The sequence below is a fragment of the Prochlorococcus marinus str. NATL2A genome (assembly GCF_000012465.1).
In the GTDB taxonomy this organism is placed as follows: domain Bacteria; phylum Cyanobacteriota; class Cyanobacteriia; order PCC-6307; family Cyanobiaceae; genus Prochlorococcus_B; species Prochlorococcus_B marinus_B.
The window spans coordinates 1,509,307-1,564,822 of sequence record NC_007335.2; the positions used below are offsets into that span (position 1 = coordinate 1,509,307).

The 55,516-nt window shown below is 37.1% G+C and carries 67 protein-coding genes and 1 tRNA gene (2 of these 68 running past the window's edge); 33 read left to right on the forward strand and 35 right to left on the reverse strand.

The genetic code is table 11. From position 1 onward, the window contains the following. From PMN2A_RS08310 to rpsT, 4 genes are all read right to left on the reverse strand, one after another. Positions 1-442, reverse strand: partial view of a DNA-directed RNA polymerase subunit gamma gene (locus PMN2A_RS08310; protein WP_011295360.1) — the 5' portion only. Its footprint begins 1,466 nt before the window's first position; the window shows 442 of its 1,908 coding nt (coding positions 1-442); the start codon lies at positions 440-442; the stop codon falls past the left edge of the window. Between the two features lie 42 nt (positions 443-484). Continuing rightward, complete coding sequence (gene rpoB, locus PMN2A_RS08315) at positions 485-3,772, reverse strand: DNA-directed RNA polymerase subunit beta (RefSeq protein ID WP_011295361.1); 3,288 nt, start codon at positions 3,770-3,772, stop codon at positions 485-487. 254 nt (positions 3,773-4,026) lie between these two features. Then, on the reverse strand, positions 4,027-4,818 hold the full coding sequence (locus PMN2A_RS08320; protein WP_011295362.1) for a TatD family hydrolase: 792 nt from the start codon (positions 4,816-4,818) through the stop codon (positions 4,027-4,029). A 43-nt stretch (positions 4,819-4,861) separates the two neighbouring features. Further along, a complete protein-coding gene (rpsT, locus tag PMN2A_RS08325) occupies positions 4,862-5,158 on the reverse strand; it encodes a 30S ribosomal protein S20 (RefSeq protein ID WP_011295363.1) in 297 nt (98 codons plus the stop codon). 117 nt (positions 5,159-5,275) lie between these two features. Between rpsT and hisD the strand changes: the two genes are divergently transcribed. After that, positions 5,276-6,625, forward strand: coding sequence for a histidinol dehydrogenase (hisD, locus tag PMN2A_RS08330; RefSeq protein WP_011295364.1), 1,350 nt, complete (start codon positions 5,276-5,278; stop codon positions 6,623-6,625). Here hisD and rpiA read toward each other — a convergent pair. Together rpiA and PMN2A_RS08340 are read right to left on the reverse strand one after the other, a co-directional pair. Then, positions 6,612-7,322: a ribose-5-phosphate isomerase RpiA gene (gene rpiA / locus PMN2A_RS08335; RefSeq protein WP_011295365.1), complete on the reverse strand. Its 711-nt coding sequence runs from the start codon at positions 7,320-7,322 to the stop codon at positions 6,612-6,614. The genes hisD and rpiA overlap by 14 nt on opposite strands. 36 nt (positions 7,323-7,358) lie before the next feature. Next, the gene (locus PMN2A_RS08340) at positions 7,359-8,504 is read right to left on the reverse strand and encodes a trypsin-like peptidase domain-containing protein (RefSeq protein ID WP_011295366.1); all 1,146 of its coding nucleotides are present in this window, start codon (positions 8,502-8,504) and stop codon (positions 7,359-7,361) included. Positions 8,505-8,602: 98 nt separating this feature from the next. On the opposite strand from PMN2A_RS08340, the gene PMN2A_RS08345 reads away from it, so the two are divergent. Genes PMN2A_RS08345 through infB form a run of 4 tightly spaced genes read left to right on the forward strand, consistent with a single transcriptional unit; the run spans position 8,603 to position 14,587 of the window. Continuing rightward, positions 8,603-9,154, forward strand: a complete 552-nt coding sequence (locus PMN2A_RS08345) for a ribosome maturation factor RimP (protein ID WP_011295367.1) — start codon at positions 8,603-8,605, stop codon at positions 9,152-9,154. A gap of 55 nt (positions 9,155-9,209) precedes the next feature. Further along, entirely contained in the window at positions 9,210-10,703 is a 1,494-nt protein-coding gene (gene nusA / locus PMN2A_RS08350) for a transcription termination factor NusA (protein ID WP_011295368.1), read from the forward strand. Beyond that, entirely contained in the window at positions 10,700-10,975 is a 276-nt protein-coding gene (locus PMN2A_RS08355) for a YlxR family protein (protein ID WP_011295369.1), read from the forward strand. The genes nusA and PMN2A_RS08355 overlap by 4 nt, the downstream gene beginning before the upstream one ends. A 60-nt stretch (positions 10,976-11,035) precedes the next feature. Then, the gene (gene infB, locus PMN2A_RS08360) at positions 11,036-14,587 is read left to right on the forward strand and encodes a translation initiation factor IF-2 (protein WP_011295370.1); all 3,552 of its coding nucleotides are present in this window, start codon (positions 11,036-11,038) and stop codon (positions 14,585-14,587) included. Positions 14,588-14,643: 56 nt separating this feature from the next. Here infB and PMN2A_RS10180 read toward each other — a convergent pair whose 3' ends face one another. Continuing rightward, entirely contained in the window at positions 14,644-14,910 is a 267-nt protein-coding gene (locus PMN2A_RS10180; RefSeq protein WP_011295371.1) for a DUF3493 domain-containing protein, read from the reverse strand. Positions 14,911-14,943: 33 nt separating this feature from the next. Between PMN2A_RS10180 and PMN2A_RS08370 the strand changes: the two genes are divergently transcribed. Further along, a tRNA-Thr gene (locus PMN2A_RS08370) sits at positions 14,944-15,015 on the forward strand. Between the two features lie 258 nt (positions 15,016-15,273). Beyond that, entirely contained in the window at positions 15,274-16,020 is a 747-nt protein-coding gene (folE, locus tag PMN2A_RS08375) for a GTP cyclohydrolase I (protein WP_011295372.1), read from the forward strand. A gap of 63 nt (positions 16,021-16,083) precedes the next feature. On the opposite strand, the gene PMN2A_RS08380 is transcribed toward folE, so the two are convergent. Then, positions 16,084-17,313, reverse strand: a complete 1,230-nt coding sequence (locus PMN2A_RS08380; protein ID WP_011295373.1) for a hypothetical protein — start codon at positions 17,311-17,313, stop codon at positions 16,084-16,086. A gap of 255 nt (positions 17,314-17,568) precedes the next feature. On the opposite strand from PMN2A_RS08380, the gene PMN2A_RS08385 reads away from it, so the two are divergent. Then, positions 17,569-17,826 (forward strand): DUF3721 domain-containing protein, encoded by a 258-nt coding sequence (locus PMN2A_RS08385; protein ID WP_011295374.1) that lies wholly within the window; start codon positions 17,569-17,571, stop codon positions 17,824-17,826. Positions 17,827-17,841: 15 nt separating this feature from the next. Further along, a complete protein-coding gene (locus PMN2A_RS08390) occupies positions 17,842-18,285 on the forward strand; it encodes a hypothetical protein (protein ID WP_011295375.1) in 444 nt (147 codons plus the stop codon). Between the two features lie 132 nt (positions 18,286-18,417). On the opposite strand, the gene PMN2A_RS08395 is transcribed toward PMN2A_RS08390, so the two are convergent. Then, a complete protein-coding gene (locus PMN2A_RS08395; protein ID WP_011295376.1) occupies positions 18,418-19,035 on the reverse strand; it encodes a hypothetical protein in 618 nt (205 codons plus the stop codon). Positions 19,036-19,193: 158 nt separating this feature from the next. Then, positions 19,194-19,979: a metal ABC transporter permease gene (locus PMN2A_RS08400; protein ID WP_011295377.1), complete on the reverse strand. Its 786-nt coding sequence runs from the start codon at positions 19,977-19,979 to the stop codon at positions 19,194-19,196. Between the two features lie 53 nt (positions 19,980-20,032). Here PMN2A_RS08400 and PMN2A_RS08405 point away from each other — a divergent pair, with 53 nt between their 5' ends. Then, entirely contained in the window at positions 20,033-20,437 is a 405-nt protein-coding gene (locus tag PMN2A_RS08405) for a Fur family transcriptional regulator (protein WP_041711277.1), read from the forward strand. 23 nt (positions 20,438-20,460) lie between these two features. Here the strand turns inward: PMN2A_RS08405 and PMN2A_RS08410 are convergent, their stop codons facing one another. Further along, on the reverse strand, positions 20,461-21,156 hold the full coding sequence (locus tag PMN2A_RS08410) for an ABC transporter ATP-binding protein (RefSeq protein WP_011295379.1): 696 nt from the start codon (positions 21,154-21,156) through the stop codon (positions 20,461-20,463). A gap of 92 nt (positions 21,157-21,248) precedes the next feature. On the opposite strand from PMN2A_RS08410, the gene PMN2A_RS08415 reads away from it, so the two are divergent. From PMN2A_RS08415 to PMN2A_RS10885, 8 genes are all read left to right on the forward strand, one after another. Then, a complete protein-coding gene (locus tag PMN2A_RS08415; protein WP_144043292.1) occupies positions 21,249-22,784 on the forward strand; it encodes a metal ABC transporter solute-binding protein, Zn/Mn family in 1,536 nt (511 codons plus the stop codon). A gap of 54 nt (positions 22,785-22,838) precedes the next feature. Beyond that, positions 22,839-23,156: a hypothetical protein gene (locus tag PMN2A_RS08420; protein ID WP_011295381.1), complete on the forward strand. Its 318-nt coding sequence runs from the start codon at positions 22,839-22,841 to the stop codon at positions 23,154-23,156. 9 nt (positions 23,157-23,165) lie between these two features. Then, positions 23,166-24,548 (forward strand): CobW family GTP-binding protein, encoded by a 1,383-nt coding sequence (locus PMN2A_RS08425; RefSeq protein WP_011295382.1) that lies wholly within the window; start codon positions 23,166-23,168, stop codon positions 24,546-24,548. Then, positions 24,536-25,609: a WD40 repeat domain-containing protein gene (locus tag PMN2A_RS08430; protein ID WP_011295383.1), complete on the forward strand. Its 1,074-nt coding sequence runs from the start codon at positions 24,536-24,538 to the stop codon at positions 25,607-25,609. The genes PMN2A_RS08425 and PMN2A_RS08430 overlap by 13 nt, the downstream gene beginning before the upstream one ends. Positions 25,610-25,755: 146 nt before the next feature. Further along, positions 25,756-25,899, forward strand: coding sequence for a hypothetical protein (locus tag PMN2A_RS10875; RefSeq protein WP_011295192.1), 144 nt, complete (start codon positions 25,756-25,758; stop codon positions 25,897-25,899). A gap of 126 nt (positions 25,900-26,025) precedes the next feature. Continuing rightward, the gene (locus PMN2A_RS10880) at positions 26,026-26,181 is read left to right on the forward strand and encodes a hypothetical protein (RefSeq protein ID WP_187146446.1); all 156 of its coding nucleotides are present in this window, start codon (positions 26,026-26,028) and stop codon (positions 26,179-26,181) included. Positions 26,182-26,333: 152 nt separating this feature from the next. Further along, positions 26,334-26,963, forward strand: coding sequence for a 2OG-Fe(II) oxygenase (locus PMN2A_RS08435; RefSeq protein WP_011295384.1), 630 nt, complete (start codon positions 26,334-26,336; stop codon positions 26,961-26,963). 272 nt (positions 26,964-27,235) lie between these two features. Further along, a complete protein-coding gene (locus tag PMN2A_RS10885; RefSeq protein ID WP_187146447.1) occupies positions 27,236-27,376 on the forward strand; it encodes a hypothetical protein in 141 nt (46 codons plus the stop codon). Positions 27,377-27,949: 573 nt separating this feature from the next. On the opposite strand, the gene PMN2A_RS08445 is transcribed toward PMN2A_RS10885, so the two are convergent. Continuing rightward, positions 27,950-28,156 carry a hypothetical protein gene (locus tag PMN2A_RS08445; protein WP_011295386.1) on the reverse strand — a complete coding sequence of 69 codons (207 nt, stop codon included), beginning with the start codon at positions 28,154-28,156 and terminating at the stop codon, positions 27,950-27,952. A gap of 354 nt (positions 28,157-28,510) precedes the next feature. Here PMN2A_RS08445 and PMN2A_RS08450 point away from each other — a divergent pair, with 354 nt between their 5' ends. Beyond that, entirely contained in the window at positions 28,511-29,020 is a 510-nt protein-coding gene (locus PMN2A_RS08450) for a hypothetical protein (protein ID WP_011295387.1), read from the forward strand. A gap of 46 nt (positions 29,021-29,066) precedes the next feature. On the opposite strand, the gene PMN2A_RS11105 is transcribed toward PMN2A_RS08450, so the two are convergent. After that, the gene (locus tag PMN2A_RS11105) at positions 29,067-29,177 is read right to left on the reverse strand and encodes a chlorophyll a/b-binding protein (RefSeq protein ID WP_071813639.1); all 111 of its coding nucleotides are present in this window, start codon (positions 29,175-29,177) and stop codon (positions 29,067-29,069) included. Positions 29,178-29,371: 194 nt separating this feature from the next. Here PMN2A_RS11105 and PMN2A_RS10890 point away from each other — a divergent pair, with 194 nt between their 5' ends. Beyond that, complete coding sequence (locus tag PMN2A_RS10890) at positions 29,372-29,515, forward strand: hypothetical protein (RefSeq protein WP_011295388.1); 144 nt, start codon at positions 29,372-29,374, stop codon at positions 29,513-29,515. A gap of 2 nt (positions 29,516-29,517) precedes the next feature. Here PMN2A_RS10890 and urtE read toward each other — a convergent pair whose 3' ends face one another. The 8 genes from urtE to ureE all read right to left on the reverse strand — a co-directional run bounded on the left by urtE (position 29,518) and on the right by ureE (position 36,486). Further along, positions 29,518-30,225 carry an urea ABC transporter ATP-binding subunit UrtE gene (gene urtE / locus PMN2A_RS08455; protein ID WP_011295389.1) on the reverse strand — a complete coding sequence of 236 codons (708 nt, stop codon included), beginning with the start codon at positions 30,223-30,225 and terminating at the stop codon, positions 29,518-29,520. Then, positions 30,225-30,977: an urea ABC transporter ATP-binding protein UrtD gene (gene urtD, locus PMN2A_RS08460; protein ID WP_011295390.1), complete on the reverse strand. Its 753-nt coding sequence runs from the start codon at positions 30,975-30,977 to the stop codon at positions 30,225-30,227. Before urtD ends, urtE begins: the two co-directional genes overlap by 1 nt. Beyond that, the gene (gene urtC / locus PMN2A_RS08465) at positions 30,974-32,089 is read right to left on the reverse strand and encodes an urea ABC transporter permease subunit UrtC (protein WP_011295391.1); all 1,116 of its coding nucleotides are present in this window, start codon (positions 32,087-32,089) and stop codon (positions 30,974-30,976) included. The genes urtD and urtC overlap by 4 nt, the downstream gene beginning before the upstream one ends. Positions 32,090-32,092: 3 nt before the next feature. Then, positions 32,093-33,250: an urea ABC transporter permease subunit UrtB gene (gene urtB / locus PMN2A_RS08470; RefSeq protein WP_011295392.1), complete on the reverse strand. Its 1,158-nt coding sequence runs from the start codon at positions 33,248-33,250 to the stop codon at positions 32,093-32,095. Positions 33,251-33,326: 76 nt separating this feature from the next. After that, complete coding sequence (gene urtA / locus PMN2A_RS08475) at positions 33,327-34,604, reverse strand: urea ABC transporter substrate-binding protein (protein WP_011295393.1); 1,278 nt, start codon at positions 34,602-34,604, stop codon at positions 33,327-33,329. 132 nt (positions 34,605-34,736) lie between these two features. Continuing rightward, positions 34,737-35,354, reverse strand: coding sequence for an urease accessory protein UreG (gene ureG / locus PMN2A_RS08480; protein WP_011295394.1), 618 nt, complete (start codon positions 35,352-35,354; stop codon positions 34,737-34,739). Next, positions 35,354-36,025 carry an urease accessory protein UreF gene (locus tag PMN2A_RS08485; protein WP_011295395.1) on the reverse strand — a complete coding sequence of 224 codons (672 nt, stop codon included), beginning with the start codon at positions 36,023-36,025 and terminating at the stop codon, positions 35,354-35,356. The genes ureG and PMN2A_RS08485 overlap by 1 nt, the downstream gene beginning before the upstream one ends. A gap of 20 nt (positions 36,026-36,045) precedes the next feature. Further along, a complete protein-coding gene (ureE, locus tag PMN2A_RS08490; protein WP_011295396.1) occupies positions 36,046-36,486 on the reverse strand; it encodes an urease accessory protein UreE in 441 nt (146 codons plus the stop codon). Between the two features lie 102 nt (positions 36,487-36,588). Between ureE and PMN2A_RS08495 the strand changes: the two genes are divergently transcribed. Genes PMN2A_RS08495 through ureC form a run of 4 tightly spaced genes read left to right on the forward strand, consistent with a single transcriptional unit; the run spans position 36,589 to position 39,904 of the window. After that, on the forward strand, positions 36,589-37,512 hold the full coding sequence (locus PMN2A_RS08495; RefSeq protein ID WP_011295397.1) for an urease accessory protein UreD: 924 nt from the start codon (positions 36,589-36,591) through the stop codon (positions 37,510-37,512). Between the two features lie 49 nt (positions 37,513-37,561). Next, entirely contained in the window at positions 37,562-37,864 is a 303-nt protein-coding gene (locus PMN2A_RS08500) for an urease subunit gamma (protein WP_011295398.1), read from the forward strand. A gap of 8 nt (positions 37,865-37,872) precedes the next feature. Continuing rightward, positions 37,873-38,193, forward strand: a complete 321-nt coding sequence (locus PMN2A_RS08505) for an urease subunit beta (RefSeq protein ID WP_011295399.1) — start codon at positions 37,873-37,875, stop codon at positions 38,191-38,193. Between the two features lies 1 nt (position 38,194). Then, entirely contained in the window at positions 38,195-39,904 is a 1,710-nt protein-coding gene (ureC, locus tag PMN2A_RS08510) for an urease subunit alpha (RefSeq protein ID WP_011295400.1), read from the forward strand. Between the two features lie 23 nt (positions 39,905-39,927). Here ureC and PMN2A_RS08515 read toward each other — a convergent pair whose 3' ends face one another. Then, positions 39,928-40,155: a DUF1830 domain-containing protein gene (locus PMN2A_RS08515; protein ID WP_041711064.1), complete on the reverse strand. Its 228-nt coding sequence runs from the start codon at positions 40,153-40,155 to the stop codon at positions 39,928-39,930. 157 nt (positions 40,156-40,312) lie between these two features. Here PMN2A_RS08515 and PMN2A_RS08520 point away from each other — a divergent pair, with 157 nt between their 5' ends. The 3 genes from PMN2A_RS08520 (at position 40,313) to PMN2A_RS08525 (ending at position 41,714) form a co-directional block, all read left to right on the forward strand. Beyond that, complete coding sequence (locus tag PMN2A_RS08520; protein WP_011295074.1) at positions 40,313-40,492, forward strand: hypothetical protein; 180 nt, start codon at positions 40,313-40,315, stop codon at positions 40,490-40,492. 12 nt (positions 40,493-40,504) lie between these two features. Then, positions 40,505-40,639: a hypothetical protein gene (locus PMN2A_RS11050; protein ID WP_263892590.1), complete on the forward strand. Its 135-nt coding sequence runs from the start codon at positions 40,505-40,507 to the stop codon at positions 40,637-40,639. Between the two features lie 67 nt (positions 40,640-40,706). Beyond that, entirely contained in the window at positions 40,707-41,714 is a 1,008-nt protein-coding gene (locus PMN2A_RS08525) for a hypothetical protein (RefSeq protein ID WP_011295402.1), read from the forward strand. Positions 41,715-41,823: 109 nt separating this feature from the next. Here PMN2A_RS08525 and PMN2A_RS11055 read toward each other — a convergent pair whose 3' ends face one another. The 4 genes from PMN2A_RS11055 to PMN2A_RS08535 form a co-directional block, all read right to left on the reverse strand. Further along, positions 41,824-41,958 carry a hypothetical protein gene (locus tag PMN2A_RS11055; RefSeq protein ID WP_011295164.1) on the reverse strand — a complete coding sequence of 45 codons (135 nt, stop codon included), beginning with the start codon at positions 41,956-41,958 and terminating at the stop codon, positions 41,824-41,826. Between the two features lie 36 nt (positions 41,959-41,994). Beyond that, positions 41,995-42,171, reverse strand: a complete 177-nt coding sequence (locus PMN2A_RS10895; protein ID WP_011295152.1) for a hypothetical protein — start codon at positions 42,169-42,171, stop codon at positions 41,995-41,997. A 205-nt stretch (positions 42,172-42,376) separates the two neighbouring features. Further along, positions 42,377-42,649, reverse strand: coding sequence for a hypothetical protein (locus tag PMN2A_RS08530; protein WP_011295403.1), 273 nt, complete (start codon positions 42,647-42,649; stop codon positions 42,377-42,379). A 92-nt stretch (positions 42,650-42,741) separates the two neighbouring features. After that, positions 42,742-42,990, reverse strand: coding sequence for an RNA recognition motif domain-containing protein (locus PMN2A_RS08535; RefSeq protein ID WP_011295404.1), 249 nt, complete (start codon positions 42,988-42,990; stop codon positions 42,742-42,744). Between the two features lie 196 nt (positions 42,991-43,186). Between PMN2A_RS08535 and rpsU the strand changes: the two genes are divergently transcribed. Continuing rightward, entirely contained in the window at positions 43,187-43,363 is a 177-nt protein-coding gene (gene rpsU / locus PMN2A_RS10190; protein ID WP_011295405.1) for a 30S ribosomal protein S21, read from the forward strand. 56 nt (positions 43,364-43,419) lie between these two features. Continuing rightward, positions 43,420-43,644, forward strand: a complete 225-nt coding sequence (locus PMN2A_RS08540) for a hypothetical protein (protein ID WP_011295406.1) — start codon at positions 43,420-43,422, stop codon at positions 43,642-43,644. 47 nt (positions 43,645-43,691) lie between these two features. Here PMN2A_RS08540 and PMN2A_RS08545 read toward each other — a convergent pair whose 3' ends face one another. After that, positions 43,692-44,204 carry an AbrB family transcriptional regulator gene (locus PMN2A_RS08545; RefSeq protein ID WP_011295407.1) on the reverse strand — a complete coding sequence of 171 codons (513 nt, stop codon included), beginning with the start codon at positions 44,202-44,204 and terminating at the stop codon, positions 43,692-43,694. A gap of 290 nt (positions 44,205-44,494) precedes the next feature. Between PMN2A_RS08545 and PMN2A_RS08550 the strand changes: the two genes are divergently transcribed. Beyond that, a complete protein-coding gene (locus PMN2A_RS08550) occupies positions 44,495-46,108 on the forward strand; it encodes a photosystem II high light acclimation radical SAM protein (RefSeq protein ID WP_011295408.1) in 1,614 nt (537 codons plus the stop codon). Here the strand turns inward: PMN2A_RS08550 and PMN2A_RS08555 are convergent. From PMN2A_RS08555 to PMN2A_RS08565, 3 genes are read right to left on the reverse strand one after another with little or no spacing between them, the layout of a single operon-like run. After that, entirely contained in the window at positions 46,030-46,881 is an 852-nt protein-coding gene (locus PMN2A_RS08555) for a CPBP family intramembrane glutamic endopeptidase (protein ID WP_011295409.1), read from the reverse strand. The two genes, PMN2A_RS08550 and PMN2A_RS08555, sit on opposite strands and share 79 nt — an antisense overlap. Before the next feature lie 44 nt (positions 46,882-46,925). Next, positions 46,926-47,237, reverse strand: coding sequence for an ATP-dependent Clp protease adapter ClpS (gene clpS / locus PMN2A_RS08560; RefSeq protein WP_144043322.1), 312 nt, complete (start codon positions 47,235-47,237; stop codon positions 46,926-46,928). Positions 47,238-47,293: 56 nt separating this feature from the next. Continuing rightward, positions 47,294-48,520 (reverse strand): LL-diaminopimelate aminotransferase, encoded by a 1,227-nt coding sequence (locus PMN2A_RS08565; RefSeq protein WP_011295411.1) that lies wholly within the window; start codon positions 48,518-48,520, stop codon positions 47,294-47,296. Positions 48,521-48,911: 391 nt separating this feature from the next. Here PMN2A_RS08565 and PMN2A_RS08570 point away from each other — a divergent pair, with 391 nt between their 5' ends. Next, positions 48,912-50,834 (forward strand): Rne/Rng family ribonuclease, encoded by a 1,923-nt coding sequence (locus PMN2A_RS08570; RefSeq protein ID WP_011295412.1) that lies wholly within the window; start codon positions 48,912-48,914, stop codon positions 50,832-50,834. Positions 50,835-50,836: 2 nt separating this feature from the next. Continuing rightward, the gene (locus PMN2A_RS08575; RefSeq protein WP_011295413.1) at positions 50,837-51,424 is read left to right on the forward strand and encodes a ribonuclease HII; all 588 of its coding nucleotides are present in this window, start codon (positions 50,837-50,839) and stop codon (positions 51,422-51,424) included. 14 nt (positions 51,425-51,438) lie between these two features. On the opposite strand, the gene PMN2A_RS08580 is transcribed toward PMN2A_RS08575, so the two are convergent. Then, positions 51,439-51,951: a DUF1997 domain-containing protein gene (locus PMN2A_RS08580; protein ID WP_011295414.1), complete on the reverse strand. Its 513-nt coding sequence runs from the start codon at positions 51,949-51,951 to the stop codon at positions 51,439-51,441. 56 nt (positions 51,952-52,007) lie between these two features. On the opposite strand from PMN2A_RS08580, the gene pheA reads away from it, so the two are divergent. Further along, positions 52,008-52,838: a prephenate dehydratase gene (gene pheA, locus PMN2A_RS08585; RefSeq protein ID WP_011295415.1), complete on the forward strand. Its 831-nt coding sequence runs from the start codon at positions 52,008-52,010 to the stop codon at positions 52,836-52,838. A 1-nt stretch (position 52,839) separates the two neighbouring features. Here pheA and PMN2A_RS08590 read toward each other — a convergent pair whose 3' ends face one another. The 4 genes from PMN2A_RS08590 to tuf all read right to left on the reverse strand — a co-directional run. After that, the gene (locus PMN2A_RS08590; protein ID WP_011295416.1) at positions 52,840-53,772 is read right to left on the reverse strand and encodes a methyltransferase domain-containing protein; all 933 of its coding nucleotides are present in this window, start codon (positions 53,770-53,772) and stop codon (positions 52,840-52,842) included. A gap of 2 nt (positions 53,773-53,774) precedes the next feature. Then, positions 53,775-54,437 carry an LON peptidase substrate-binding domain-containing protein gene (locus tag PMN2A_RS08595; protein ID WP_011295417.1) on the reverse strand — a complete coding sequence of 221 codons (663 nt, stop codon included), beginning with the start codon at positions 54,435-54,437 and terminating at the stop codon, positions 53,775-53,777. A gap of 60 nt (positions 54,438-54,497) precedes the next feature. After that, positions 54,498-54,818: a 30S ribosomal protein S10 gene (gene rpsJ / locus PMN2A_RS08600; protein WP_009788866.1), complete on the reverse strand. Its 321-nt coding sequence runs from the start codon at positions 54,816-54,818 to the stop codon at positions 54,498-54,500. Between the two features lie 120 nt (positions 54,819-54,938). Further along, positions 54,939-55,516: the end of an elongation factor Tu gene (tuf, locus tag PMN2A_RS08605; RefSeq protein ID WP_011295418.1), read on the reverse strand. Its footprint extends 622 nt past the window's final position; 578 of the gene's 1,200 nt are visible here — the last part of the coding sequence; its start codon lies beyond the right edge, outside the window; the stop codon is at positions 54,939-54,941.

Consider the following 55,516-nt stretch of genomic DNA (forward strand, 5'->3'; position numbering starts at 1 on the left):
AACAATTAAAGTAAACGATTTGCTCAACATCTCTAAGAGGCATATCTAACAAAATAGCTACATAGCTAGGAATACCTTTTAGATACCAAACATGTGATACAGGAGCTGCTAATTTAATAAATCCCATTCTATGTCTCCTAACCCGACTTTCTGTTACTTCAACACCGCACCTCTCGCAAACAATTCCACGATGTCTAACCCTCTTATATTTCCCACAATGACATTCCCAATCCTTGGACGGACCAAAAATCTTTTCACAAAACAACCCATCCATTTCAGGCTTTAGTGTTCGATAATTTATTGTTTCTGGCTTAGTTACTTCCCCTACAACCTGACCATTAGGCAAAGTCCTTTGCCCCCACTCCATTACTCTTTCAGGCGATGCTAATTTTATTTTTACATAATCAAAATGATTTTCCGTACGTAGATTGCTATTAGTCATGAGAGTTTAGTGTGTTTAGATAATTTGTTTAGATTGAATCGATTACTCCTCGTATTCTTTACCTAATGATTCATAGGTAGGTCTACTTGGCGTGCTTCTACGAGGATTGACATCTTGCATTAGATCAACTTCTTTTCCATCATCTGTATAAACTCCAATATCTAATCCCAATGACTGAAGTTCTCTCATTAAAACCTTGAAAGATTCTGGAGTCCCAGGCCTTGGAATTGGCTTGCCTTTAACAATCGAATTAAGAGCCTCATTCCGACCTTGCATGTCGTCAGACTTTACAGTTAAAAGTTCTTGCAAAGTATATGCTGCCCCATAAGCCTCAAGTGCCCATACCTCCATTTCCCCAAGCCTCTGTCCTCCTTGTTGAGCCTTTCCACCTAGAGGCTGTTGAGTAACTAAAGAATATGGACCTGTTGATCGAGCATGAATTTTATCATCGACTAGATGCACAAGTTTTAGGAAGTGAGCGTAGCCAACGGCAACTGGTTGATCAAAAGGTTCACCGGTTCGACCATCCTTAAGGAGTAACTTCCCAGGGTCCTTAGGGTTGTATACCCATGATTTACCTGGCTGCTTTGCAGCCTTTTTTAAATAGGCTTGTACAGTCTGATTAGACATTTCTGGTCCATACATCTCATCAAATGGGACAATTTTAACTCTGCAATCCAAGTTTGAGGCAGCCCAACCCATAAGAAGCTCAAAGACTTGTCCTACATTCATTCTGCTTGGAACCCCAAGTGGATTGAGGCATATGTCTACAGGTGTGCCATCAGGAAGATAAGGCATATCCTCTCTTGGCAGTATTCTACTTATAATCCCTTTGTTGCCATGCCTTCCTGCCATTTTATCGCCAACTTGAATTTTCCTGCGTTGCGCTACATAGACTCTTACAACCATATTTGCGCCAGGTGGTAACTCATCACCTTGCTCTCTTGTATAGATCCTTACATCAACTACTCTTCCTCTTTCAGTTGAAGGAACTCGGAGAGAGTTATCTCTTACATCTCTAGCTTTTTCTCCAAAAATAGCTCTTAAAAGTTTTTCCTCGGGAGGCTGATCTGATTCTCCTTTAGGGGTTACTTTTCCAACAAGTATGTCACCACTCTCAACGTAAGCTCCTATTCGTATTATTCCCATTTCATCCAAATTCCCAAGGTTTTCTTCTGAAACATTTGGGATTTCTCTTGTTATTTCTTCAGGACCTAGCTTGGTTTGACGAGCTTCTATTTCATATTTTTCTATATGGACAGAGGTATATAGATCATCTTTAACTAACCTTTCACTAACAAGAATTGCATCTTCATAGTTGTATCCTTCCCATGGCATGTATGCAATTAATACATTTTGACCAAGAGCTATTTCCCCTCCTTCACATGCCGAACCATCAGCTAAAACTTGACCAACAATTACTGGGTCACCATTAAACACTATAGGCCTATGGTTTAAACAAGTATCTTGATTAGATCTCTGATATTTTTGCAAGTAATGCGTGTGATCATTTCCCTCGTCATCAGTAACGACAATTGCATTGGCGTCAACATAAGTCACTTTTCCATTTACTTTTGAAATTGGAACCATGCCAGAGTCTCTAGCAACTTGAGTCTCTAAACCAGTCCCAACTAAAGGCCTTTCTGGACGCAAAAGAGGAACTGCTTGTCTTTGCATGTTGGAACCCATCAAAGCCCTGTTAGCATCATCGTGTTCCAAAAATGGAATTAATGATGCAGCCACAGAAATAACCTGAACAGGTGATAGTTGGACATAATCAACTTGTTCAGGAGAAACCGTTTCAAAATCTTGTCGATACCTAACTGGAACAAGTTCTGCCATTATTTTCCCTTCTTCGTTTGTAGCCACATCACCTGGCGCAACCCTACATTCATCTTCTAGATCTGCAGAAAGATAAATAGGATCACCTTCCTTGATTAATCGACCATTTTCCACTTTCCAAAATGGTGTCTCAATAAAACCGTATTCATTTACTCGTGCGTGAGTTGCTAACGAATTAATCAGTCCTGCATTTGGTCCTTCAGGTGTTTCAATCGGACAAAGTCTTCCGTAGTGAGATGGATGAATATCCCGAACGGCAAAGCCAGCTCTTTCACGAGTTAAACCTCCTGGTCCCAAAGCAGAGATACGTCTTTTATGAGTTAATTCAGCTAATGGATTGGTTTGATCCATGAATTGACTTAATTGACTTGAACCAAAAAATTCTTTTATTGCTGCTACTAAAGGTTTTGGATTTACCAATTGCGCAGGGGTAAGTGAATCTGTCTCACCAACGGTCATCCTCTCTTTAATTATCCTTTCAAGTCTATTTAAACCAACTCGAACTTGATTTTGTAGAAGTTCACCAACTGACCTAACTCTTCTATTACCTAAATGATCAATATCATCCAAAGTAGCTCCACCAACATCTAATTCTAAATTGATTAAATAATCTAAGGTAGAAAGAACATCTTCGTTGGTTAGTGTTCTTAAATTATCAGGAATAGTTAAGCGTAATTTCTTATTTATTTTATATCTACCAACCCTTCCTAAATCATATCGTTTTGGATCAAAAAATCTTGTTTGGAGTAGCTGTTGGCCACCACTTACTGATGGAGGTTCACCTGGTCTTAACTTTTTATAAAGCTCTAACAATGCTTGGTCTTCTGAACTTATACCTTCTTCATTTGCCGCATCAATTGACTTTTTATAAAACTCAGGATGTCGTAATTTATCTATAACGTCATTATCTGATAAACCCATTGCCCTCATTAAAACATGGGCATTTATTTTTCTTGTTTTATCTACACGAACATGCAGCAAATCGTTTTTATCAGTTTCAAACTTTAACCATGCTCCGCGATTAGGAATAACGCTTGCATTGTAAGTTCTCCTACCATTTTTATCTTGCTCATCTTTGAAATAAACTCCTGGACTGCGAACGATTTGATTGACTATTACTCTCTCAGCACCATTAATTATAAAAGTTCCACGTTCAGTCATTAAAGGTAGTTCACCTATAAAAACTTCTTGTTCTTTAATCTCTCCGGTTTCTTTATTCACTAAGCGACAAGTGACATACATTTGAGAAGCAAACGTTGCATCTCTTCTTTTTGCTTCTTCTACATCATGCCTAGGACGCTTAAGCTTATATTCTGCTCCAATAAAATGCAGCTCAAGCTTACCTGTATAGTCAGTAATGGGAGAAAAATTGTCTAATTCTTCTATTAAGCCTTTATCCAAAAACCACTTAAAACTTGATCTTTGCACCTCAACCAGATCAGGCAGATATGTAGCTGCTTTGGCTACCTGAATCGCGCTTCTGCTCATTCGAGAACCTGCGTTTATATGTAGAGGACGGGGTTAATGTCTTGTCCTTTAGATCGAAAAATGACCTTTACTAAGAAAAAAAAACAAACAACAATCTCCGCAAAGACTGAGATTTGAAATTGAATTTACTTAATCAACGAACAAACCGACTCAAAAGGTGAACCTTAAGGTTTAAGCGTAGATACCACGCCTAGGCAAGACAATGAATAACTCTACACTCAAACCAGAGAATTAACTAGAGGAAATGATGATATTTAAGGCAACGCAAACAATTCCCTTGCGTTTTGAGTGCTTTTTTCAGCAATTTCAGAAAAGCTTTCGCCTCTAATCTCTGAAATTTTATCTACCACGTGCTTTACGAAAGAAGGTTCATTCCTTTTGCCTCTATGAGGGACAGGTGACAAGAAAGGGCTATCGGTTTCAACTAAAAATCTACTTTGAGGAACTTTTTTAGCACATTCATGGATATCAATAGCGTTTTTGAAAGTTACATTTCCACTGAAGCTTATGTAAAAGCCAAGATCAAGAAACTCTTTCATCTCTTTGACATTGCCACTCCAGCAATGCATAACTCCTTTTGGACAGCAACCATGCTCAGAAAGCTTAGCAAAAACTTCTAACATTTCTTTTGCGGCATCTCTGCAATGAACAATAACCGGTAACTTCAATTCAAAAGCCAAGTTTAATTGCGGCATTAAAATTGAAAGCTGCTCACTCAAGTTCTCTGCTTTGAAAAGATCTAGTCCTAATTCTCCAATAGCAACAACTCGACTGTCATCAAGAGCTGCATTTTTTAAAACACTTAAAGTTTCAGGTCCCCAATGATGGGCGTCCAATGGATGAACTCCTACTGAATATCTCAACTCCTGAAATTGATCAGCCATTGATTTAATAGCAGGAATTTCAGATGGTTCTACGCAAGCATGCAATAAAGCTTTAACTCCTTGTGATCTCCACCTTTCTGCAACTTTTTCTCTATCCTCATTGAAGTTAGAGAATACGATATGGCAGTGACTATCAATTATCGAACTCTTCGAATCGCTCAAGATAGAAAAATGAAATTCTCTTTCAATATTAGATTATTTATTCTCAAACAACTTCTTTCAAAACCTTCTTAAGCGCAACGCTAAGTCGAGATTTCTGATTAGCTCCTGTATTTTTGTGCAAAACACCTTTTTTAACGGCTTTATCAATTTTGCTAAAGGCTAAATTAAATGTTTTTTGAAGATCTGCTTTGGATTCATCACCAGGTTCTTTTTCAAATATTCCACAAGCTACAAAGCATCGCTTCATTAAAGTGCGTACTGTAGATTTGTAATTTTTGTTTTCAAGGCGGTTGCGTTCCGCAATTTGAATTCGCTTTTTAGCTGAGTTGGTATTTGCCACAGAGGCTTAGTGTTTTAGTCTTATGTTAATCCACACTACCTCAAGACCATGAAGAAGATCTACATAAATCAAAATTAAGGCATAAGATAATCAAATTGAACCAATAGCCAAAAGTTCATGACGCAAATAATTAATAAAGACGAGGTTCAAGAAACCTCTTCAAAAAAATTGACCATAAAAACAGCTAATAGCATTGATCAGGCACAGTTTGAGCTAAGGAAAATTACTGAGAGAACATCTGGAACCGTTCAAGATGAAGCTATAAAGGTAGTTGACGATATTCTTAAAAACGTAAGGGAAAGAGGGGATGAGGCACTTACAGAATACACTTCTCGCTTTGATGGATTTCTAACGGAAAAATTTCAAGTTTCATCAGATTTAATACTGAAAGCTTGGGAAGAGACTCCTAGGGAACTTCAAGATTCACTTTTATTGGCAAAAAAAAGAATTGAAAAATTTCATAGTCTTCAAGTACCAAAAAATATTACTTATACAGGACCCAATGGTGAAACACTTGGAAGAAGATGGAGCCCTGTTGAAAAAGCAGGCATTTATGTTCCTGGCGGAAGAGCCGCCTATCCCAGCACCGTGTTAATGAATGCTATTCCTGCTTATGTTGCAGGAGTTAATCAAATTATTATGGTTTCTCCTGCTAACTCTCAAGGAGAGATAAACCAAACCGTTTTAGCTGCAGCACATATTACAGGTATCAACAAAATCTTTCGTCTTGGAGGCGCTCAAGCTATTTGCGCACTTGCTAGTGGAACTGAATCAATTCCAAAAGTAGATGTAATTACTGGTCCAGGAAATATTTATGTAACGTTGGCAAAGAAAAAAGTTTATGGAAAGGTAGGAATTGATTCTTTGGCTGGTCCAAGCGAGATCCTAATAATCGCTGATCAATCAGCAAAATTAGAACATGTTGCATCTGATATGTTAGCTCAGTCAGAACATGATCCTTTAGCCTCAGCGATACTAATCACTACAAATACAAAATTAGCTGAAAAGTTACCCGCAGAAATTAACCGTCAATTAATTAATCATCCAAGATTAAAAATATGTCAAGAATCAATTTCCAACTGGGGTTTAATAGTCCTTTGTGATGATTTAGAAACTTGTGCGCAATTAAGCGATACTTTTGCCCCAGAACATCTTGAATTACTTGTAGAGGACCCAAAAAAATTATCAGAAAGCATAAACAATGCTGGGGCAATATTTATGGGCCCATGGAGCCCAGAGGCTATTGGAGATTATCTTGGCGGGCCTAATCACACTCTTCCCACTTCTGGAACTGCAAGATTTGCTGGCGCTCTTGGGGTTGAAACTTTTATGAAAAATACCTCACTTATAGATTTTTCAAAAGAAGCATTTAATGAAAATAAAAATGCAGTTGTACAGTTAGCCAATAGCGAGGGACTACATAGTCATGCAGAATCAATACGAATTAGAGACTCTAAATCTTTTTAAGTGATTCAACACCAACAACATCACTTTCTACTTTCCCAACCAATACTTCATCAGTCAGGTTTACAAAAAGTCCATTTTCAAGGACACCGGGAATATTATTAATTTGACTTTCCAATAGTTCAGGTTTATCAATACCGTTCCTAAAGGTTAAATCCAGTATCAAGTTTCCCTGATCAGTAACTATAGGTCCAGCCTTTTTCTGAGCCATCCTTAGATTCCCTTCTCCTCCAAGATTTATTAATGTTTTTTGTACTTGTTTCCAAGCAGAAGGAAGAACCTCTACAGGTAATTTGAAATCAAGGTTCAATTTTTCAACAAGTTTAGTTGAGTCAACAACAACTATAAATTTTTTAGCTAAAGCAGCAACAAGTTTTTCCTGCACATGACAAGCTCCTCCTCCTTTGATTAATTGAAATTTGGGATTAACTTCATCAGCACCATCAATTGCAAGATCAATTTCTGAAACAGATGAAAGAGATTTAAGTGGTATGCCTAATTCAGAAGCAAGAACTTCACCCTGAAAAGATGTAGTCACTCCAACAACATCTTTAATTTCTCCTGATTTTATTTTTATAGCAAGAGCTTCAATCATCAAAGCTGCTGTAGAACCAGAGCCAAGGCCTAGAATCATACCGTTTTGAATTTGATCTACAGCAGCTTGAGCAACTGCTTTTTTCATCTGGTTTTGGAGATCCATTTAGTCATACCTTTTCGAAAGACAGTAGCAAGATTTCTAGCTAATTCCTGGTAAAGCAGCTGGCTTAATAGAAAGATTAATCTCTTTATTATTTCGAACCACTTCCAATTCAAATGGCTTTCCTATTTGAGCATTTTCAACTTGCATGAGTAAAGACCTAGGATCATTAATTGCATTACCCCCTGCATTAATTACAAGATCACCCCGTCTTAGACCTCCTTCCTCTGCTGGACTTTGAGGGATAACAGACTGCACAAGTGCTCCTGATCGTTCAGGTAAAAAAATCAATGCATTTGGATCTTGATTATGTTCTTTAGCTATTCTTTCATTCAATAAAACCAACTGAGCACCCAAGTAAGGATGAATAACCTCACCGTTAGTGAGCAGTTGATTGGTAACTTTTGAAGCAAGATTGATTGGAATTGCGAATCCAAGTCCAGCCCCTGGACCTGATCTGACCAAAGTATTAATTCCAATAACTTCTCCATTTGCATTTATCAATGGTCCTCCGGAATTCCCAGGATTTATTGCTGCGTCAGTTTGAATTAAATCCAATCTCTTATCAGAAAAGCCAAGAGAATTAATGTCTCTATGAAGACTGCTGACTATACCGAGCGTGACAGTGCTTTCAAGGCCATAAGGTGTTCCAAGAGCAATTGCCCAGTCCCCAACTTGGATATCTTCTGAATCACCCAATTTTGCACTTTCTAAATCAGGAAATTCTTTAATTTTCACCAAAGCTAAGTCAGTAACTTGATCGGTTCCAACAACTGTTCCATCCACTTGATTTCCATTTTGAAGAGTAACTATCACACGATCAACTCTTTCCACTACATGAGCATTGGTGAGAACTAATCCAGAGCTATCGATTATGACCCCAGAGCCTTGCCCTCTCTCTTTTTTGGGAAAAGTTCCCAAATCCCCTAAAAGATCTTTTAGTAAGGGATCTAACAAATCAGATTCAAATTCATCTGTTTGAAACTCTCTTTCAATATCAATCCTTACGACCGAAGGTGAAACTTTGCTAGCTACATTGGCAACAAAACTATGTGATTCGCTTTCTTGAAAATCTGCTAACGCGAATACAGATATTGGCTCAAATAAAAAACAAAAAAGGATTGAGAAAAGGGAAAATATACTAATGAATCGCCGCATAATTTCTAACTTTCTGAGACTCTGCATAACTAGTCTAGACTTCTAAAAACAATAAAGTAGAACAATCCAAAATAAAGAGAACTTGATTTTAGAGGTAACCGAAACCTTTATCTAGTAATATTTAGTTGCCTGACGGTACCTCTTTGAATAGAGGCGGGTCAAAACTTAAACCGCTCGGGCATCCTGCCCGACTTCGACACTGCCTCTTGTCTAATCAAACCGTTTCAGAATTGAAGGTTCTTACAGCAAAGTCAGCTACTAATTATGGCTTTGATGTAACTGATTTTAAGATGTTTACTCATCTAAACCCCTTATCAATTCAGGTAAATATCCGACACAAAAATCCTGACAAGAAAGTCACTATTGATGACTGTTCTATCCTTAGTCAATATATTGATGAAGCTATCCAAGGTTCTTCAATACTTGATCAACCTTTCAATCTTGAAATCAGCAGCGAGGGAATTGGTGATTTTTTAACAGAGGAAAAAGATTTTCAAACTTTCAAAGGTTTTCCTGTTGAAGTTAGTTATCAGGATTTAAAAAAAATTGAACAACAAATTAATGGTTTGCTTCTAAAAAGGACAGATAATGAACTCCATATAAATCAAAAGGGGAAAACCCAACGGATACCGGTCGAAGACGTTATTCAAGTCCGACTAGCAACACCCTCTGGTTAAAATCTAGATAGTAATTATCTAACCCAATCATTTTCATCCCTATATCCCATCATCGATGGCTCTTGTTCTACTCCCAGGCTTAAATAACTTAATTGAAGACATTAGTGAGGAAAAAAAGCTTCCATCACAAGTCGTCGAAGCTGCTTTGAGAGAAGCACTTCTAAAAGGTTATGAACGATATCGAAGAACTCTTTATTTAGGTATCAGCGAAGATCCTTTTGAAGAAGATTATTTCAGTAACTTTGATGTTGGTTTAGATCTAGAAGAGGAGGGGTATAGAGTTTTAGCCAGTAAAATAATAGTTGAGGATGTAGAGAGTGATGATCATCAAATAGCAATAGCAGAGGTTATGCAAGTTGCTGATGATGCTCAAGTTGGCGATACCGTTGTACTAGATGTGACTCCAGAGAAAGAAGATTTTGGAAGAATGGCTGCGGCTACAACCAAGCAGGTTTTAGCCCAAAAATTGAGAGATCAGCAAAGAAGAATGATTCAAGAGGAATTTGCTGACCTAGAAGATCCAGTGCTAACTGCCAGGGTCATTAGATTTGAAAGGCAATCAGTAATCATGGCAGTAAGCTCTGGTTTAGGTAGACCAGAAGTAGAAGCAGAGCTTCCAAGACGAGATCAATTGCCAAATGATAATTACCGAGCAAACGCAACATTTAAAGTATTTCTTAAAGAAGTTAGTGAAACACCTAGGAGAGGGCCTCAACTTTTTGTTAGCAGGTCAAATGCTGGATTGGTTGTATATCTGTTTGAGAATGAAGTTCCTGAAATTCAAGAAGGTTCAGTACGTATAGTTGCTGTTGCTCGTGAAGCAAATCCCCCTTCAAGAGCAGTAGGTCCCAGAACAAAAGTAGCTGTTGACAGTATTGAAAGAGAGGTTGACCCCGTTGGAGCATGTATTGGTGCAAGAGGTGCTCGAATTCAACAAGTTGTAAATGAACTTCGTGGAGAAAAAATAGATGTAATTCGTTGGTCTTCAGACCCTGTTCAATACATCTGTAATTCATTAAGTCCTGCAAGAGTTGAAGTAGTTAGACTTGTGGATCCAGAAGGTCAGCATGCTCATGTCTTAGTTCCTCCAGATCAACTTAGCCTCGCAATTGGTAGAGAAGGGCAAAATGTAAGACTTGCTGCAAGGCTTACAGGATGGAAAATAGATATCAAAAATTCACAAGAATATGATCAAGCCACTGAAGACTCGGAGGTTGCGGAATTAATTTCTCAAAGAGAAGAAGAAGAATCTTTACAGAGAGAAGCTGAGAAGAGATTAGAGGCAGAACAGACAGCTAGAGCTGAGGAAGATGCACGCCTAAGAGAGCTATACCCCCTCCCAGAGGATGAAGAAGACTTTCAAAATGAGGAATTGTCAAACATCGATAGCAATGAAACAGAATCTGAATCTGATTTTGAATCTTCTGAAATTGATTCAAATATCGATACTGATGACGCTGAAACCGAAGAAAGTGATATTGATGAAACAATCGAAGACACAGTTACTGCTAAAGATAAAATAATTACAGAAGAGGAAGGAACCCGGTGAGTCAAAACCCCATTCTGCGTAGGTGTATAGCTTGCAAAAAAGTTCTTGATCGCAAGTATTTTTTGAAAGTTACTAGAGATTTTCAGAATGGAGTAGTTTTCTCAGGTGGGATGGGAAGATCAGCCTATCTCTGTCCAACTGAGTCATGTTTTGAAGAAGCTTTGAAGCGTAAAAGATTACAAAAGTCTTTGAGATGTGATATTCACTCAAGCGTTTTCAATATGCTCCAAAAACAACTTAATACCTGCATTGATTCAGATACTGAGGCATGATGTTCATTAAGAGAACTCAGTAAACTCAAAAACCAAATCTAAAGTTCAAGCACAACATTAATGACCAGCAGCGGTAAAATCAGAATTTATGAATTGTCCAAGGATTTAAGCCTTGACAATAAAGATGTGCTAGACGCAGCCAGAAAACTTGCAATAGCAGCAAAGAGCCATAGCAGCTCGATAAGCAGTCTTGAGGCAAATCAAATCAAAGATTTTCTAAAGAAAAGCAATACTATTAATACGACCATTAAATCCAGCAAGAACTTAGACAAGCAAATTCTCTCCGTTAAAAAAAATCCTGTCAAAACTCAAAAAGATCAAAAGACCGAACCTAAGAAAAAAAACCACGATCAGACAGAGCTTTCACAAGCAAAGTTAAATACCCTGTTAAAACCAAGTCAAACTTTAATTAAAAGCCAAGGATCTTCTCAAGCCAATAACCAAAAAGCTTTAAAAAATAAATTCCCTGCTAAACAGCAAATAACTTCGCCCTCTAAACCAAACAAACCTTTACCTCCAAACCCAAGAGTAGAAGTAAAACCCATTATCTCTAAGCCCTTAACTCAAGCCGAGCGTGCGATTCCACAATCCGAACAAAAAAAAGATGGCCAATTCATTAACCAACCAAAAAGATCTGAATTAGCTAAAAAATCAATTGGTCAACCAAAGCAAATTAATCCTCAGGAACCAAAGAGACCATTAGCACCACCAAGCAGACCAAAAATAGATATCCAAGATAAAAAACCCTTACAACCTAATAACCAAAAGGCAAAAACAAGAATTAATCAAGGTGAAATTTCTCCTCAGAAAGTTGGCCAAGGTAATATCCAAAAAATTAAAAGTCAAAATAAACAGAATGCGCCATCGAGGACCCCTCAGCCTCCAACCAAAGGAAATACTCTTGAACTAGTAGGTGCCCCAATACGAAAAGAAAAACCTGTAAATAAACCTCATACGAACGAAGTAAGAAATAAGCCCGTAATGCCATCAAGGCCAGGCGCACCAAAACCCCCAACCGCAGCAAATCGTCAAGGATTATCAAATCGACCTGGTTCTAATAACAGAATTGGTGGGACAGGTCGACCTGGTTCGCCAAATCGACAAGGTCCTAATCGAGGTGGAGTAGCTAATCGAACTACTCAAGGTCAAAACCGTCCAGGGGCTAATAATCGAGCAGGAGCGCCAGTTCGTAGTGGATCTCCAAATCGAGGGGGGATGCAAAATAGACCTGGAGTGCCTACCAGGTCCTTGGGTGGCCCAAACCGTTCCAACAATCGACCAGGGGTTCCGTCTGGCATGAGAAAACCAGTTGCACCTAGTGAATTGATGCAACTGCAAAAACCACAAGCCAGACCAAATGCTCCACAAAGAAAAACTGATTCCCCAACTAGCCTTAGACCTAAAAGAGAAAACTCAACTGGAGCAAGGCCACCAGTAAATAGGCCAACTCCAGCAGCTCCCAAGAAGCCAGCTCATAGGCCTGGTGGTACTGCTGCTGCCCCAAGAAGAACAGGAAGACCTGATTGGGATGACAGTGCAAAGCTTGATGCTTTAAGAAATAAATCCCCCCAAAAGCAGCGTCAAAAGGTCCACATCATTGGAGAAAATGATGATGCACTAACTGCAGAAAGAGGTGGATTCGCAGGGGAACAACAAGCAGTTGTTCTCTCAGCAAGCTTGGCACGACCATCGAAGCCGAAAGTTGGAAAGAGAAACAATGGGAAACCTTTAACTGCTCTAAAAAAACGTAAAAAAGAAACAACTCGTCAAAGGCAACGAAGACGTGCAATGGAATTAAGAGCCTCTAGAGAAGCAAAACTTGTAAGACCGGAAATGATTGTTGTTCCAGAAGACAATCTCACAGTTCAAGAGCTTGCTGACATGTTGAGTGTTGAGAGTTCCGAAATCATTAAATCATTATTTTTCAAAGGAATTACTGCAACTGTTACTCAATCACTAGATCTAGCGACAATTGAGACAGTTGCTGAGGAATTCGGCGTACCTGTTCTTCAAGATGATGTTGAAGAAGCGGCAAAGAAGACAGTTGAAATGATTGAGGAGGGAGATTTAAAATACTTAATAAGAAGACCTCCCGTTGTGACGGTGATGGGGCACGTTGATCATGGAAAAACATCTTTACTAGATGCTATTAGAAAAGCAAGGGTTGCAGCAGGGGAAGCTGGGGGCATTACTCAACACATTGGTGCTTATCAAATTGAGACTGAACACGATGGATCAACTAAGAAACTAACTTTCCTTGATACCCCTGGACATGAAGCTTTTACAGCAATGAGAGCTAGAGGCACTAGGGTCACAGATGTAGCAATTTTAGTTGTAGCTGCTGATGATGGCGTTAGGCCTCAAACCCTCGAAGCTATTAGCCATGCAAGAGCAGCAAAAGTACCCATTGTCGTAGCAATCAACAAAATTGATAAAGAAGGATCTTCTCCCGACCGCGTAAAACAAGAGTTATCTGAGCAGGATTTATTGTCAGAAGAATGGGGAGGAGACGTGGTAATGGTTCCCGTTAGTGCCATTAAAGGCGAAAACATCGATAAACTTTTAGAGATGGTTTTACTCGTAACTGAGGTAGAGGATTTACAAGCAAACCCAGACAGATTGGCTAAAGGTACAGTGATTGAAGCCCACTTAGACAAAGCGAAAGGGCCTGTTGCAACATTACTAGTTCAAAATGGCACCCTTAAATCAGGAGATGTAGTCGCAGCTGGTCCTGTGCTTGGGAAAGTAAGAGCGATGGTAGATGAAAATGGATCTAGGATTAAAGAAGCAGGTCCATCTTGTCCAGTTGAAGCTCTTGGATTCAGTGAAGTACCAACAGCTGGAGATGAGTTCGAAGTTTACCCAGATGAAAAGGCCGCAAGAGCAGTTGTGGGAGAACGAGCCACAGACGCTAGAGCCGCAAGACTTGCTCAGCAAATGGCTTCTAGACGAGTTTCTCTTTCCTCGATGTCTGGGCAAGCAAGTGAGGGTGAACTTAAAGAATTAAATATCATCCTCAAAGCTGACGTTCAAGGAAGTTTAGAAGCAATACTTGGCTCTCTAGAACAACTTCCTAAAGACGAGGTCCAAGTAAGAGTATTACTATCAGCTCCAGGTGAAATCACTGAAACTGATATTGACTTAGCAGCGGCCTCTGGTGCAGTCATAGTTGGATTCAACACTTCAATGGCATCGGGCGCTAAGCGCGCAGCTGATGCTAATGGTGTTGACGTAAGAGAGTACGAAGTTATTTATAAACTTTTAGAAGATATCCAATTAGCAATGGAGGGCCTTCTAGAACCAGAAATGATAGAAGAAGCTCTTGGTGTTGCCGAGGTTCGAGCAATCTTTTCAATTGGCAAAAGTGCCGTTGCTGGTTGTTATGTAACCAATGGAAAAATACAACGGAATTGTAGGGCCAGAGTTAAACGAGGAAAGCAAATCGTTTTTGAAGGCGATCTAGATTCACTAAAAAGGAACAAAGATGACGTCAAAGATGTATCAACAGGCTTCGAATGCGGAATAGGCTGTGATCGCTTCGCAAACTGGGAAGAAGGAGATCAAATTGAAGCCTTCAAGCTTGTTACTCAAAGAAGAAAATTAAATAATTAGCTTCGCTTATTTGTTAGACCCTAAACCTGACTAGATAACTAATAAAAGCTAGACCACTAATTTGATTCCTCTTTACTCCTATCTTTAAACAACAAAAACCCCAGAATTACTAATGCTGATGTTTGGATTGCAAGATCGTTAATAGAGACAGTGTCTCCGGCAATAATATTGGTAACCATGATAAATAAGCCAAGTGCCGCTGACCCAAATAGAGCTATCCAAACAGCTCTTCTCAAGCCCCGATAAGGATTTTTAGTCTCCTTCAACAGTCGAGCTCTTAAATTAGGATCCAGATTGGAATCAGGCTTATTAGAATTACTCAAAAATAAAATTAAAGATGATAAATTTATTCTAGTGCCGGTGTAGCTCAGGGGTAGAGCAACTGATTCGTAACCAGTAGGTCGGTGGTTCAATTCCACTCATCGGCATAAAGTTTTTAAATAACTTTGCAAAAATTTTCCTGATAGAAGGTGATCTAAATTAAGAACGCAAATATATATATATACCCTTAGGGCGACTTTGATAACTGCTGAAATGGCTAAACCTTTCCCTTATAAAGCAACTGTTACTAATGATTCTCAGAAAAGCTCCTAGGAATTCTGTTCATAACGAAAGTGATCTTAATATGTTAGGGTCTTAGCGCTCTAAATGTATGTCATCGGTTTTTACCCTTACAAACAAAGGTTATGACTTCTACTGCTCCCAATGAGAATATTAAGGATAATTTAAAAGATCAAATTTCTTGCAAATTAGTCTCAGAAATAATTCGCGAACGTATACAAGCAAAAGGAGCTAGATTCCATGCAAATGATAATATTTCTGATTTCATTCAGCCAGGAGAACTAGAAACTCTAGAAAGAGAAGTTGCCACCAGAGTTAGAGATTTGCTGAAAACTTTATTGATTGATGTTGATAATGACCACAACACTCAAGAAACTGCAGAACGCGTTTCTAGAATGTATCTAAATGAAGTATTTAAAGGCAGATATCACCCTCAACCTAAAGTTACTAATTTTCCTAACGATAGGAATTTAGATGAGATCTATACACTTGGACCAATAACTGTTCGTTCTGCATGTTCTCATCACTTTGTTCCAATTCTTGGAGACTGCTGGATAGGAATAAAACCTGGAGAAAAAGTTATTGGGATATCTAAATTTGCAAGAGTAGCTGATTGGGTCTTTTCTAGGCCACATATTCAAGAAGAAGCTGTCATGATTCTTGCTGATGAAATAGAGCGATTATGCGAACCCAAAGGTCTAGCGATACTTGTTAAAGCTCAACATTATTGTATGAAATGGCGCGGAGTCAAAGAGCCTGAAACCAGCATGATCAACTCAATCGTTAGGGGTGATTTTCGCCATGATGCAAGCTTGAAGCAGGAGTTCTTCGAACTTGTTAAGCAACAATCCAATTTCGGTAAAAATTATTAGAAAGTTTTAAAAAACTATCAACTGACATAGAAGAAAACCCTCAATACTCACGAGGCTTTAGATCTAGAAGTTAAAAGTGGTTTTCACCAAAGCCCCATTTACTTCCTCTTTACCATCTTTCTCGATAACAAAGATCGCTGGGGTGACTGTGAGACTATCGCTAACTTTAAAATCGTAAAAAGCTTCCCAAGCTAAAGGATCGTCATAACCACTGTCATTTCTATGAGTTTCTGCTGTTCCAATACCAAAACCAAACTTATTGCCTTCAATCAAGGCGTTATTCCATAAAAATCCAATAGACCATGTCTTTCCATCTTCAACTTTATTCATAGAAGTATCAGGACTATCATCGTTTTCAGGATTCTTCCATCCTATTCCTCCACTCAAGCTGTAGTCGTCTCCAAATTGATAGCTACCACTGACCCCGAAAGAGGAGTAGTCGTTAATATCAGGAGAATTGTCAGTTCTCCCGTTGTCAGACTGTGTGAATGCAGCTGCAAGAGTATATCTCTCATCAACCCATGCCAACTGAGTAGTGATGTGGTCTTTACCTTCATCAGCTAAAAAGCCAATCGAAGAGTTTGACGCGTCTTCTGAAACGAAAAGTGCAGAGGCAACTAATTTTTCATAGGACCAAGTAATTCCAGCGCCCGCACCCATCTTCTTGGAATAAGTATCATTCGCACCTGCCTGATTCAAGACAAACAAAACTCCATCACTTGGGTAAGCACTAGGCCAAACTCCAAGCAAATCATCTTGGCGGAGCTTGGGACCAAAAGTTACTTGAATATCATCTCCAACAGGGAACTGATAATAAGCCTTATGAAGTTCCAACGAATCACTACTACTGAAAGCAGTATCTAATCTTGCCTCACCCATCATTCCAAAGGGTTCCATCATGCCAAAATTGCCAATGCGAACAGCAGTTTTAAGCATGTCTTGACCTGTGAAACTGGTCATAAACATTAACTTTGTATCGTAATGAAAAACTGTTCCATCCTTTTCGTCAGAAGGAGACATTCCGCCCATTCCACCCATTCCACCCATTCCAGAATCGCTCACGCCATCTACTCCACCCAAAACAAAAGTCGTTTTACCCATAAACATAGTTGAGGGGTATGAATCTCCCATATTCATATGACTACCATGGTGATCATGATGACCTTGGTGCTTTTCACCTCCTGCTTGAACAGCAATTGGAGTTATGAAGCCTAAGACAGCAGGGATTGAGATTAATTGAGCAAAGAGTCTCATAGACCTTATAAGACTAGTAAAACTAGTAAAGCTATTCATGTCTCGTGAAACTAGCTTCTCAGGCTTGTTAAAGGTATAGAATGTGTGCTTTTTGATACAAAGAATCGTATTTTTAGTCTTTGCCAGGAAGAAACTTAGAACTAATTTCCATCAAAATCTAGTCTCAAAAAGAAGAGATAAAGAATAGTTGGATTGTTTAATTACTTATCTGTTCTAGATTGTCTGAAAGATTCAATGACAAAGCTCTAGGCTTAATTAGTCTAAAGACTAGGTTTACTAGCCAAAAATAGATAAATGAACAAATTCAAGCCTATTCTCTCTACAATTATTCTTTCTATATCATTTTCACTAATAGGATGTTCAGATAATTCTCAAACAAAAGGTACTCCCTCTCTTTTTGAGACAAAAATAGAAGCCGAAAAAGCAGCCAAGGAGTTCAATTGCACTGGAGCTCATAAAATGGGTGACAAATGGATGCCTTGCAAAAGTCATTCTGCTCATGAGGATAAAGAACATAACAAGTCCAACAATGAACATCACCATCATCACTAGATTTTCGAACAATAAATGACAACCAAAAATAGTACAAATCAAAAAGATATCGAAGCACCTTCGCATTGTGGAAGCAAACCAAAAAAAATTGCATTTGGCATAGCACCACTTGGATTCATTTCCATTGGAATTGTTCCCATGGGTATTGTTAGCATTGGAATTGTTCCCATGGGTGTCGTTTCTATTGGTGCTGTAGCCATGGGAGTAATAAATGCCTCAATAGTAGGAATGGGAATATTTTCTGCCGGAATAACAACCATGGGTCTAAAGGTATGGAGTCCAGAAAACAATGCTATTCAGGAGTCAATCAATCGCTCTAATTCTTCGTCTTCAAAAAATATATATGCATATCCAACTAAAGCTCAGGCAGAGAGCGAAGCCAAAAAGATCGGATGCAATGGGGTCCATAAGATGGGTAAATTATGGATGCCTTGTGCAATCCATATCAACCCTAACTAATCTAGAAGTAATAAAGAATTTAAAGTTGCGGTTTAAAATCCTTGGCAATATATCTACAAACGACTCAATTCATCTCCCTGTTTTTTAACAAATTAGGATTTAATTAACTTTCGAAAAGTGATCTTAATTGGTCTAAGAATATATATCTTCAACTAAAATTGGCCCCTTTTCGCAAATTTGCTGCTGTGAAGGGAACTCTTTATCGGAGCAACAACATTCTCCTCTATCTGAATTGTTGATCCAATTAATAATCCCTGTTCGGATTGGTTGAGGACATACGTCTCCTTCTTTGAGGTGATTAATTTCTTCGCTTGTTAAAGGATCAGCATGTTCAATAAAAAGAGACTCTTTAAGTCTAAAAGAACATGTCTCATCCCATTGTTCAAAACAATTTATATGGTTTATAAAATCATTCCATGCCTCTTTCATTGATCTATATCCCTTTCTTTTTAATTCTTTTTTAAAAACAGCTTTGATAAATTCATTAAAATTTTCTAATTCTTGAGATGTAAAAGGTTGAGTTCTTTGAGCTTTAAGTGCTGGCAATTGAAGATTATTTTCAATTAATTGAAGCCTTTGTTCAATTGTTTGAAATCTAGAATCTATCGATTCAACAGGAAGGTTCTCTATTTGATTAACAAAACAATCAGAGACAAAACCAACCAATGATTTACCAGAAATCCTGGCACTCTCTTTAATCTTTTCTAAGAGTTTTGGATCAATACTTACATTAAGTTGCGTTCTCTTCATGATTCAATCAATAAAAGGACGAATTAGAGATCAACTTGTTCTATTTTATTCAAACTAAAATCAAATCGTTGTTATTTTCAGATTTCTTGATCTAATTCTAGATTCATAGAGTCTCATCAAATATAGCCAAAAAAATTATGAAAATTTTGTATTCAATTCTAATTACTCCTTGGAAGCAAGATCAATGAAATTACACAAAGAACACTAATAAGTGGGCCTGGAGGCAAATTCATAAACATAGAGAACGAAAAACCAATGATCGATAAAACTAATCCAAATATGGAAGATCTAACCATCGCAACCCATAGAGAGCTAGCTTTCTGTAAACCCAACAAAGTTGGAGTTGAGAGTAACGCAATCACAAGGATGACCCCGACTGCTGACATTGAGCTCACAATGACAAGTGCAGTGGTAAATCCCAGAGCTAAATTTAAAAAAGACACATTAACTCCACTTGAGGCAGCTCCTTCTGGGTCTAAACCAATATGAACAAGCTTGTCGTACCCAAAAAGCATTAAGCAAATGAATGCCGAGAACGCAATCAAAGTTCTTAATAAATCGCTCAAATTTGCAGTTAATAAATCTCCAAACAAAACAGCCTCTAAATCAATCCTGATTCCAAGTAAAGGTATAAGCAAAACTCCAAGTCCCATCGAACCAGCAAGAATTGTATTCATTACAGCTTCATAATTTTGATTTTTCTTATTTGTCAAACTCTCTGCTGCAATAGCTCCCACTAATCCGCTTAAGACACCTCCAATAGATGGGTCAATCCCAAGCGCCATAGCCAAGGCAAGTCCTGGCAAAACACAATGTGAAATTAAATTGACTTGAAGAAGCCTTTTGTGAGTGATCAATACAGTTCCCATAGCAGGGCAAAGTATTCCTGAAAAGGAAGTTATCAAAAGAGGAATTATCCACCAATTTGTATTGAAAAAAGACATTAAGCCAATGATTCAGTATGGTCAGTAAGAGAGATCAAGTTAAGATCTTGCTAATGAGTACAAGCAAGCCTGAAATCACTAAACGACAACAACAACTGCTCAATGAACTCAAGAACTGTACTGATGAATTGAGCGGGCAAGAGCTGCATAGACAACTTCATAATGGTGAAAAGGCAATGGGACTGACCACGGTCTATCGAAACCTGCAAGCACTAGTAAAGCAAGGTTTGATTCGTTCCAGACATCTTCCCAACGGTGAGGTTCTTTATGCGCCCGTTGAAAGAGATATACATCATTTAACTTGCGTAAGCTGTGGAGAAACCACACGCTTGAAGGGATGTCCGGTCAAAATGATGGATCTGTCGAAAAACACCTCTAAAAACTTTGAGCTTTTGTTTCATACTCTTGAGTACTTTGGTCTCTGCCAAACTTGTTCTCAGCAATTGAATGCTGGATAAGAGTATTTGAATATGAATCAAACCTATAACTTCCACCTCAAATAATTAATTGAACTAAGTTTTTCTTGAACTTCCTGAGGGCTACCAGAAGCCAAAATAATTTTATCTAAAGCAACAACCTTGTCATAGGCATTTAAAGATGTTCCCCAGTCGTGACTACTAACAAAAACCGTGAACCCCGAATCGGCTAGCTGACGAATAATTAACAGGAAATCTTCTTTAGCCGGAGGATCAAAGGCGGAGCAAGGTTCATCAAGAAGAAAAATTTTGGCTGGATTCATTAATGTTTTTGCAAGTAATGCTCTTTGTTGCTGTCCACCAGACAGAGCATCAAGTCTCCTTTTTGCTAAATGAGATATTCCAACACGTTGAAGAGCCGCTTCTAATTCACAACAAGTCGATTTCGAATGATTGACTCGGCCCAAAGAAACTAATCCTTCAACAGTAATTGGAAAATTCCAATTGAGCTTCCCCCTCTGAGGCATTAAAGCCACTTGAGATCGATTATTTCGCAATGGTTTCCCATCAACAGTAATTTCCCCTTGATTCGGTTTACTACTCCCTTGCAGCAAGCTTAATAATGTGGACTTACCAGCACCATTCGGACCAACAAGAGCAGTCAAAGTACCTTGCTCAAGCTTTAGAGAAACCTTGCTTAAAGCAGGTTTAATTTTACTTGAATAAGAATATGTCAAATTTTCAGCAATCAAGCTAGGCATTAATTAGAGGATTTGCTGACAAGAAACATAATATACTTGCCAAGACCAAATGAAAATGATTATCGTTTTAGATACGCTTTGTGTTTTTAACGTTGAATTTTTCAAATCAGTCCAAAAAGGTTAAACCCATAATCAATAAAACAGTTCTCAAAAGTTCTCTTGTTGCTGGAGCATTTTTATTTTCTGGAATCAATCAGACAGCGCAAGCAAATACAAAATCAATTGTTGCTGTAGAGCCATTGGTTTGCGATGTTGTATCTGCGATTGCACCACCCTCTACGCCCGTGACCTGCTTAATTGACAGAAAGCAAGATGTTCATGATGTCAAGATCACTCCAAGGCAAGCTCAAACACTAAAAAGTGCGAATCAAGTATTTACTCTTGGTTCAGAGATGACCCCTGCAATTAAAAAATGGTTGGATAATCCTTTAACTGTTGTCGTTGGTGTAAGTGCAATAGAAATAGACGATCATGACGACCACGATGATCATGACGATCATTCAGCTGCTAAGCATGATGATCATGACGACCACGATGATCATGACGATCATTCAGCTGCTAAGCATGATGATCATGACGACCACGATGATCATGACGATGCCCATGGAGAGGGAGCTTTTGAATGGGCTGGTGTTTTTGATCTTTCCGCAGGAGTCTACAAATGGTCTTTCGCCAAAGTTGATGGAGACTATGCTGATCCTGCGATGAAAATGGTTATTCTTAAGTCTGGTGATATTGAAGCATCAGAAGAGCTTGCTAAAGAATTATTAGGATCCAAAAATTCAGAAGTTAAGCGCAATAATGACAAACTTATTGCGCAGGACAAAGCCTACCTTCTTACATTTAATGAAAAGAAAGACATCACAACATTTACTGTAGAAATCAAAAAATCTGGTAAATACGCTTTCTTTACTGAGCATATGCCGTTTGAGTTTGAAGCCGATGAACATTTCTTTAAAGATGTTTCAGGCGACGATGTGGAACCGATTTCCCAAGTACCAGATGAAGGAGATCATCATCACCATGACCATGGAGGCTTAGATCCTCATATTTGGCATGATCCACATAACATCATCAAGATGGGAAATGTAATTTCTAAAAATATCAACAAAAAGATTTCATTCTTTGATAGAGAAACTAAAAAAGTTTTAAAAGAAAGAACTCAATCTGTAAATTCCATTTTGAAAGATCTAGATCAATGGACTCAAGAACAAATAGCTACTATTCCTTCTGATCAAAGGACGATGGTTTCTAAGCACAAAGCCATGGAATATTATGGAGATGCATTTGGATTGAAGACCATGAGCCTACTAGATTTTCTTGGTGATTCATCCAGCCTTAGGCCTCAAACTATTTCAACTGTATTAGCTGAGCTTAAAGAAGAAAACGTGAAAGTTTTATTCGCTGAGCAAAAGCCTCCTTCAAAGCTATTGAGAAACCTCAGTAGACAAACTTCCACTCCTATCGCATCAAATCAAATCTATGTTGACGGTCTAATGCCAACAGGGAATACTGTTTCAGTTGCTGTACATAACACCTGCACAATTGTTAATTCACTTGGTGGAGAATGTGATGAGCAAGAGGGCGATGAACTTGAGGGGAAATGGAATTCTTTAACTAATCCTTAATTTTTACAGAGACAAACCCGTCTACATTTAAAAATGTAGACGGGTTTGAAAAAAATGTTTCCAACTAAAGGATATAAAGTTTACAAACAACACTGGGAAGACCAGGCAAGTTTCATGGATAAACCACCATGGGATAAAGATAAGATATTAAAACTTACTGTCGCAACTGATTTTGATGACAATCTAAAAGAACTTCAATTTTCAAATCATTCGCTGAAAAAAGAGAATAGCAAGCTTACAGTAAGACTAAAAGTTCCTTACAATTATCATGAGCTTGATGACTTTGAATTAAAATCACTTGAATTGTTGGGTATCCAAAAGAATTGGCTAACTGATATTTCTCTTGATAGCACTCATTGTTCCCATCGTTAATTAAAGAAAATGAGCAACACGCAAAAAGTACCGGTTACAATATTGACTGGTTTTCTAGGATCTGGCAAAACAACCCTACTCAATCGAATCCTGAGCGAAGAGCACGGTAAAAAAATAGCTGTTATTGAGAATGAATATGGTGAAGTTGGCATTGATCAAGGATTAGTCATCAATGCTGATGAAGAGGTCTTCGAGATGTCCAATGGTTGCATTTGCTGCACCGTTCGTGGTGATCTTATTCGTGTACTTGGAAACCTCATGAAGAGGCGAGACAAATTTGACTATGTATTAGTTGAAACTACTGGCCTTGCTGATCCTGGTCCTGTTGCTCAGACATTCTTTATGGACGATGAAATCCGTGAGGAGTTTTCACTTGATGGAATAGTCACACTTGTTGATGCAGCCCATATAGAGCAACAACTTGGTCGAAGTGATGAGAGTTCGGAGCAAGTTGCCTTTGCTGACGTCCTTGTCCTAAATAAAACCGATCTAGTTTCAGATGAATCACTCGACAACTTAGAATCACGGCTACGCGATATGAATCGTATGGCTCGTGTCATACGTAGTAAACAAGCAGACGTCTCAATTGATACTGTGCTAAATCTAAGTGCTTTTGATCTAGATCAAGTACTTCAGCGTCGTCCAACTTTTCTTGAACCAGAATACCCATTTGAGTGGACAGGTGTTTTTTCACTTGAAAAAGGTCGCTATGAACTTACGCTCGAAGAAGGTCCAGACCCCACAATGTCTCTCGTCCAGTTATTAGACCAAGGTAAAGACGAGACAGCTCTTAACACAGGTGCTGAATCATGCGTGAGACTCTACGCAGAACAAGAACAACTTATGAATCCAGGGGATTTGGTTCCAGTCGGCAAGCATGTGAACCTTCAACTTCAATCCGAAGGGACTAAGTCCTTCTTCATAGATGTTGATAAGGCAAGGGATATAGGTCTATTCACGCAACATACAGCCGAAGAATTTAATATGAAATTAACGAAAGTAAATACTCCTTCTACAGACGAGATAGATAATGATCAGAACATCTCTACAATTTCTCCAATAGCTGAGAGGGTTTGGGTAGCTGAACACGAACACGATGACGAAGTAGGTTCATTCGCTATCGAGCGAGAGGGTGATGTCGATCCGGAGAAACTCAATAGATGGCTAAGTCGACTTTTGTCTGAGAAAGGTGTAGATATATTTCGCACTAAAGGTTTCATTAGTTATGCGGGTGAATCTAAGCGAATAGTTTTTCAAGGAGTACACATGCTCTTCACAGCACAACCTGATAAAGAATGGGGCAATGAACCTCGCCGTAACCAACTCGTCTTTATCGGTAGAAATCTTGATGAAGCAGAAATGATCAAGGAGTTTGATAAATGTCTGGTATAGAAGCATTTAGTCCCAAGGGAATGCTTCATGAATGTTGGTCTGCTCAAGCTAACGACTACGCGATTGTCTGCGGCTGGGCACTACAAGGTAAAACTTTTTTAGTAGGTGATGTCGCTGGTGGGCTTTATGCATTTGAGGGAATATCTGGAAAGCTCATTTGGCAAATAAAAGACATACATAAAGGTGGCTTACTCGCAATGTCTATACATCCAAATGGAAAGACTTTTGCAACTGCTGGCCAAGATGGACATGTAAATATATGGGAAAGCCAAAAGGGTACGTCAACTAAAACTTTGGAACTTGGGAAAGGATGGGTTGAGCACATCAAGTGGTCCCCAGACGGAAAATTTTTAGCTGTAGTTTTTACTAAATACGTCTATGTTTTTGATGATAAAGGTCAAGAACATTGGCGATCAGAGGAGCATCCCAGTACTGTCAGCGCGATTGCTTGGTCTAATTCAAATGAATTAGCAACAGCATGCTATGGCCAAGTCACTTTTTTTGATGTAGTAAATGACAAGATCAATCAAAAGTTGGAATGGCGAGGCTCACTAGTATCTATGGTGCTTAGTCCAGATGGAGACATAGTGGCATGCGGCAGCCAAGATAATTCTGTTCATTTCTGGCGTCGTTCAACTGATCAAGATTCAGAGATGACAGGCTACCCAGGTAAACCAAGTCACCTAGCTTTTGATCAAACCGGCACAGTCCTTGCTACTGGGGGTAGTGATCGCGTGACGGTTTGGAGTTTTCAAGGCGATGGTCCTGAGGGAACTGTACCAGGAGAGTTAATGCTTCATACGGAACCCATTTCATGTCTTGCTTTCTCACACAGCGGGATGCTTTTAGCTTCTGGCTCGAGAGATGGTTCAGTTTTTTCTTGGTTTCTCCAAAAAGATGGTCAGGGTGATCCAGTTGGTGGTGCATTTGCCGGTGACCTTGTAAGCCAAATCGCTTGGCACCCTGATGACACTGCCTTGGCTGCAATAAATGCAAACGGAGGAATTACGGTTTGGGAGTTTAAGGTTCGGACGAAAACGTCACCTCAAGGATTCGGATAAGGTCAAAATTTCTTATTTCCAATAGTTTCTCGAGAGCTACTCGATTGCTATTGGCTAGAAAATTAAAAACCCAACAAGAGGAGTTTTTACTGATGTATAAATATTCCACATAACTTATATATGGTTATATCCCACTAGAGGACTCAATGAAAAAAACAATTCTTTGGCTTCAAGAATTACTCATTTCGATGGGAAATGCTCTATTTCATCCCTATAAAGATAACTCACCTCCAAGTTTTGAGGCACAGCCTTTCAGAGATGACCCTTATAAGAACCGAGGAATTGCATAGTTAAGGTCAAAATTGTTTTAAATTTCAAGGAGAGGTTCAAGTGGGCCTCTTTTTTATTATCTATTTACGAGAAGAGAAAGTAACGACCGAACCATAAAGAATTAGAGAATGTGCTTTAATAAGCCCATGAACACACAGATTAAGAAGAAGTTAAGCTCAAACAATTCTGGCGTTAACTTAAAAAAAACCGACAACAAACAACCTACTTGGCATTTTGAAGTTGAAGGTAGCGGTCAAAGAAAGAGATACTTAAGATCTCTTAAAGACAAAGCTGTAGCTTAATGTATAGCCTTTTAATAAAACAACTTCATCTAAATCAAACACAACCCCTAGCGCACTAAAAGAGGGCAAAAGTCCCTATAGGATTTTTATTGAATTAGTACTTTCAAGGGATTTAAAGTATCCAGAGATCGAAAAACCCTTAAAAAAATTCCATGAATTTAATAGCTAGTTATAGAAATAAAGGTTTTGAATCTGTTGCAGATGGTGTGATGTCATTTTTCGATCGTCGCACAGACTTGCATCGCAATGGAATCGCCTTCAGCAATGGATCAAATAATGATTCAGATCCTGCAAAAATTTCTACTGATATCAGCCTTGTAGCCATAGATCGTACTGACCCAGAAGCATTTGCACTCTCTGAGGTCATTGTAAGAGGAGTCGATGCTGGGCTTAAAAAATACCTCCAAGATCGTCCTCTCTTTAATGAGTGCTCCCCAGAACAATCACTATTTGTCAATCCAATTTTCAACATACAACGATACGCTCCTGGAGAAGGATTTAAGAAATGGCACTGTGACTGGACGATTAGCGAAGAAGCAACCGAACCGGTTCATAGAGTTTTAGCCTGGATTCTCTATTGCAATGATGTCGAATCTGGAGGTACAGAATTCCACTGGCAGGAATATCATGAGACAGCTGAACGAGGAAAATTAGTTATTTTCCCTGCTGGATTGACACATATACATAGAGGCAGAGTCAACAAAATTCATTCCAAAACAATTGCAACTGGTTGGATAAATGCAGGTTCAAGAGACTCATACATTTCCAGACTGGCAAGTTAATTAATAGAAAAAATATTCTTAAACAATTATTTTTTCAAGGTAGAGACAAGATTGCTCCATCTGTCCATAGAGTCCATCAGCAATAATTTTTACCCAATCAGACTTTATGCTTGAAAAGACAAAAAGTTTCTGATCTAAATTGATAATAATTTTTGAAGAAACTTCAACAGATTGAGAATGAATTGTGTATTATCTACAGACGTTCAGCTCTATTCGAGTCGCAGTTAGATTCAAGCCATGGAACGGGGACTTGAACAATGACAATTTTTCTAATGACTGAACTAACTTACAGAGGACTTAAGTACTCTCAAAACAAATCTGCTAAAAGCTCTCAAGAAGTGCACTTGCAGTATTGTGGTCATGAAATCATGAGTAAGAGAATCCATGAAGCCATGAAAGCTGAAATGGGTTGAGAAAGAATTAGAAAAAAGTCTTTCCATTAGTTAAATATAGTTTTTAATTATATATTTGAATTCTATTATTTATAAACTAAATAATAGAATAGTTAATTAAAATATTGAATCAATCAATACAGTTTTAATTTAATCAATAGCTCAAAATTTAACTCTTTTCAAGTTAAACATGCAATATGAGCCGGGGACAATAGATTGCCATGTCTTTCTAGAATGCAAAGAGCAAATAGAGAAGATGCTACTTAGATTATACAAAGTAGAGAATACTGAGCATATTTGCAACCAACTTCAATCTGTTTACCAACAAATAGAAGGTATGCATGAGTTAAAGAAAGTTAAGCGAAAAAAAATTTATACTAATTAAGCTTTAAGCAAATAAATTCATAACTTGCTTTAATTTTTAATAGATTTTTAATTCTGTATCAATTAAGTCTTAACTTATTCAACTAAATTACCTATAACTATTTTATCAGAAAACCCGTTCCAAAGTTTTCTGTAGGGAGGTCAGCGCTACTGGGAAGGGTTTTGACCTCCCTCTATTAAAAAAAAAAGATTATTAATTTAATAAATTTACTAATTAAATCCTAATTTCAAAGTTCCCCAAAGATCAAATGCACCAAATAAAAAAGCTATAAAAACCAAGTCCCATGCTTTCTGCTTAATAGCCCAAGGAGCAAAAAATACTTCACCAAGGCCATGAAGAGCTGCTCCTATTCCTAGATGATCTAAAACCAAAAGGCCATGAGATAGTAAAAACAATCCGCTAGCAAAGTATCTCAAAAAGGTATCGTAAGTTATGAGTTTAATTTTTTTTTATGTTCGAAAAAGTAATCGCTGTTTCAGGGAGAGATTTAAAGGTTTTGACCATCAAGTCAACCAAGAGTTTTTTATTTTTAATGTCTGATTTACTCATAACTTAATAGCTTTATGTAATTAAATTTATAAATATTTTTTATAATCTTATGTATCATTAATTGCTTTGTGAGCTAAATAAAACAAAGCATATTTGATGACTTTTAGTATATTTAAATACCCTTACTCTTACCTAAAAGATAATTAATTCGATAAAAGTGAATCAATTAATACAGTTAGATAGATTTATTCACGTAATATTTGGTACAAATAAAATTTTTAATGAAACTCAATTTTGTACCGGTTAATATTTTTCGAGAGACTCCTGAAGTAACTTTTTTAGATGCCAGTGTTGAAGAATCAAATGGTAGTGACGTCGTTATTCATAGAGGAGGAGCAACTTCCCCCCCTGATTTAAATAGCTTCGAGCAATATTATGTACATTATCATCAAACAGATAATAATCTCGTAATTGAGGGAGATAGGATTTTCACGCTATTAAATCCTCTTTGGGATGAACCCCATCACATAATTTATCTCAATAGATTCATGGGTGCACTACAAATACCTATAGGTACTTTTCATAGATCAATATCTGGAAAGGATGGAAGTATTGTTATCAATCAGGCAATCAGAGATAAACAATTTGAGGCAAAAACAGAATTTAATCCTATAAGTATTGAAAATAGAATTGATCTACAAAAAGCAAAATCTAAAGAACCTATTATCTGGTTATGGAAAGATGGAGAAATAAAGAGAATAAAAGATTCTCTATTCCTGAAAGTAGCTTAAATTGAGTATTACTTAAAAAACAAATTAATTCAATACATTATAGTATCTAAGAAATATTTATCTTAAATACTATTTCTAGTAATAAAACAAATAATACACCTGACATTGCAATCCTGCCATGAACTATTTCAGTTTTACTTAGTCTCTCGAAAGACATGAACTAAAAACAAGCTAGTCAATTTATAACAAACTAAATAAAGAGAGCAAGTATCAAAAAATGCTTTTTCAGCTTAATTAAATTATTCAATTTTATTTATAAAAACAAAAGACTACGGCCCAAAAGATATTGTATCTCTTATGACAGACTAAAATAGTATGATAAATAATCATACAAAAAAGATTAAGTAATAAATGAGTCCACTCTTTAAATGCCTTGGCTGTGGACAAAATATCGAAAGGTCAACAAAGACTTTTTGGAAAAAGAAAGGTCATATTCTTTGCTCTACTTGCCAAGACAAAATAGAGAAAGAAACTGCTTTTACTCAAACAAAATAGACTTAAACACTAAGGAATTTCTCTACCACCGCTTTACTTAATTCACTAGTTGGGCCATTTGCTACTATCCCTCCACGTTGCATTGCATAATAACGATCAGCTTGCCTCACAAAATGCAGATGTTGCTCTACTAATAAAACTCCAACACCAGTCTCACTAATAATCCTTTTGACTGCTGACTCAATATCTTGAACGATATTCGGCTGTATTCCTTCAGTTGGTTCATCAAGTAAAAGCAACTTTGGTTTTCCCAGTAGTGCTCGCGCAATGGCCAGTTGTTGCTGTTGTCCACCACTTAAGTCACCCCCTTTACGATCAAGAAATTGTTTTAAGACAGGGAATAGTTCATATACAAGTTCATCAATCTTTTTATGTTTTGCTAAACCTCCAGGCAAAGCTTCCAATCCAAGTTGAAGATTTTCCTCGACAGTTAGATAAGGTATTATTTCTCGTCCTTGAGGAACATATCCAATTCCTGAACGAGCTCTTTGATGAGGTTGCTTTCTATTTACTAAATCTCCATTAAAAATAATCTCTCCACGCCGTGGAGTTAATAAACCTATTAAGGATTTAAGCAAAGTTGTTTTACCTACTCCATTTCGACCTATAAGACAAACCATCTCACCTTGGTTGATATTCATATCAACATCTCGAAGAATATGACTCTCGCCATAGTAAGTATTCAAGCCTTTTATCTGAAGCATAGTCATTATTCTTCCTCCTCAGATTGTCCTAGATAAACCTCTATCACCAAAGGATCTTTTTGTATTTCGCTCATAGAGCCTTCCTTCAATACATATCCTTGGTGTAAAACACTCACAGGGCAATCAAGTCTACGAATAAATTCCATATCATGATCAATAACTAAAACAGTATGATCACCCGCTAGAGATTTAAGAAGATCAGCAGTTAAATCTGTTTCTTCATCAGTCAAGCCAGCCACAGGTTCATCAACAAGTAACAGGTCAGGGTCTTGTCCAACTAGCATAGCAATCTCAAGCCATTGTTTTTGGCCATGAGAGAGAGCTCCCGCCCTGATATTGGCTTTTGATTGAAGGTTGACAATACTCATCAAATGTTGAATTTGATCTAAATGCTTAACCTTTAAATTATCAATCAATAATGAAAAAGGAGTTTTAGGCCTGCTAACTGATAGAGCTAGGTTTTCTTGTACAGATAGATTTTCAAATATCCTAGGACTTTGAAATTTTCTTCCAATCCCTTTACGCGCTATACGAAACTCCTTTTGACCAAGCAACGATTTTTCTTTAAAAATCACATCACCTTTTGTCGGTAATACTTTGCCAGTAATTACATCTAAAAATGTAGTTTTACCTGCACCATTGGGACCAATAACGGCTCTAAGATCGCCTTTATTCAAAACCAGATCAAGATCTCTAAGAGCAAGAAATCCCTCAAAGCTAACTGAGATTTTTTTTAGCTCTAGCAATGGAGAACTCATGATTTCACCTCACCTTGTTCATTAACTTCAAGACTTGGATATGTCTCCAGTTTTTTATTAATTCCAATTAAAAAGAGTAATTTCTTTAGACCTCCCTTTCGGATCCATCCAAGTACCCCTTCTGGGAGAGCTGTTACAACAAGAATAAATAATCCACCTTGAATAAACATCCAACTTGCTGGTAATGCTTCACTCACTAAACTTTTTGCATAATTAATAAAAACAGCCCCAAGAATTGCGCCTAGTAAAGTTCCTCTGCCCCCAACGGCAACCCAAACAACCATTTCGATAGAGAACGGGACAGTCATAAATTGAGGCGAAACTATTCCAGATTGAACTGTATACAAAGCCCCTGAAATACCAGCTAAGCCTCCTGCTATTGAGAAAATTATTGTTTTAAAAATTACTGGATTATATCCAGTGAAACGAACTCGAGCTTCATCATCTCTAATTCCAATAAGGATATTTCCAAATCGATCTCGAACAATCCACCTCGCAAAAAACCATGCAAGTATCACTAAAATAGCTGATATCCAAAAGAACCATCTTTGCATTATTTCAGAACCTACCATTTGTCCAAAAAGTTGAGTCACGTCTGTTTTTAAACCATTTGTTCCATTAATCAATTTCTGTTGACCATTAAAGAAATTGAAAAAAACTAAAAGAGCCGCTTGTGTAAGGATCGAAAAATAAACACCTTTAATTCTATTTCTAAAAACTAAATAACCTAGAAGACCAGCAATTATTGCTGGTAGCAACCAAATGGAAATAAGAGTAAAAATTGAACTTTTAAAAGGTTCCCAAAAAAATGGAAGTTTTTCGACTCCATATAAACCAAAAAACTCAGGGATACCATTTGGAAATTCTCCTGAACTATTCAATTGGAGGAACATTGCAGCGCAATATCCACCAAGAGCAAAGAAAATTCCTTGCCCTAAGCTCAACATTCCTGTGAATCCCCAAATCAAATCAACTCCTAGGGCCACTATTGCAAGAGATAAATATCTACCTAAGAGATTTAATCTAAAGACAGGAAGTAATGCAGGAGCAGCAATAATTAATGCAATGATTAGAACCCAAATCCAACTTTTTTTTGTAGAAAAAATACTCATAAATTAAGACTCCACCATTCTTCCTTTTTGAGGGAACATCCCAGTTGGTCGAAATTGCAAGAATATGACTATTAGTGCAAATATCATTACTCTAGCCATACTTGTTGTCGCAAAAAAATCTATTGTTGATGCTAGAGGTGAAGGCATATCTGGCCAAATGGTAAGGAGTCTCCCTGCTCCAATTAAATCAGTCATAATTCCTATAGAGAAAGAAGCAAGAATTGTGCCTAGCAAATTACCTACTCCACCAAGAACGACAACCATAAAACATCCCACAATATAATTTCCGCCAACATTTGGTCCTACTGACCCTAGAAGTGAAACAGCAACTCCAGCAACTCCAGCAAGACCAGAGCCAATTCCAAAAGTAATAATATCTACTGTTTCTGTTGATATACCTAAACAATCACTCATAGGTCTATTTTGAGTTACTGCTCTTATTCTCATTCCCCACGCTGTTTTATCGAGAAAGAAAATCACTACTAAAACAGATATTACAGTGATAAGGATTATTAATAAACGTGTTTTAGGGAAAGTAATTCCAACAAAATCTATACCACCTCTCATCCAAGAAGGAGCAGTAACATCAACGTTCCTTGCACTTGCACGACTAAGTTTACTTACTAACGAAGATAAAATACCTCCTGTTGCGACACCTATTAATGCAGAAAATCCCCACGTGCATGCCCTTATTAATTTACCTTTTGCACCAGAAAGTAAGTCATCAGAAATAAATAATGGTGAAAATAATCCAAAGAATAGTGCTACAACCAAACCACTTGCATAAGCGAGAGGAACACTTCTAACAAATTGTTGAAGGATTAGACTAACTCCCCATGTAGCTAAAAGTGTTTCAAGAGGACTTCCATAGAGACGTCTAATAACTGTTCGTTCTAAAAGAATCCCAACTGTTCCACTAACTAAAAAAGCAATCCCAATTGCAACTATGACATACGAATCATAAAAAGGTTTTAAAAAAGAAACTTGTTTAAAAATTAATTGAGTTATGTATGTGGAATAAGCGCCAAGCATCATCAATTCGCCATGAGCAAGATTAATGACACCCATCAAACCGAAGACAATTGCCAGTCCCAGTGCTGCGACAAGCAAAACTGAGCCAATAGCAACGCCATTAAAGAGACTTTCAAGTAAAAGTTGCACTAGCTTGGTTGTTTTTTAAAGAAATAAGGAGCCCGAAGGCTCCTTATTAGAATCTATTTATAAGTCAGAAATTGAATCACATCCTATATTTTTCACCTTTCTTAGGATCAGTCCAATCACAAGCGTAACCTTTTGAACTTGGATGTTTTTGGTTCCATGCTTGTGGCTCAACTACTCCAGTTTCTTCAAGGATTGTAAATCCACCCTCTGCATTGATTTCACCGATTCTCACTGTTTGAGATAGGTGATGATTTGCCATAACTTCTACTGGACCCTGAGGAGCATCGAATGTCTGACCAACCAATGCTTCTCTAACCGCATTGTCATCAAATGTACCTGCATCTTCAACTGCCTGCTTCCAAAGATAAACCATGTTATAGGCAGATTCTTGAGGATCAGCCACAACACGATCACTACCCCATCTCTTCTTAAAGCTCTTAGCAAATTTCTTAGAAGCTGGCGTATCAATAGACATCATGTAGTTCCAAGCACCATAGTGGCCCTCAAGGAACTCAGGTCCAATCGTACTAATCTCTTCTTCCGCAATGGAGTAGTTCATTACGTAATAACCATTAGAAGGAGTGATTCCTGCGTCCTGGATTTGTTTGAAGAAAGCAACGTTTTGGTCACCATTCAAAGTGTTAACTATGATTCCACCATCAGGAAGAGCAACTTTTATCTTCGAGATAATAGGTGCTACCTCAGTATTACCTAAAGGAAGATAATCTTCTCCAACAACTTTTCCGCCAAGTTGTTTCACTTGAGCTTTAGTAATTGTGTTAGAAGTTCTTGGAAAAACATAATCAGAACCAACTAAGAAGAAATCTCCTCCAGCAGCTGGAGAGCGCTTATACATGAAATCAGTGGCAGGCTCAGACTGCTGATTTGGAGTCGCTCCTGTATAGAAAATGTTATTGGAGCACTCTTGTGCTTCATATTGAATTGGGTAATAAAGGAATGCATCTTTTGATTCATAAACTGGAAGCATTGCCTTTCGACTTGCAGAAGTCCAGCCGCCAAAGACTACTGGTACTCCATCCTGGTCGATTAACTTCTTAGATTTCTCTGCAAAGGTAGGCCAATCTGAGGCACCATCTTCAACGATGTATTCAATTTTATAGCTTTTACCGTCGACTGTTACACCGCCAGCTGCATTGATTTCCTCAATAGCCATTTTCTCTGTATCAACAAGAGTTGATTCCGAGATTGCCATTGTCCCTGAAAGAGAATGGAGAATTCCAACAGTTACGGTGTCGTCAAAGTTGCCAGAGGAATCTGATCCACCACAAGCAGTAACAGTTACGGCTAAAGAGGCAGTAGCTAAACCTGCAAAAATGCGCTTTGAAAGCTTCATGAATTACTAACTAAATTAGTTGTTTGCCCACCTTGGGGTTTAGGAAAAGTATCCAACTGAACACCCCTCTTTTTGTAGTAAATAAGACTGTTTTAGCTATTTCAGTAAACGAAGATACATTTCCGTATTTGTTTATACCATCTTATGCACAGAGGGTATCTGATTACACAAAAACCCTTCAATTATTTTTATCCCCTCCCCTGTTTTGGTATTGGTAAAACACCAGGGAAGATTTTTCCTCATAAGCAGAGTATCTCTCTCCATTATTTTCAGGCTTGCTCCAACCATTTCAGCAAGGTCAATCTTATTGATCACTAATAAATCAGAACGTGTTATTCCTGGCCCTCCTTTCCTAGGGATCTTGTCTCCCGCTGCGACATCAATTATGTATATACATACATCTACTAACTCAGGGCTAAAACTCGCAGCTAGATTATCGCCACCACTTTCAACAAATACTAAATCTAAAGTTGTAAATTTATGCTCCAGCTCTTCAACCGCAATACGATTAATTGAGCAATCTTCCCTTATCGCTGTATGTGGGCAACCTCCAGTTTCAACTCCTTTGATACGTTCAGGTGCTAAAGCCTTTGAATTCGTTAAAAATTTTGCATCTTCTTGCGTATAAATATCATTTGTTACTACTGCAATCTCTAATCGATCTTTAAGATTTTCACATAGTCTCTGAATAATAGCCGTTTTGCCAGATCCTACTGGACCAGCTATGCCAACTCTTAATTTACTTTCCATTAGCTTCGAAATAATCTTGAATAAAGTTCAATATGCGATTGTTGTGCCATAATCGCGCCCACATCACCAACCCAAATTTCTTTAGGATTCTGCTGCAATAAGTAACTTGCTTGAGACTTTATGTGTCTTAGGGATTTCATTTGAAGCTGTTGAGCTTTTGTTGGTCCTAATGACAATAGTCTTAACGCTGCACTCAATTGATTAGCCACCCAACTATATAAAAATCCTTCCACTAAATCAATTTGGGGTATATCCCAGCAAACTCCTGCCCAAGCCCAAGCTATCGGCCAAATAAATTTTTTTTCATTACCAGGAAGAGGATGATCTAGATCAATGAGAAGCTGTAATAGAGATTCACCCATTTGTATTTGTTGAGATCTGACATCTGGCGAATCTCTTAATGAACCAAGCCAAGAATTCCACTCTTCAATAATTAATTTATGTTGAACATCTTTATGATCATTCCAATGCTCTAAATCTCTCATAATGTGAGCAATTGAGCTTGCCTCAATTGTTATCTGGCCTCGAGAGAGTTCACTTTTAATCCAATTAAAAAGTGTTGTCTCGTCATATACTTTTTGATTTTGAACAAGCCACTCCAATCCTTCAGAGTAACTAAAAGCACCAACTGGTAATGATGGGCTGATTAATTGTAAAAACTCAAGTTTCATAAACGGAATCAATCAAATCCCTACTCATAAGCGCCTATCTCAGGAGAAAAAGGTCTTTGGAAACTTTCTATTTCAAAACCATGGGCTTCTAACATTTTTCTCATTACTACATCATTGAGTAAATATAACTCTTTATCGTGCAACTCAATCTCAACATGTCTATTACCTAAATGATAAGCAGCTTTTAACAATTTCAATCTGTTTTCTGAGCTAATTCTTATTACATCTTCGTGAGCGGCCACTATGCTTACAAAAACTTTTGAATTCTCACTTTTCAACACCTCTCCAGGAATCAAACGACCTCCTCCTCGAGGCAAATTTAAAATGACATCAATTCCATCTAAAGTTGATCGTTTACCTCGAAGCTGAGTCCTCTCTTTTGCAGACAAGGGAAGTAAAAGGTTATTTTTTATCACTTGAGCACTAATTCTCTCTGTGAGATAGATTAATTCCTGAGACAAGCTTAAATTCTTTGTAGGTCTAAATTTTATAGGTTATGTCTACCAGATCAGACATTTATTATTTTCTCAAAACTAAATGAGCAAAAACGATAAAGCTATTCAATGAAATCTCAATGGCATGGAACTTGTGATCTAAGGCTTTTCAAGAGCTCAAGTTCTAACAATAAAGATATTGTCAAAACAATTCATCAAGCGAAAAGTACTGCTCCATTAAAAGTAATGAGAGTATTCAATGATAAAAAAGATGGGAGATGTGAAATACCAATTCTCCATAGTGCGGGAGGAATTGTTGGAGGTGATCAACTAACAATAAATGTAAACGCCGAAGAAGATAGCATTGCTATATGTTCTTCGGTAGCAGCTCAAAAAGTTTATGGAAGTAGAGGCAGATCAAAATTAAATCCGCAAGGGAGCTGGGCAAATCAAAAATGTTTTTTTCAAATTAAACAAAATTCTGACTTTGAGTGGATGCCTCAAGAATTAATTGTTTATCAGGGAGGTCTTTTTGAACAAAATATGACTGTTAATCTTGATCCGTCATCAAGCTTTTTATGTGTTGATTTGGTTCGTTTGGGACGAACTGCTGCAGAGGAACAACTTGGTAGTGGAGTATGGAGATCATCTTTGGAAATCTTTAGGGATAATAATCAAGGAAAACATTATGAATTTAGTGATCGCTTAGAACTATCTGGAGAAGCTCTAAAATCCATTCATGGCTTAGAACAGAAACCAGTATTTGGATCTTTAACTTGGATAACACCTAAAAAAATAATGCAAAAAGATTTGTCTGATTTGCTAGTCGAATGCCGACAACAAAGAGCTGGACTTGAGGGATTTATGACTTGTAGTCTTCTTGAAAATGGCATATCAGCAAGATACACTGGATCATCAACACAATCAGCTCGATTTTGGTTTTATAGAATTTGGAGTCTTACTAGAGTTTTAAGAAAATTAAGCATGCCTGAATACATGAGAATTTGGCCGATGCAAGAAAATCCATCAAGAGATATAAAATGTCCATTATGAACTTTTAAGCATTTTTTTGCTAGTAAAATCAGGTTCTAATTATTAAAAAATGTACTTAAGCCCTCAAGAAAAAGACAAATTACTAGTAGTCACTGCTGCTCTTTTGGCAGAGCGAAGATTAAATAGAGGTTTGAAATTAAATCATCCTGAAGCCGTCGCTTGGCTCAGCTTTCAAGTACTTGAAGGTGCCAGAGATGGGAAGAGTGTCTCAACCTTAATGAACGAGGGAACCACATGGTTAACAAAAGAACAAGTCATGGAAGGCGTGCCAGAGCTCATCCATGAAGTTCAAATAGAAGCTGTTTTTCCAGATGGAACGAAGCTGGTAACACTTCACAATCCAATTAGCTAACTACAATTATGTCCTATTTAATTCCTGGAGAACTTATTCCCGAAGATGGTTTTATTGAACTAAACAAAGGAAGAGAAACCACAACCCTAAAAGTCGCTAACACCTCTGATCGACCTATACAAATTGGCTCTCATTATCATTTCTTTGAGTCCAATAAAGGTCTAGAATTTGATCGCAAAAAATCTCTCGGGAAAAGGTTAGACATCCCCGCCGGTACTGCTATCAGATTTGAGCCAGGTGACCAAAGAGAAGTTAATCTTGTTCCTTATGCTGGAGACCGTAAAATTTTTGGGTTCAACGGACTTATAAACAATTCACTTCAACAATAAGATGCCTTTCAAAATTTCTCGCCAAGCCTATGCAGAGACTTATGGTCCGACGAAAGGCGATCGCATTAGACTTGCAGATACGGACTTAATACTCGAAGTTGAACAGGATCATACTCACTATGGAGACGAAGTTAAATTTGGTGGGGGAAAAGTTATTCGTGATGGGATGGGACAATCACAACAAAGTAGAGACAATGGAGTAGTAGATACAGTTATCACAAATGCGCTAATTTTGGATTGGTGGGGAATTGTTAAAGCTGATATTGGCATCAAAGACGGAAAAATCTCAGGTATCGGAAAAGCTGGAAATCCGGATACTCAAGAAGGTGTCAACATTATTGTAGGCGCCAGTACTGAAGCAATCGCAGGAGAAGGAAGCATTATTACTGCAGGAGCTATTGATAGTCACATTCACTTTATCTGTCCGCAACAAATAGAAACTGCTTTAGCTAGTGGGGTTACCACAATGCTCGGAGGAGGGACAGGACCAGCAACAGGTACTAATGCAACGACATGTACACCTGGAGCATTTCACATCTCAAGAATGCTGCAATCTGCAGAGGGATTTCCTGTTAATTTGGGATTCTTTGGAAAAGGCAATGCAACTAACAAAGCAGCATTAGAAGAACAAGTAAGAGCAGGTGCTTGTGGGTTAAAACTGCATGAAGACTGGGGAACAACACCGGCCTGTATTGATTCCTGCCTAAGTGTTGCAGATCAACTAGACGTACAAGTTTGTATTCATACAGATACCCTAAATGAAGCTGGTTTTGTTGAAGATACAATTAAGGCAATAAGAGGGCGAACAATTCATACCTTCCATACAGAAGGAGCGGGAGGTGGTCACGCTCCCGACATTATCAAAATTTGTGGAGAATCAAATGTGATTCCCAGCAGTACAAATCCAACTAGGCCTTTCACTCTAAATACTCTTGAAGAGCATTTAGACATGTTGATGGTGTGTCATCATTTAGATCCCAAAATTCCAGAGGATGTTGCATTTGCTGAGTCAAGAATACGTCGTGAAACTATTGCTGCTGAGGACATACTCCACGACTTAGGAGCCTTTTCTATTATTGCTAGTGACTCCCAGGCTATGGGTAGAGTTGGGGAGGTGATTAGCCGGACTTTTCAAACTGCTCATAAAATGAAAGTTCAAAGAGGAGCCTTACCTGAGGATAATCAAAGGAATGATAATCATCGTCTGAAAAGATATATCTCAAAAGTCACTATTAATCCTGCGATAGCTCATGGAATCAGTGCTCATGTTGGTTCGGTAGAAGTTGGAAAACTAGCAGACTTAGTACTTTGGAAGCCAGGTTTTTTTGGAATTAAACCTGACTTAGTAGTCAAAGGAGGATGTATCGCATGGGCTCAAATGGGAGATGCAAATGCCTCGATTCCTACTCCACAACCAGTTCATGGTCGTCCAATGTTTTCTTCCTTTGGAAAGGCAATAAATCCTACATGTCTGACTTTCTTAAGCGAGAGTGCAATAGACGCTGGTGTCCCTGAACGACTCAAATTGGAACGTTCTTATGCTCCCGTTAAAGACACAAGAAAAATATCTAAACAATCAATGAAACTTAATGATGCAAGACCAAAAATCGAAGTAGACCCCCAAACATATGAAGTTTTTGCAAACGGAGAGCTTTTGACTTGTGAACCTGCTGAATTACTACCACTTGCACAAAGATATCTATTACTTTAGTTGATATTAAATTTCAAAAAATCTTAGGCTACGAGTGAATCTTCTTTATTAAAAGCCGTTACTCGGAGTCGTTGTTCTAAATTTGGTCCATATGACTCTATTCCCCAAATTTCCAATTGCGAACCTTCTGGTGCCACAGACGAGAATACTTCTTGAGGAAAAATAGCTCGTTCTAAAAAAAATCTATCAGGTCCAATGCATTTCAGTATGACCATGCTAGAAGTGATGTTTCTATAAGAGAAATCGACCATAACCCACAATTATTTGTGGAAATTAAAACAAATAAATAAAAAAGTATTTGTAATTTTTTATACAAAAGATATTAATAAAAATATAAACTTTTTATTAATATGTCCAAATCGAACGTCCCCTTTAAGACCGATTAGTTATAAAAAAAATTAAAAATTCATGATCTCTACAGCAACACGAATAAGAATAAAAAATATACTAAGTCGACTAGAAAGCAATCAATTAGTCACACTAGAAGAAAGAATTTTCCTCAATAAATTATCCAATGTTTCTCCATTGGTATCAGAATGGGTTGCATCTGCATTAGGGGCAGAGGCTAGTTCTATAGACAATGAATAGCCATGAAGATTAATGGAAACTAGATTTCCATTAAGTAGTTTAAAAGAAATCAAAGCTATACTTTTTAAAGAATATTTAATCAAAGGAATAACAAGTAATAAGTCCAAGGGTGTATCTGAAGATACAAAAAAATTCCTAGCAATGTAACAACGAACACATCGAATCTAGTTATTAATTATAAAAATAGATTGCTCTTAATTTGTGTGAGGACACAATGAAGTTATTTCAGCGTTTGCTGGTGGCTCCTGCTGCACTGGGTCTAATGGCTCCAGTTGCAGTTAATGCAGATACTGCATTTTCATCAACCACATCTCTTTCAGGTGGTGCTGTTTTTACTATCGGTTCTGTTGCCGATGGAGGAACAAGTGATACGGAAGAAGAACTCTATATGCAATACGGATATGGACTGGACGTAACTTCCAGTTTTACCGGTGAAGATATGCTCTACATGGGTATGGAAACTGGTAATGCTAGTGGTCCATTAGCAAGCATGGATAGCTCAACCGGCGGAACTGGTGCTATTACATTGCATTCTTTGTACTATGCCTTCCCTGTGGGCGATCTTTCAGTAACTGCTGGACCGTTACTTGATCAGGATGATGTTGTTGCTGCAACAACTTCTGCTTACTCAGATGCTTTCAGACTAGGCAGCATGCCTTACTCATTGGCTGGTAACGAAACTGGTCCTGGAGTTGGTGTTGCTTACTCTGGAGACAATGGATTCGTAGGATCTGTAAGCTTCGTTTCTGTTGGAGGCTCTGATTCAACAGTAGGAATCGGCGCTGATGATGGAGATGATGTTTCTACATTCACTCTTGGTTATGACGGCGACGGCTTTGGTGGCGGACTTGTAATCGCTACTAATGACGGCGAAGCGGGTGAAGGCTATGACACATTTGGTGGCGGTATCTATTACAGCCCTGAGTCAGTTCCTGCGACAATAAGCGTTGCTTATGACACAACAGATCCAGAGACTGGTTCTGATGCAACTGATTTGTTCGTTGGTGTTGACTACGAAGTTGGCCCTGGAACATTGAGTGCTGCTTACAATTCAACTGATATTGATGGCAGTGATTCTGAAGACTCAACAGGATTTGAAGTTTCTTACAGCTACGGACTTAATGACTATGTCTCAGTAACAGCTGGATTCTTTACTGTTGAAGATACAAGTACTGGTGATGACGATACTGGTGTAGTTGCTGAGACTTATTTCAGCTTCTAAACCTTAAAGTTTTATCCAATAAAAAGCCTCCTAATAAAATGGGAGGCTTTTTATTGGATAAATACAAAAATTAATTTCAAAATTTAAGTTAACAAGAAAACTAATTTTCTTAACTTGATTTATTATTTTCTTTTAGAAAATTATTTGATTTAATTAACCCTTCATAAGGGTCAAGTTTATTTAATCTAATCATATCTTCATAAGGATCGGGACTACCTTGAAGATTTTTTTTGGTTTTTCTCATTTATATTTATTGATAAATAATTGATTTTTATTTTATTTATGCCGCGATATCAGATCTTAAACATCTATCACGACTACCTTTAAACCATCTCATTTGATGCGTAATACGATGACCATTGGGATACAGGTAATTAAGGTTGCAAGTTGAAGAAAGCTTTTTATTTCTATCAACTCTTTCTTTTAAATCATCTGTATTATTTTGATTTGATTCCATAATGAATAACACATATTTACTATTTAAAACATCTACTTCATGGATTGACGTCCATGACGAACATAGTGACGATTCCAAAACGAAATAATTCAAAAAGATTAACTAGATAAAATTAATCATTAATTCAAGTTAATTTTTTAATGTCTAAAAAAAGCAGCTCAATGAGCTGCTTTTTTTAACCAAGTCAATTTTATTTGTTTGGAGCTTAAAAATATTTAAAAGGAAAAAATATCTTATCAGGACCTGCAAGCATTACTGAAGCAGCAATAAGAGCAGTAACTACTTGAACACCAATAAATTGTTTTTGAAGGTACTTATAAGAACCTGTTTCAGAAAGCTCAACTGATGGTTCATTCTCAGGTAATCCATAATAATAAATTTGAGAAATCTGAAAAAAGATCACTAAACCAGCAATTGCAGCTAAAGGATTAAATCCACCAAATGTGATTGTAGAGAAAGGGATTGTTGAGTAAAGCATTAAAAAAGCATCGCTCTTAACTTCTAATCATTACAGCATTAATTTAGGGAAATGCTGTAATCGCTAATAGACTGAAATCTAAAATTAATTAATTAATTATTTTTGGGTCTAGCTTTTGTAACTCTAATAGCCCTACCCATCCATTCCACATCTTGAAGATCGTCGATTGCTTTTTGCTCTTGAGCATCATCGCCCATGTCAACAAAAGCGAAACCTCTTTTTCTCCCAGTTTCTCTTTCTAATGGAAGCTTACAATTAGTGACTTCACCATAACTGCTAAAGACACCAACAATATCTTCAACCTCAGCATCAAACGAGAGATTCCCGATGTAAATAGTCATTGGATAACGGACCTATAAAATTAATAATGAATGGTCCGAAAAGGGAAAAACCTCAATAATTTGGCTAGAAAGCAAAACTTGAAGAAAGCTATTTGGATAATTCAGGAATTATACTAGATCTTTTTACCCCAAAAAGGTCAAAACAAAAATTTGCTTTATCGTCCTGTAAAATAACAATACTATTTTTTTATTCTTTTTGACACAAGTAACTGTTGGAGAAAACGAAGGCATTGAATCAGCACTTCGCCGTTTTAAACGTCAAGTTTCCAAAGCCGGCATCTTTGGAGAGTTAAAACGCCTGCGTCATCATGAAACACCTGTCGAGAAATATAAACGTAAACTGCAACAAAGGCGCAGAAGCAGAAGAAGATAAACAAATCAAAAAGATTTCAAAGCTCCGATTTCAAGATTTTTATTAGAATTGATCAAATGGAAAGAGAAAACTGTTGGGTTTGGTTTAAAGGTTCACTGAAAGAAGAAGGAGTTTGGAAGGGTGGTTTTTCTTCTAAAAAAGATGAGAAGCCAGGAGTTCTTATTCAAAATCCATCTTATGCACAATGTCGTGTTCCCGATTGGCGCATAACGACTACAGAGCCCACAGATAAGAGAAAAGGGCCAACAATACCTGAAAACGCAGTTTGGAAAATTTTCTGAATTTAATAAGTCACTGAATAATTATTCTCCATTTGATTACTGGATTATTAATTAGCTTTAACGATTGGGGCTAAATACCTAACAACAGCTGGAGTAATCAATAAAACCGCTATTAATCTAAACGCATGAATTGCTGCCACTGCAGCTCCTACTCCAAGTTCTGCACCAACTAGGCTCATGCCGAGTGTTCCTCCAGGAGCAGATCCTAGTAAAGCTATTAAAGGATCAATTCCAAACAGACGAACTACTAAAAATCCAACAACTAGACCGGTTAGAATTAAAGTAATTGTGATCAAGATGGCTGGCTTCCAAAGAGTTTGTAATTCTGTAAGAGTATCTCTATTTATACCAGTACCAATAACAGTACCTACACCAATACCAAGCAAAGTTTTTGTACCTATAGGCCATTGAGCAGGTTCGAATTGTCCACTTATGCTTAGGCATCCTGCTGCCAAAATCGAGCCTAGAAGAGGAGCTGCAGGAATGCCGCTTAGGAGCATCAAACTTCCTAGAGCCGCTCCACTTAGAATGTATATGATCAAAGTCATCGGAGGATTCATGATCCAAGCATTAAATCTATATAGTCAGTCTGATCTATTTTTTGTTTTTTAAACGAATTGGGCAATATCAATTTAAAAAGCCTCTCAAAAAACTTTGCCTTTGAATTAAATTATTAGACTCCTCCTTTCAGAAAACATGAAAAAGGCCTCTGCGCCTAAGTTTTGAAAAGATTTGGAATAGAATTGAATTTCCTTCCTTTTAACTAATAATCTAATTTTCAATCAAAAAGGTCAACATATTGTTAGTGTCTATTTCTAAATGATTATTTTTGTTATCTATAGATGTCCTGATGAAAGCTAATTTGACTTCTGAATTAAAACCGATTAGATCTAAATCAGAGGTTAAGATCTTGTACGTCAGACTGCCTTGTAATCCTATTTTCCCGATTGGACCAATTTATTTAGCTGATCATGTTCATAAATGCTTTCCAAAGATTCAACAATTAATTCTAGATTTAGCTTCATTACCTATTTTAGATGTAGATAGAATATTAATAAATAGTATTAAAAGTTTTGAGCCTACACTATTAGTTTTTTCATGGAGAGATATACAAATTTATGCCCCTGTAGATGGGAGAGGAGGAAATCCATTACAAAATTCATTTGAAGTTTTTTATGCTCGAAATCCCCTCAAAAAAATTCGAGGTGCTTTAGGTGGTTTTCAACTACTAAAAAGTCATTATGGAGAAATATGGAGAAACCAGAGATTAATTAAAAAGGGATTAAAGTATGCAAAGAAATACAAACCAAATGCTAATCTAATATTAGGTGGAGGTGCTGTCAGTGTTTTTTACAATCAATTAAAAAAGTCACTTCCTAAAGGGACTATTATATCACTTGGAGAAGGAGAGTTATTATTAGAAAAATTAATAAGAAATGAATCAATTGCCGATGAGAGATGTTTTGTAGTTGGCGAGTCACCTAGAGAAAAACTAATTCATGAGAAACCAAATAATATTATCAAAACTGCATGTGATTATTCCTATATTCAATCTATATGGCCTGAATTTAAATGGTACTTAGATGGAGGAGACTTTTATATTGGAGTTCAAACTAAAAGAGGTTGCCCTCACAACTGTTGTTATTGTATTTACACTGTTATTGAAGGTAAGAAAGTAAGAATTAATCCTGTCAGTGAGGTAATTCAAGAAATCAAGCAACTCTATAATCTTGGTGTTCGTGGCTTCTGGTTTACAGATGCTCAATTCATACCGTCCAGAGGGCACATTCAAAACGCAAAAGACATTCTTCAAGCTATCCATGACGAAGGATTAAATGATATTCATTGGGCCGCATACATACGAGCTGACAATCTAGATGAAGAATTAGCTGAATTAATGGTTAGAACAGGTATGAGTTATTTCGAAATTGGCATAACTTCTGGATCCCAAGAACTAGTCAGAAAAATGAGAATGGGGTATAACTTAAAAACAGTACTGAAAAATTGCGAACTTCTAGCAAAAGCAGGTTTTAAAGCTCAGGTCTCGGTAAACTACTCATTCAATGTTATAGACGAACGTCCAGAAACAATAAGACAGACAGTTGCTTACCATAGAGAATTAGAGAAAATTTTTGGAGCTGATATTGTTGAACCTTCTATATTTTTTATTGGACTTCAACCTCATACGTTATTAGAAGAGTATGGATTGGAAAAAGGTTTATTAAAACCTGGATATAACCCTATGAGTTTAATGCCTTGGACTGCCAGGAAACTCCTCTGGAATCCAGAGCCAATGGGCAAGGAATTTGGAAGAATTTGCCTAGAGGCCTTCGATACCAATCCAAATGATTTCGGTAGAACAGTCATGAACTTATTAGAGAGAGATTATGGCATTTCATCCTTAAACGAAGCATTAACTGTGGAGGCTAAAAATCGTCCCGTTCTTGCAAAAAGCCTTCGTTGAAAAAACAACGTACCCAATAAAATTATTATTCCAAAAACACTCCCTATTGGATTCACCATATTTCTGCTTGGTCCCAATAAAAAATATGGAGTATCAATTGAAAAAACAACCATTCCAGAATCAATTAGATACCAAATACCAACCAATCCGCCATGCAAACCGACACACCCCCATAACGCGCCTCTATCAATCGTTCTTCTTAAAGTTAAAACTAATCCAAAAAGAAATAAGCCAGTCAAGAAAGGAATTAACGCTAATAAACTAATATCAGATCTGAAATGGGCAAGACTAAAAATTGTGGATTGCAAAATAATTCCTCTTCTCACACCAAATAAAAGAGCCATTTCCTCCATTAACCAACCTCGAAAAACTATCTCCTCAGCAAAAACAATGCCAACTATCAATAATATTGCGTTTAATAATTCAGTAAATTTTATATAGTCAAGTCTATCAATCCAGCCGCATATAAAACAAAATATACACAGAATAAATATTAGGAAAACTGAAAATATAAATCCACTAAAGAATATTCTTAATGCTGAAAATTTATTATTTACATCCAAACCAATTGATAGCCATAAATTATTAGTTTTCCATCTAATACTTCCCCAACTTGGTAAAACAGCTAAAAAAAGTATGAATGATATTAATGTACCTATAATACTTAAATTATTGGGACTAATACCCCGATCAAAAATGTAAAAAAAATGACTAACAATCCATCCGGCTGGATATAAAAATAAAAACAGAGTGAGTGTTGGTATCCATTGCATCTTTTGATGCAACCATCTATTCCACAAACTTTTAATTGATGATTTCAGCTTTCTAATTCGATTGTGCTTGTCAAGCCTTTTGCCTTTAAAGATTCAGAGTAAAATTCAGCAGGTTCTAAGTCACACGTAATAACAAGTCCAACACCATTATTATGCGTTTCCAACATAATATTCAAAGCATCCTGTTCACTTAATTGTGGAACTACCTGTCTTAAAATCTCTACCACATAATCCATCGTATTAACTGGATCATTATGAAGTAAAACCTTATATTTCGGAGATATTTTCCTAACTCGCTGAACTTCCCTATCAATAACGGCAGTATCTCCATCAGTTTGATTTGCAGAATCAACCATAATTAAACTTTCAAGATGAATAGCACTTTTTGACAAGGAATTTACCATGATATTACTCATTTGAGTTTTACGATCCTTTGCATAGCTTTTTCGACATTTTCTCTGCTGTTGAAGGCAGACAATCTAAAATAGCCTTCTCCCGCAGCGCCAAATCCACTGCCAGGCGTACCAACAACATTTGCTTTTTCAAGCAAGAAATCGAAGAAATCCCATGAGCTCATATCTTTCGGTGTTTTTATCCATGCATAAGGGGCATTTACCGCGCCAAAAACTTCAAATCCTGCAGCAGTCAAATTTGATTTAATTATTTCAGCATTGTCCATATAAAAACTTACTAATTTTTTGATTTGTGTCTTCCCCTCTTTTGAGTAAACAGCTTCAGCACCTCTTTGAACAACATAGCTTACACCGTTGAATTTCGTACTTTGTCTCCTATTCCATAAGGACCACAAATCGACTGTTTCTATCCCTGCTTTACCTTTTAAAGATTTGGGAATAACTGTAAAGGCACATCTTGTTCCTGTGAAGCCTGCATTTTTCGAAAAAGAACGAAACTCAATTGCACAATCTCTAGCTCCCTCAATTTCAAAAATCGAATGAGGAATCGATTCATCTTTAATGAAAGCCTCGTATGCAGCATCAAAAAGAATCAAAGAATTATTTTCTTTTGCATATTTTACCCAAGAAACCAGTTGCTCTTTAGTTGCCACAGCCCCCGTAGGATTATTAGGAAAACAAAGATAAATCAAATCAAATTTATCTTTTGGAATGGATGCCTCAAATCCATTCTCTGAATTAATTGGGATGTAACTTAAACCTTTATACTCTCCTACTGAGTTAGCTTCTCCAGTCCTACCTGTCATCACATTAGTGTCAACGTATACAGGATAAACAGGATCAGTTACGGCTATTTTATTTTCCTTGCCAAGAATATCTAAAATATTACTGCTATCGCATTTAGAGCCATCTGAAACAAAGATTTCTTCAGCTGAAATCTCACAACCACGAGATATATAATCATTCTCAGAGATAATCTCCCGAAGCCATTTATACCCCTGCTCTGGGCCATAGCCCCTAAAGCCATCTTTTGTTCCCATTTCCTCAATAGCCGCTTTCATTGCTTCACGACAAGCCAAAGGTAGAGGTTCAGTAACATCACCGATTCCTAGGCGGATCAAATCAGCATTAGGATTCTTAGAACTAAATTCTGTAATTCTCCGAGAAATCTCTGGGAAAAGATAGCCTGCTTTTAACTTCAGGTAATCAGCATTAACTTTTACCACTTAAAAATCGACAAGATTTATTTTAAGGATAATCCCTGAAACACCTTTAAATCTTTAAACATTGATGATTCCATAATTAAAAACTGATTTTTTAATAAAAGCTCCTACTCAAAACAATTAACCAAAAGTGATTCTGTGTTAGAATGAATCAGGAACTGAGAAAAGGGTTTTAGCCCCTTAATGTTCTTAATTAACGTCATTTTTTCTTAAAGGGACACCTAGATTAAACGTTGGCATCTCCAGCGATTTCAACCGGATCATATTTAATTCCCATTCCGAACAGTATTCAAAAATCTCTTTAAGTTTGTTAGACGTTAAAAATTTCCAACAGTTCTTTTTGCAGTTTTTCTGCTAATCAATTTTTCATAGCTTAAAACGCTCAACATTGTATATGCCCCAGCAAATTGTCATTGCTGAGCATTTGCGAATTGCCGCTCTGCTCACTGATGAGAGAATAGATGAATTAATCGTCGCTCAAGGTAGCTACCAAATCGGAGATATTTTCTTAGGAACCGTTGAAAATGTTCTTCCTGGGATAGACGCTGCTTTTGTCAATATTGGTGAAAGTGAAAAAAATGGCTTTATTCATGTAAATGATTTAGGTCCACTGAGATTAAAAAAAGCAACTGCAGGAATAACAGAGTTGCTCGAACCAAGGCAAAAGGTTTTGGTTCAGGTGATGAAAGAGCCCACTGGGACAAAAGGGCCTAGATTAACTGGAAACATAGCTCTTCCTGGTAGATATCTAGTACTCCAACCTTATGGACAAGGGGTAAATATTTCGAGAAGAATAAGCACTGAAAGTGAAAGAAATCGACTTAGAGCATTAGGAGTATTAGTTAAGCCTCCAAGTACTGGACTTTTAATAAGAACAGAAGCGGAAGATATTTCTGAAGAATTTTTAATTGATGATCTTGAAAATCTTCTTAAACAATGGGAGCTTATTCAACAAGCATCAGAGAGTTGCACTCCGCCAATTCTCTTAAATAGAGATGAAGACTTTATTCATAGAATTCTTCGAGATCATACAGGTCAAAATCTTACTCAGATTGTTGTAGATAATTCTGAAGCAATTGGTCGAGTTAAAAACTTCCTTGGCAAGGATAGTAATGAATTAACAATAGAATTACATAACGATTCGGAAAATATTTTGGAGAAATACAAAGTCATATCTTCAATTAATGAAGCATTAAAACCCAGAGTTGATCTTCCTTCGGGTGGGTATATAATAATAGAGCCAACAGAAGCATTGACAGTTATTGATGTCAACTCAGGCTCATTTACACGATCTGCGAATTCCAGAGAAACAGTATTATGGACTAATTGTGAAGCCGCTATTGAGATAGGAAGACAATTAAAATTAAGGAATATTGGTGGGGTTATTATTATTGATTTTATTGATATGGATACCAAAAGAGATCAACTTCAATTATTAGAACATTTCACATCTGCTATTAATGGAGACTCGGCACGGCCACAAATAGCTTCACTTACAGAACTAGGACTTGTTGAGCTCACTAGAAAAAGACAAGGTCAAAATATATATGAATTATTTGGAAAGACATCTCCTAATTCTCAAGGGCAAGGTTATCTTCCAAGCATTACTATTCAAGACATAAATCCAACAACCCCATCTGAAGCTGGCGTAATCAATGCAACTTTAATATCAGGCGAAGATATTCAATCTTTACAAGAAAGTAATAACAAGAAAAAGCGTATAAATAAAGCAAGAGATATAGAAGCAAACTTAAGCAATGAAGAACACAAATCATCTACAGACAACTCAAAAGCTATCTCCACGGATACAATTACAGAAGATATTCAAAAAGAGAGTAATAATAAAAGAAAAGAAACAACGATAATAAATATCAATATGAATCAGAATGAAGAGATTGTATATAGTTTAATGGGATTAGATCCTATTTTACTTTTAGAGAAACCTCCACTATCTGAAAACTATAAGGTTAATATAATCAGACCTGGGAAAGAGGAAACTAGAGAAGAAAAGAGTAACATGCCTGAGGGTAATCAACAAAAAATAGTTGATGATTCTATTAGCAAACATCAAAATAATAATAAGGATATTATTCGTCTTAAAGACAAAAGTAATATTGAACAAAAATCAACCAATTCTGACGAAAAAGAGAGTGATGAAGAAGAAAAAATCAATGTAGATTTGGATCAAGAAACAAATGAATTAATAAATATTAATCATAATTCAATAAGCGAAAAGAATGAATTACCTTCCACCGAGTCACAAGAAGTTAATGAGGATCCAAGACGAAAAAGAAGAAGGTCTTCAGCCTCTTCTTAAACATGGAAGATATAAAATCTCTTATCGCTGGAGTTGATGAAGTAGGAAAAGGTTGTTTATTTGGCCCTGTTTTCGCGGCAGCGGTTATTTTAAGCAAAAAGAATGAAATAGAGCTCTTAAATCAAGGTTTGAAAGACAGTAAAAAATTAAGTCAGAGACAAAGACATAACTTAGTTCCTTTGATAAAAACAAACTCAATAGCTTGGACAATTGGCCAAGCTTCAGCAAGAGAAATAGACGTTATGGGCATCCGAGATGCTACTGAGAAAGCCATGCTAAGAGCATTAGAAAAATTTTCATCTCCACCAGACTTAATTCTTGTAGACGGAATTTTACCCATTCGCTTGTGGCCAGGGAAACAAAAGACACAAGTTCGAGGTGAAAGTCATTTTGCTTCAATTGCTGCTGCAAGTGTATTAGCGAAAGAAACCAGGGATGAATTAATTAAACGACTAGCTCGCAAATACAATTGTTATGGACTAGAAAAAAACAAGGGGTATGGAACTGAGATCCATAGAACAAAGTTAATCAAAGAAGGTGCAACAAAACTCCACCGAAAAAGTTTTATCTCACGATTGAAAAAAAATTGATATTTATTTTGTAACTAATTTTCTTTACACCAATTATTAAAATCAACAATTAGCTGCTTCTGAACCCTTGCCTTAATTCCTAACAAAATACCATTCAAGATTGATTGCCCAGTTTTCTCAAGCATTTTGGGAGGAATTAATCTCAATAGGTGAGGCTGACTGACCGTTACACCCAAAAGAGCTTCGCCTTCAAGACCTGATAGTTTTGCATCCAAAACTGCATCTAAAGTTAAATCGAAATCATCAACTAATCCCAAACCATCTAAGTGGCTTTCAGTTACATACATTCTAATTTTTTTCTCAGAATTTTCCACACCGATTGATACGACTGGATTTATTTGAAGTTGAAAAACCTTAAAACTTGTGACTTCGTACTTAAAGCTTCCTGGCCCTAAAGGGGTCAATTTTTTAGGATCTAGCATTGCTCCTACAACTCTTTCCTGTTGTAGGAGATAATCAGGTAGTTTCTCCTGATTATTTTGAACAACTAGATCAATTTTTTGTCGTGCTGTAAAGGCAAGAGCCATTATCAAAAACTTGCTCAGTTTGATCTTATCGGTTTTTACTCCTTTTTTTTTATCTAATGTTAACTCGAGTGGCCTATCTAGGGCCTAAAGGAACATACGCTGAACAAGCCGCGAAAGCGCTAGCAGAGCTTGAGAAGCTTGACTCTCCAGTATTTTCCCCTTGCAAAGGGTTAAGGTCTGTGGTGGATAATCTTGCAAACAATCTTTGTGAAGCAGCCGTAGTACCAATTGAAAATTCAGTAGAAGGTGGAGTCACCACAACATTAGATTCTCTATGGAGACATGAAAACCTATTTATACATAGAGCCCTAGTACTACCTATTAAACACTCATTAATGAGTAGCGGATCAATTTCAAAGATTTCAGAAGTCCTATCCCATCCTCAGGCAATAGCACAATGCAGCCAGTGGTTAAATGACAATATTCCAAATGCAGTTCATCTACCAACTAATTCAACGGCAGAAGCAATAAGAATGGTAAGAGGAAGCTTATTTAGAGCAGCGATAGGATCCAAAGATGCAAGTGAGGATCTGAATATTCTGGCTTATCCTATTAATGATATTGAAGGGAATTGCACTAGATTCGTTCTTCTCAGTAAGAACAACATTAAAGTGGATGGGAATAAGGCAAGTATGGCCTTTTCTCTTAAGTCGAATAGTCCGGGTGCATTACTAAAAGCATTGAATTGCATCGCAAATCTTGGCTTGAATATGAGTAGAATTGAATCACGTCCTTCTAAAAGAGAACTTGGTGAATATGTCTTTTTCATAGATCTTGATTTAAACAATAATAATAAAAAAGACTTTGAAAACATTACTAAAGAATTATCTCCTCTTTGCAATCAAATAATTAATTTTGGATGCTATTTCGGATCAGAAGTTGATTAAATTATCCTCTTGATTTGAATACTCCAAATTTCATCAAGCCTCTTGAAAAAGACCATCTCATCATTAGTATTGTTGGGATTTCTTTAAATGCCTTTAGTAAAGATCTAAGGCCTAATTTCAAGATAGATGAAGGTCTTCTAAACCCCTCATATATAGATTCATTCCAAGACTGAATTGTGTATTTTGTCCAATTAGAAGTCTCTACAGAGCTTCCACAGTAAGGACTATTTAATAAGTTATTTTTAAATCCTTCAATACTTGAAAATTCAGGATGGGTCCATTGGATTAGTAATTGATTCATGATGAGTTTTTCAAAAAAATTTAAAGGATGTTTAGTTGAATCTCTTTGATTCCAATCTGCAACTGCCAAAACCCCACCAGGCCTAAGAACTCTGAGCATCTCATCTGCAAAAGTTTGTTTATCTAAGATATGAGGCCCAGCTTCTACACTCCAAACCCCGTCAAAGCTACCTTTTTCAAACTTTAAGTCAAGTGCATTCATTACTTCAAAACTACAAAAATCCCTATTAGCTGTTAATTCACGTGCTCTTTTAACTTGTTCTTGACTTATTGAAATACCAATGACATCAAATCCATAATAATCAGACAATATTCTTGAACTTCCGCCTATTCCACAACCTACGTCTAACACCCTCGAGCCTTTTGGTAATTGATTTAAACCGCTCCAGCGAACTAATTCATGAACAAAATCAACCTTAGCTTTCCTAAAGTCTTTTTTTATTCTTGGTTTTTCGTAAAAACCTAGATGAATATGTTCTCCCCATAGATTTTCTAATAAACGATCATTAGTCCATGAATCATATGAGGATGCAACGCTATTAACAGACTCATATTTTCGACTTTTCCTAACCCACTGATTAGTTAAAGTGAAGAGACAGAAAATACTAAATATTAAAATCAATATCCATTGCATAATTAATTGTTGGCTTGATCGGCGTTTGAGAAAGTATCTTTTAAAGCAGTTCTGGCAGCTAGTTGCTTTCTTGTGTGATCAAGCAGTTCATATTCTCTTTCCAAACGTTGAAACGTATTTGTTATTTCTAATAGATTTTGCTGCTCGTTTGCTACTGGACCGCCAAGATGAGCAGCTATCCAAAAAGACAATTCTCTTGGAATGTCAGGCAAAGAATCAGGAAGTTCTTTCTCAGATTCAGTTAATTTTGAGGTAAGTGAAACTACATCCTTTAGAGCAATTGATACTGAATCCTTTAGTTCCAATAGTTTGGTTTGATCTGAGATTTGTTCATCATCGACCCAACTAACTAGTGCGTTAATAAATGGAGTTTCACTAATAATTTCAAGAATTCGAAATCTTTGCTGTCCAATAGTCACAATATTACTTCTACCATCTTGTGAAGTTTGATGCTTAATAATCTCAGCGCAACAACCTACATCTGCCATTTTTTTTGCAATTGGATCCCATCTAACTACTCCAAAACGGCTATCCGATTTCAACACAGATTGAAGCATAACTCTGTAACGAGTCTCAAAAATATGAAGTGGCAAATACTCCTGAGGAAAAAGCACAACCTCAGGCAATGGGAAAAGTGGTAGCTCCCTAACTGAAAGTTCGCTCAAATGGGGATTCCTAATTAAACATATCCTAGATAATCAATCTCTGGTTTGAGAGAAAAAGATCTAGAGCTTAACTTCTATATCAACTCCACTAGGAAGATCCAACTTCATTAAAGCGTCTATTGTCTTTGCGGAAGGACTGTAAATATCGATAATTCTTCTATGTGTTCTTGTCTCAAAATGCTCTCTTGAATCTTTATCAACATGAGGTGAACGAAGAACACAATAAATTTTTCTTTTTGTAGGAAGAGGAATGGGACCTATCGCTGAAGCAGCTGTTGTATCTGCAGTCTCAATTATTTTATCGCAAGATAAATCAAGCATTCTTCTATCAAAAGCCTTTAGGCGAATGCGTATTTTTTGCTGTGCAATTGCAGTTGACATAATGGGATTACCAAAAGCTAATTAAGTTTTCGAGGTTCTTTACAGGATGAACTAATTAGTTCATTTGTTTAATTAATTTAGAGGATGACCTGAATAAATTACAAGTCATCCTCTGAATAATTATTCAATAATTTTAGAAACTACTCCTGCTCCAATTGTACGTCCACCTTCGCGAATAGCGAATCTCATACCTTGTTCTATAGCAACAGGGGCTATCAATTCTCCTGTCATTTTTATTCTGTCCCCAGGCATAACCATTTCGACATTGCTGCCGTCATCAGATGTGAATGCAGTAATTTGACCTGTTACATCAGTAGTACGAATATAAAACTGTGGTCGATAACCAGCAAAGAATGGGGTATGGCGGCCACCCTCTTCTTTTTTTAATACATAAACTTCACCTTCAAACTTAGTATGAGGTGTGATGGAACCTTTTTTAACAAGAACCATTCCTCTCTCGATATCTTCCTTCTGAATACCACGTAAAAGAAGTCCAACGTTGTCACCAGCCATACCTTCATCAAGAAGTTTTCTAAACATCTCGACACCTGTAACAGTGGTTAGTCTTGTATCTCTAATTCCTACAATTTCAACTTCCTCTCCGACTGTTACTTTTCCTCTTTCAATTCTTCCAGTAGCAACTGTTCCTCGTCCAGTAATTGAAAAAACGTCTTCAATAGCCATTAAGAAAGGCTTAT

What these genes read in the sequence shown, in the direction of transcription:
- PMN2A_RS08535 (WP_011295404.1), bottom strand. Translation starts at nt 42,990, where the DNA reads ATGACTATTTACATCGGGAATCTCTCGTTTGATGCTGAGGTTGAAGAT.
- PMN2A_RS08570 (WP_011295412.1), top strand. Translation starts at nt 48,912, where the DNA reads ATGCCCCAGCAAATTGTCATTGCTGAGCATTTGCGAATTGCCGCTCTG.
- PMN2A_RS08385 (WP_011295374.1), top strand. Translation starts at nt 17,569, where the DNA reads ATGAACAAATTCAAGCCTATTCTCTCTACAATTATTCTTTCTATATCA.
- clpS (WP_144043322.1), bottom strand. Translation starts at nt 47,237, where the DNA reads ATGGTTGATTCTGCAAATCAAACTGATGGAGATACTGCCGTTATTGAT.
- ureC (WP_011295400.1), top strand. Translation starts at nt 38,195, where the DNA reads ATGCCTTTCAAAATTTCTCGCCAAGCCTATGCAGAGACTTATGGTCCG.
- PMN2A_RS08390 (WP_011295375.1), top strand. Translation starts at nt 17,842, where the DNA reads ATGACAACCAAAAATAGTACAAATCAAAAAGATATCGAAGCACCTTCG.
- ureG (WP_011295394.1), bottom strand. Translation starts at nt 35,354, where the DNA reads ATGGAAAGTAAATTAAGAGTTGGCATAGCTGGTCCAGTAGGATCTGGC.
- PMN2A_RS10890 (WP_011295388.1), top strand. Translation starts at nt 29,372, where the DNA reads ATGAGTCCACTCTTTAAATGCCTTGGCTGTGGACAAAATATCGAAAGG.
- PMN2A_RS11050 (WP_263892590.1), top strand. Translation starts at nt 40,505, where the DNA reads ATGGAAACTAGATTTCCATTAAGTAGTTTAAAAGAAATCAAAGCTATA.
- PMN2A_RS11055 (WP_011295164.1), bottom strand. Translation starts at nt 41,958, where the DNA reads ATGAGAAAAACCAAAAAAAATCTTCAAGGTAGTCCCGATCCTTATGAA.
- PMN2A_RS08400 (WP_011295377.1), bottom strand. Translation starts at nt 19,979, where the DNA reads ATGTCTTTTTTCAATACAAATTGGTGGATAATTCCTCTTTTGATAACT.
- PMN2A_RS08520 (WP_011295074.1), top strand. Translation starts at nt 40,313, where the DNA reads ATGATCTCTACAGCAACACGAATAAGAATAAAAAATATACTAAGTCGA.
- PMN2A_RS08495 (WP_011295397.1), top strand. Translation starts at nt 36,589, where the DNA reads ATGAAATCTCAATGGCATGGAACTTGTGATCTAAGGCTTTTCAAGAGC.
- urtE (WP_011295389.1), bottom strand. Translation starts at nt 30,225, where the DNA reads ATGACTATGCTTCAGATAAAAGGCTTGAATACTTACTATGGCGAGAGT.
- PMN2A_RS08435 (WP_011295384.1), top strand. Translation starts at nt 26,334, where the DNA reads ATGAATTTAATAGCTAGTTATAGAAATAAAGGTTTTGAATCTGTTGCA.
- PMN2A_RS08590 (WP_011295416.1), bottom strand. Translation starts at nt 53,772, where the DNA reads ATGCAATGGATATTGATTTTAATATTTAGTATTTTCTGTCTCTTCACT.
- infB (WP_011295370.1), top strand. Translation starts at nt 11,036, where the DNA reads ATGACCAGCAGCGGTAAAATCAGAATTTATGAATTGTCCAAGGATTTA.
- PMN2A_RS08450 (WP_011295387.1), top strand. Translation starts at nt 28,511, where the DNA reads ATGAAACTCAATTTTGTACCGGTTAATATTTTTCGAGAGACTCCTGAA.
- PMN2A_RS08580 (WP_011295414.1), bottom strand. Translation starts at nt 51,951, where the DNA reads ATGGCTCTTGCCTTTACAGCACGACAAAAAATTGATCTAGTTGTTCAA.
- urtD (WP_011295390.1), bottom strand. Translation starts at nt 30,977, where the DNA reads ATGAGTTCTCCATTGCTAGAGCTAAAAAAAATCTCAGTTAGCTTTGAG.
- PMN2A_RS08575 (WP_011295413.1), top strand. Translation starts at nt 50,837, where the DNA reads ATGGAAGATATAAAATCTCTTATCGCTGGAGTTGATGAAGTAGGAAAA.
- PMN2A_RS10880 (WP_187146446.1), top strand. Translation starts at nt 26,026, where the DNA reads ATGAACACACAGATTAAGAAGAAGTTAAGCTCAAACAATTCTGGCGTT.
- PMN2A_RS08420 (WP_011295381.1), top strand. Translation starts at nt 22,839, where the DNA reads ATGTTTCCAACTAAAGGATATAAAGTTTACAAACAACACTGGGAAGAC.
- PMN2A_RS08485 (WP_011295395.1), bottom strand. Translation starts at nt 36,025, where the DNA reads ATGAAACTTGAGTTTTTACAATTAATCAGCCCATCATTACCAGTTGGT.
- rpiA (WP_011295365.1), bottom strand. Translation starts at nt 7,322, where the DNA reads ATGGATCTCCAAAACCAGATGAAAAAAGCAGTTGCTCAAGCTGCTGTA.
- PMN2A_RS08405 (WP_041711277.1), top strand. Translation starts at nt 20,033, where the DNA reads ATGAGTACAAGCAAGCCTGAAATCACTAAACGACAACAACAACTGCTC.
- PMN2A_RS08425 (WP_011295382.1), top strand. Translation starts at nt 23,166, where the DNA reads ATGAGCAACACGCAAAAAGTACCGGTTACAATATTGACTGGTTTTCTA.
- urtA (WP_011295393.1), bottom strand. Translation starts at nt 34,604, where the DNA reads ATGAAGCTTTCAAAGCGCATTTTTGCAGGTTTAGCTACTGCCTCTTTA.
- rpoB (WP_011295361.1), bottom strand. Translation starts at nt 3,772, where the DNA reads ATGAGCAGAAGCGCGATTCAGGTAGCCAAAGCAGCTACATATCTGCCT.
- pheA (WP_011295415.1), top strand. Translation starts at nt 52,008, where the DNA reads ATGTTAACTCGAGTGGCCTATCTAGGGCCTAAAGGAACATACGCTGAA.
- PMN2A_RS08380 (WP_011295373.1), bottom strand. Translation starts at nt 17,313, where the DNA reads ATGAATAGCTTTACTAGTTTTACTAGTCTTATAAGGTCTATGAGACTC.
- folE (WP_011295372.1), top strand. Translation starts at nt 15,274, where the DNA reads ATGACTTCTACTGCTCCCAATGAGAATATTAAGGATAATTTAAAAGAT.
- nusA (WP_011295368.1), top strand. Translation starts at nt 9,210, where the DNA reads ATGGCTCTTGTTCTACTCCCAGGCTTAAATAACTTAATTGAAGACATT.
- urtC (WP_011295391.1), bottom strand. Translation starts at nt 32,089, where the DNA reads ATGAGTATTTTTTCTACAAAAAAAAGTTGGATTTGGGTTCTAATCATT.
- PMN2A_RS08540 (WP_011295406.1), top strand. Translation starts at nt 43,420, where the DNA reads ATGGAAAGAGAAAACTGTTGGGTTTGGTTTAAAGGTTCACTGAAAGAA.
- PMN2A_RS08550 (WP_011295408.1), top strand. Translation starts at nt 44,495, where the DNA reads ATGAAAGCTAATTTGACTTCTGAATTAAAACCGATTAGATCTAAATCA.
- PMN2A_RS08545 (WP_011295407.1), bottom strand. Translation starts at nt 44,204, where the DNA reads ATGAATCCTCCGATGACTTTGATCATATACATTCTAAGTGGAGCGGCT.
- PMN2A_RS08530 (WP_011295403.1), bottom strand. Translation starts at nt 42,649, where the DNA reads ATGCTTTACTCAACAATCCCTTTCTCTACAATCACATTTGGTGGATTT.
- PMN2A_RS08505 (WP_011295399.1), top strand. Translation starts at nt 37,873, where the DNA reads ATGTCCTATTTAATTCCTGGAGAACTTATTCCCGAAGATGGTTTTATT.
- PMN2A_RS10895 (WP_011295152.1), bottom strand. Translation starts at nt 42,171, where the DNA reads ATGGAATCAAATCAAAATAATACAGATGATTTAAAAGAAAGAGTTGAT.
- PMN2A_RS08430 (WP_011295383.1), top strand. Translation starts at nt 24,536, where the DNA reads ATGTCTGGTATAGAAGCATTTAGTCCCAAGGGAATGCTTCATGAATGT.
- PMN2A_RS08515 (WP_041711064.1), bottom strand. Translation starts at nt 40,155, where the DNA reads ATGGTCGATTTCTCTTATAGAAACATCACTTCTAGCATGGTCATACTG.
- PMN2A_RS10885 (WP_187146447.1), top strand. Translation starts at nt 27,236, where the DNA reads ATGACTGAACTAACTTACAGAGGACTTAAGTACTCTCAAAACAAATCT.
- PMN2A_RS08395 (WP_011295376.1), bottom strand. Translation starts at nt 19,035, where the DNA reads ATGAAGAGAACGCAACTTAATGTAAGTATTGATCCAAAACTCTTAGAA.
- PMN2A_RS08555 (WP_011295409.1), bottom strand. Translation starts at nt 46,881, where the DNA reads ATGCAATGGATACCAACACTCACTCTGTTTTTATTTTTATATCCAGCC.
- PMN2A_RS08525 (WP_011295402.1), top strand. Translation starts at nt 40,707, where the DNA reads ATGAAGTTATTTCAGCGTTTGCTGGTGGCTCCTGCTGCACTGGGTCTA.
- PMN2A_RS08410 (WP_011295379.1), bottom strand. Translation starts at nt 21,156, where the DNA reads ATGCCTAGCTTGATTGCTGAAAATTTGACATATTCTTATTCAAGTAAA.
- PMN2A_RS10875 (WP_011295192.1), top strand. Translation starts at nt 25,756, where the DNA reads ATGAAAAAAACAATTCTTTGGCTTCAAGAATTACTCATTTCGATGGGA.
- PMN2A_RS11105 (WP_071813639.1), bottom strand. Translation starts at nt 29,177, where the DNA reads ATGTCTTTCGAGAGACTAAGTAAAACTGAAATAGTTCATGGCAGGATT.
- hisD (WP_011295364.1), top strand. Translation starts at nt 5,276, where the DNA reads ATGACGCAAATAATTAATAAAGACGAGGTTCAAGAAACCTCTTCAAAA.
- PMN2A_RS08340 (WP_011295366.1), bottom strand. Translation starts at nt 8,504, where the DNA reads ATGCAGAGTCTCAGAAAGTTAGAAATTATGCGGCGATTCATTAGTATA.
- PMN2A_RS08500 (WP_011295398.1), top strand. Translation starts at nt 37,562, where the DNA reads ATGTACTTAAGCCCTCAAGAAAAAGACAAATTACTAGTAGTCACTGCT.
- rpsJ (WP_009788866.1), bottom strand. Translation starts at nt 54,818, where the DNA reads ATGTCAACTGCAATTGCACAGCAAAAAATACGCATTCGCCTAAAGGCT.